This window comes from Streptomyces flaveus (assembly GCF_014647675.1).
GTDB lineage: Bacteria > Actinomycetota > Actinomycetes > Streptomycetales > Streptomycetaceae > Streptomyces > Streptomyces flaveus.
Genome location: NZ_BMPQ01000001.1, coordinates 701897 through 758390, shown reverse-complemented (window position 1 = coordinate 758390; position 56494 = coordinate 701897). Strand labels below are relative to the sequence as shown.

Sequence of the window (56494 nt, the reverse complement as noted above, 5' to 3'; positions counted from 1 at the left end):
GTCGGGCAACTCCAGCGCGCCCTGGCTCCCGGTGCCGGGCAAGGAGGACAAGCCGGCCAGCAGGGTCGAATCCCCGACGCTGCCGCCCGCGTCCCCGGAACCGTCCGACACGGCGAACCCCGGCTCCGGGCTGAACCCGACGGTCGACCCCGGTACGCCCTCGGTACCGGGCGTCGACCCCTTGCCGAGTACATCGGCCAGCCCCTCGGAGTCGGACGAGCCCACCGAGCCCAAGCCCTCGGACCCTGCCACGGAGCCGGACCCGACCGACGACCCGCCGGCCGAGCCCGACCCCACCGACGACCCCACCGTTGAGCCCACGACACCGACTCCGGACCCGGACCCGGTGCCGAGCGAGGACCCCCCGGCCGATCCCCCGGCAGAGGGTGACCCCGTCGCCGGCGCGCCGCCGGCGGGCGGCGTGAACCCCGTGGACCCGATCGGCGTCATCGACGTCGAGCCGATCGGCGTGATCGACGTCGATCCGGTCGATGTCATCGAGCAGCCCCCCGCCCCGTCTTCCCCGGAGATCATCCTCTGATGGCATCTCGCTCCAGCCGTCGCACCAAGGCCTCCGGCGCAGTACGTCGTCGTCGCCTGCCCATGCGCTACCTGCTGCCCTCGCTCATCCTCGTCGCCCTGATGGCGATGCTGATGCTGCGCGGCTTCGTCCACAGCGAGATCCTCGCGGACTACCGCATCAATTCCCCCGCGGCGTCCGACCGGGTCCCGGAGGAGGTCCTGAAGGGCGGCCCGGTCATCGACACCCGTCGTGACGGCACCGAGAGCCGGGACGTACTGGAGCGTCGTATGGTCCTCACCTTCGACGACGGTCCGCACCCCGAGTGGACACCCCAGATCCTCGACGTGCTGAAGAAGCACGACGCGCACGCGGTGTTCTTCATCACCGGCACCATGGCCTCGCGCTATCCGGACCTCGTCCAGCGCATGGTCGACGAGGGCCACGAGATCGGCCTGCACACCTTCAACCACCCCGACCTCTCCCTCCAGTCCAAGCGCCGCATCGACTGGGAGCTCTCCCAGAACCAGCTGGCGCTCGCGGGCGCGGCGGGCATCCGTTCCTCGCTCTTCAGGCCGCCGTACTCCTCCTCCGCCGGCGCCATGGACAACAAGACCTGGCCGGTCACCGAGTACATCGGAAGCCAGGGCTACATCACCATCGTCAACAACGCCGACAGCGAGGACTGGCGCAGGCCCGGCGTCGACGAGATCATCCGCAACGCCACGCCCAAGGGCGGCAAGGGCGCGATCGTCCTGATGCACGACTCCGGTGGCGACCGCTCGCAGACCGTCACCGCGCTCGACAAGTTCCTGCCCCAGATGAAGGACAAGGGCTACCGGTTCGAGAACCTCACCAAGGCTCTCGGCGCACAGAGCGCCCACACCAAGGTCACCGGCCTCGAGCTGTGGAAGGGCAAGGCGTGGGTGTACGCGGTCCAGGCCTCGGAGAAGATCACCAGCGTCCTCGTCGTCGGCCTCGCGATCATCGGTGTCCTGGTCTTCGTCCGCTTCGGCCTGATGCTCCTGCTCTCCGTCGTCCACGCCCGCCGGGTACGCCGCAAGGACTTCCGCTGGGGCCCCCGCGGACCGATCACCGAACCGGTGTCGGTGCTGGTCCCCGCGTACAACGAAGCCAAGTGCATCGAGAACACGGTGCGTTCGCTGATGGCCAGCGAGCATCCCATCGAGGTCATCGTCATCGACGACGGTTCGAGCGACGGCACGGCCCGCATCGTGGAGGGCCTGCGCCTGCCGAACGTACGCGTCGTGCGCCAGCTCAACGCGGGCAAGCCCGCCGCGCTCAACCGCGGTATCGCCAACGCCCGTTACGACCTCATCGTGATGATGGACGGCGACACGGTCTTCGAACCGGCGACGGTGGGCGAACTCGTCCAGCCCTTCGCCGACCCGAGCGTGGGCGCGGTGGCCGGCAACGCGAAGGTCGGCAACAAGGACTCCCTCATCGGAGCCTGGCAGCACATCGAGTACGTGATGGGCTTCAACCTCGACCGCCGTATGTACGACATCCTGAACTGCATGCCGACCATCCCGGGCGCGGTCGGAGCCTTCCGGCGCTCCGCCCTGGAACGCGTCGGCGGCATGAGCGACGACACGCTCGCCGAGGACACGGACATCACGATGGCGATGCACCGCGACGGCTGGCGCGTCGTGTACGCGGAGAACGCCCGCGCCTGGACCGAAGCACCGGAATCCGTCCAGCAGCTGTGGTCCCAGCGCTACCGCTGGTCGTACGGCACGATGCAGGCGATCTGGAAGCACCGCCGCTCGATCATCGAGAAGGGCCCCTCAGGCCGCTTCGGCCGCGTGGGCATGCCGCTGGTCTCCCTGTTCATGGTGGTGGCACCGCTGCTGGCCCCCCTGATCGACGTGTTCCTCCTGTACGGCCTCGTCTTCGGCCCCACCGGAAAGACGATCGGCGCCTGGCTGGGCGTCCTGGCCATCCAGGCGGTCTGCGCGGCGTACGCCTTTCGCCTCGACCGCGAACGCATGACCCATCTCATCTCGCTGCCGTTGCAGCAGCTCCTCTACCGCCAGCTCATGTACGTCGTCCTCCTCCAGTCCTGGATCACCGCCCTCACCGGCGGCCGGCTGCGCTGGCAGAAGCTGCGGCGCACGGGGGTGGTGGGGTCGGCGCCGGGCGGCTCGGCTCCTGGTGCGGTGCCCGGGCAGCGGGCGGCGCGTGGGGATGAGCGGAGGCCGGTGGGATGACGCAGGGGTACAGAGAAGGGGCGGACACGGGGGAGGGCACGGGGGCGGGTGCGTCGCCGTACGAGAACTCGTACTGGACGTCGTATGAGGAGACGTACGGGCAGCCGAACGGGGAGATGCCCGGGCGGTCGTACGGGGAGACACCCGGACAGTCGTACGGGGAGATGCCCGGGCAGTCGTACGGGAATGGGTACGTTCCGCACGCTCCCCAGGCCCAGGCCACGCAGGCGGTTCCGCAGCAGAGGTGGGAGGAGACGCAGCCTCTGCGGGAGGTGCCGGAGGCGGCAGCGGTACTGGCCGCCGAGGCCCCGTCCGATACCAGGACCAAGGCATCGACCAAACCGTCGCCGACCCGTCCGGGCCGTGACCGCTATCTCGATCTTCTCCGCTCCATCGCCCTGGTCCGCGTGGTCGTCTACCACATCTTCGGCTGGGCCTGGCTGACGGTTGTCTTCCCGTCGATGGGCGTGATGTTCGCGCTGGCGGGCGCCCTGATGGCGCGCTCGCTGAGCCGCCCGGCGTGGGGTGTGATCCGCGGCCGTGTCCGCCGACTGCTGCCGCCGCTCTGGGCGTTCAGCGCGGTCGTGCTCGCGATGATGTTCGTGGGCGGCTGGAACCCGTCCAAGGACGACGGCGGCCTGGGCTGGCTGGGCCTGGTCAACTACGTCATCCCGATCGGCGCCCCGCCCTACCCGTGGCAGATCGGCTCCGAGTCGGGCGTGCTGGAACAGACTTGGGCGGAGCAGGCAGCGGGCCCGCTCTGGTACCTGCGCGCGTACCTCTGGTTCGTGATCGCCTCCCCGCTGCTGCTGTGGGCGTTCCGCCGGGTCCCGTGGGCAACACTGTTGGCCCCGCTGGCGCTGACGGCGGTGGTAGGCACGGGACTTGTGGAGATCCCCGGCGAAACGGGCAACGCGGTAACGGACTTCGCGGTCTACGGCAGCTGCTGGATCCTGGGCATGGCCCACCAGGAGGGCGTACTGAAGAAGATCCCGCGCTACGCGGTGGTCTCCGTCGCCTCCCTCCTGATGGCCTTCGGCCTGTGGTGGGCCTCGGGCCACCTGGGCCCCGACGGCTGGAACCTGAACGACATCCCCCTGGCCCAGGCCACCTGGTCCCTGGGCTTCGTCGCGATCCTGCTCCAGTACTCCCCGTCCTGGCAGACCCTTCCGGGCCGCCTGGCCCGCTGGGACAGGCTGATCACGCTCTCCAACAACCGCGCAGTGACGATCTACCTCTGGCACAACCTGCTGATCATGGCGACGGTCCCTCTCCTGGACCGCTTCTACGAACTTCCCTTCATGGACGATTCCTTGAGCGACGCCCTGACCACGACGTACACCCTCTGGATGTTCGTCCTGGTATGGCCGTTGATCGGCCTGATGATCGTGGGCGTGGGGTGGGTCGAGGACTTGGCGGCGAAGCGGGCGCCTCGGCTTTGGCCGGATGGGGCGAAGAAGGGCGGGAGTCGGGGGCGGTCGGGGTCTGGATCTGGGTCGCGAGGGCGGGCCCGGGCGCGGTAGCTGCGGCTATGCGAGGACCGCGGTGGCTTCGACCTCGACCAGGAGGTCCGGTTCTCCTAGTGCGGCAACGCCCAAACGATGCCGGCGGTCGGTTGAGCGGGGGTGGGGACGGATCGTCCCGGCCGGGTCTGTCTCTCCTCTCGTGATCAGAGAGACAGACCCTGACTAACTACTGTGGTTGAACTCGTGGTGTCGTAGGGGCTGACGGCTGGCCGTCGGCCGCGGTATCCGCAAGGGGGCGGGCTGACCGCCGAACGGCAGCAGCTCGGCGGCCCGAGAGTGGCTGACCATCTACCACCTGCCGCCCTACGCACCCGACCTCAACCCCGTCGAAGGCATCTGGTCTCTCCTGCGACGCGGATGGCTCTCCAACGTCGCCTTCAGTACCCCCGAACACCTCGACCAGCGCATCCGACGCGGCTTACGTCTCATTCAGTACCGCAGTCACCTCATAGGCGGCTGCCTCGCCGAGACCGGCCTGACCATCGGACCCGCCTGATCAGCGACACGACACCACGAGTTCAACCTCAAGCAGAGGAGTTCGAGAGACCGACTTCGAGAGACCGATGGAGAAGCAGCCGACCGAAGTCCGTGCAGCCCGAGGGGCCCCTCAGGCCGCCATCAGCGCCGCCAGGGCGCGGTCCATTGCGGCGTTGAACTCTTCCGGCGCCAGCGGCAGACGGGACTTGACGTCCCGACTCCACTGGTCGGCGAGGACCTCGGCGGAGCCCGCCTCGACACCGTCGAGCGCCGCGTCGGCCAGGTCCGACGGAGCGATCTTGTCCACGGGCCAGCCCGCCGCCATGTCGGTGTCGGCCAGGCCGAGGTGTACCGCTGTGACGAGCGTGCCCTGCTCGGCGAGCTCCAGGCGGACGCCGTTGGTCATGGCCCAGGCGGCGGCCTTGCTCAGGTGGTAGGCATTGGCGCCCTTGATCCCGAACCACGACACGGCGGAGAGGACGTTGACGATCGCGCCCCCGCCGTTCCTGGCGAGCGCCGGCGCGAACTCCCGGCTCATTCCCAGGTGGCCGAACATGTTGGTCTCCAGCTCGAGCCGCACCGCGTCCAGCGAACCGGTCACCAGGTCGGTCCCCGTACTGATTCCCGCGTTGTTGATGAGGAGCGAGACGTCCGGGGCGGCCTCGGCGGCGGCCCTCACGGATGCGGGATCGGTGATGTCGAGGGGCAGCACCTCGACCCCGGGCAGGTCCACGGTCTCGGGTCGGCGGGCCGTCGCGTAGACCTTGCGGGCGCCCCGTTCGAGCAGGCGCTGGGCGAAGGCGCGGCCCAGGCCGCGGTTGGCTCCGGTGACAAGGGCGACGGAGTTGTTGATGTCCATGGCCGGTACGCTAAAACCTGACGCTAGCGTCAGAGGCAAGTGCTGGTCGTCAGGCCTAGGGGTGAGAGGAATCACCATGACTGTCACAGTGGCCGCGGCCGAGCGGTTGATCCGCATCGGCGAGGTGGCACGGGGTGCCGGCGTCTCGGTGCGCGCCGTGCGCTACTACGAGCAGCAAGGGCTGCTCATCGCGGAGCGCAGCCCGTCCGGCCAGCGCCTGTACCGGCAGGACGCCATCCCCCTGGTCCGCTTCTTCCAGCAGATGTTCGCCGCCGGCCTCACCAGCCGAAGGATCACCGAACTCCTGCCGTGCTGGGACGCCGGGCACACCGACGCCGAGCAACGAGCCATGCTGCGAGCCGAGCGCGAGCGCATCCAGGCCAAGATCGACGACCTGCAGGCCGCCCTGGACCACCTCGACAAGGTCATCGCGATCACGGACACGCACCCGTAGGCGCGGTCGGCCAGACGTCTCATCAGCGATCTGACCTCGCTGTCTTGGTTGGGGCGATCACGCACTACCGGTACCTCTCGCTACTACAACGCGACCGTCGACGTGAGTGACGCCGGCAGTGCCTCGCTTGTGTACTGCGAGGACCAAGCCAAGGCGTACGACATGTACTTGAAGCCGAAGAAGGTCAACAAGACGGCTGTCACCAAGAACAGTTATGTGTTCTACGCCCTCCAGTTGCGCAAGAACGACCACGGCGTCTGGGCGGTCGAGAAGCTCGATTCGCAGAGGGGGAGTGCGAAGTGCCAGCCCTGACGCTGTCTGTTACTGAGCTGTGTCCGCTTCGTTGAAGACCGAGCCAGGTGGGGATGACGCCGTCCGACGGTTTGCACTGGCCAAGGCGGCGATGGCGCCGCTTTCCGGAGGTCACTCAATAGAAGCCTCCTGACTGTCACTTGGTGAGCTTATGGGCGCTTTGGAGCCCGTACGGCGCCGCCGTCGAAGTAATTCGCTCTGGTGTCACCACCGCCGCATCGATAGCGTTACTCCGCTCATGTCAACCCTCGCCCCACCGGGAGTCGTCAGTGAACCGCCGCCCCACTCTGCTCGCAGCGATCACGCTGACCGCCGCTGCGGCTTTGACGCTGTCCGCCTGTGGCGGCGGCGACAGCGACAGTTCCAAGGGCAACGACAAGATCGCGGGTGCCGATACCGGCAGCGAGGAGTCGGCGTCACCGAGCGCGAGCGCGACGGAATCCGCAGGCCGGCCGAAGATCGAGCTGCCGTCGGATCTTAAGTACACGTTCGAGTGGCCGAAGACCGGCGACAAGGAAAAGGACGCGATCCTGTCCGACACCGAGCAGTCCATCAAGGCGGTGGACATGGCCATCGCCAACCAGGACGCGCTCGACAAGGCGTATCTCTTCTACTACGAGGGGGAGGCGGCTTTCGGGACACAGGAGTTCATTCAGAACTACGTGGACCAGAAGGCTCGGACCACCGGCGTCTACCGCTTCTACGAACCAGTCCTGAACGTCGACGACGACGGGACTGCTTCCTTCAGCTACTGCGAGGACCAGGGCAAGGCGTACGCCAAGTACCTCAAGACAAACAAGGTCGAGAAGACCAAGGTCACTGCAAAGAGCTACGTCATCTACCACACGTCGCTCAAGAGGAACGACAAGGGCGTATGGGTGATTCAGAAGATCGTGTCTCAGAGGGGGAGTGACAAATGCCAACCGTGACACACAAGTTGGCAATGGGTTCGGCAGCGGCTTCCATCGGCACGCTCCTACCGCTTCTTTTGTTTCCAGGAGCGGCGCATGCTGATGAGCTGCCGGGCACCCAGAACCCGCCTGGGACTACGGGTCCGAAAGGCAACGCCAGTGACGACGGCACGCTCTCGGCGACGGCCGGCGGCGTCGTGTTCGACCGCTCGAAGAACGGCAGCGGCGGTTCGGTCGGACCAGTCACCTCCACCACGTCCTGGACCCCGCCCCCCTGCTGGTACGCCCCGAAGTACACGCCGGAGCAGCTCCAGAAGCAGATGGAGCCGATCTGGGAAGCCGGGTCGACCGGCAGCGGCTGGGACAGTGAGCAGCGCAACCGGTACGTCAACGGCGAGCCGTACAAGGACTTCAACAAGGACAAGACCGGCGAGGGCTATTTCTGGGACGCGTACGTCGACGAGGACTACCCGCCCGGCTGGAACGAATGCGAGGAACCCCCGTTCTGGGTGGACGAGGGCGACCCTCCGCCGGCCGACATCGAGAACGCCGTCACTCCCGAGATCCTCGCCCAGCTCGCGTACGCCGAGATCCAGGTGCCCGGCACCGAGGTGACGCTGGCGCCCGAGGGCACGACCAAGGTCAATCTGCCGACCTGGGCGTGGCTGGATGGTGCCGACTTCAAGCCGGTCTCGGTCACCGCGTCCGTTCCTGTGCTGGACATTGAGGCGACCACGACCGCCGTGCCGGTCTCTCTGAAGATCGACCCGGGTACCGAGGATGCGGAGACCTACCCCGCCTCCGGCGAGTGCGAGATCAACAACGGCAGGATTGGCGAGCCGTATGCCAAGGGCAAGGCCGACGAGACGCCTCCCTGCGGCGTGAAGTACCTGCGCTCCTCGGGCGACGGCTCGTACCCGCTCACGGCCACGGTCACGTGGGAGATCTCCTGGGTCGGCACGGGTGTCGATGCGGAACAGCCACTGCCGGACGGCGAGTTCGGTGCCGAGCAGGACGTGATCGTGCAGGAGATCCAGGCCGTCAATCGCTGACCGCGGTGACGGACCCATGCCGCAGCCAACTGTCCCCCTCCGAGGGGACGGTTGGCCGGGCGGGGCCGAGAGTGGATAGCGTCATTCCGGTTCAGGAATGGCAGGCGAGCGGGGAGCCGGCGCGCCAGCGGACCTGAGGGCTTCCCCGTGAGGATGTGACACTCTCCCGCCCGACTGTCACATTCTCGCGCCACACCCACCGGTGCCGGACGCTGGCGCCCCGCTCGACATCGAGGACACGCCTTGCCTGTCGGTGATTGATGCGATGAAGGAGCGGGAGGCCCCACCCCTTCAATCGTTCACGCAACACGTGGGGATAGTTGGGTTTTTAGGGTTCGTATCAGTTCGCCTAGGCGAGGACCAGTCGTTATGAGGGTGACTTCGGGTTCGTCGCTTTCGCGGAGGTGGATCGTTCCGGAGGAAGTAGCGGCGACGTAGAGGCAGTTGGCTGCTTCGGCGCTGTACGACGACTTTTGCCAGGTTAGTTCGGGCATGGGGGGCTCCTCAGAGGTCTTTTGCGATGCGCTGGATGAGGTCTCGGGACTTCGGCTCGGGGAGGGCCCGGGATTCCATGCGGTCCAGCACCGAGCGGTAGCGCTCCAACTGTGCGTCCGCGTCGAGGAATTCGCAGCCGTGGTCTGTGTCCAGGACGATCGTGTCGAGTCCTGGCACCGGGCCGACGGCGCAGGTGATGGGCTGGCCCGATGCCGGGAATCCCGCTTCCCCGAAGGGGATCACCAGGATGGTGATTGTGGGTTGCTCGCTCATCTCCAGCAGATAGCCGAGTTGCCCTCGGCTGATCGCGGGGCCGCCGAAGCCCATACACAGCGCCGCCTCGTGAACGATGGCCGTGTACGGGGTCGGGGTTGCCTCGAAGAGGACGGCTTGGCGCTTCACTCGGTGCGAGACGCGGTGCTCGATCTCGTACGACCGTAGCGGCGGAACCGCTTCGCGCATCACCGCTCGGGCGTGCTCGGTGGTCTGTAGCAGGCCGGGCATGTGGATGGTGACGGCCACGCGGAGTGCGGTCGCGTGGTGCTCCAGTTCGGCCAGGTCCAGCAGGTCGGAGGGGAGCGTGTCGCGGTACTCCTCCCACCAGCCGCGGGTACGTCGGCCGGTCATCGAGGCGATGGCGTCGACGAGTTGGTCGTCGGCGCAGTCGTACGAACGTGCCAGGGCGCGGACACGGTCGGCGCTGAGGGAGCTGCGGCCGGTCTCGATCATGCTGACGCGTCCCTGGTTGACGCTGAGCAGTGCGGCGGCGCCGGTGACGGTCAGGCCAGCTCGCTCGCGGAGTTTGCGCAGCTCGGCGCCCATTCGCCTCTGGCGCAGAGTCGGGGTGCTGGTGGGTGGCAAGGCGCCTCCTTCCGGGCCGCGTTGCGGCGCTGGGGTCCCCCACACGAGGTAATCGGTGATGGATATCGCGGTTGCGGGAGATGTATCTCCAATCTCGCGCTAGCTTAAGACCGTACCGCCAACTGCCCCCGCCTATAAGCCGGAAGCGCACCACATCCCTGGCAATGACACCGCCTGGCGCCGCAGTTGTGCGAGCTCAAGTCCCCTTTCTCTTCTTCCCGGAGGCATTCATGGTCACCGTAGCCCCGCCCGACACCTGGTCGTACGCCCTTCGCCTGCCCCATGACCCCCGCGCTGCACGCGTCGCACGTATGACCGTGCGGGCCGTCCTCAACGGGCACGGAATGTCCGAACTCCTCGACGTCACCGAGCTGTTGACCTCCGAATTGGTCACCAACGCCTACCGGCACACCAAAGGCCCCGCTTCCCTGCGGCTGACCGCGCTGGATGACGAGCGGTTGCGGGTCGGCGTATGGGGCAGCAGCTCGCACATCCCCGCGCCCTTCGACAGGCCTCCCGGCGACCGAGTCCCGTCCGTCCTGCCCGCCCCGGCGGACGCGGAAGGTGGGCGCGGGCTGCTCCTCGTGCAGGAGTACGCGAGTTCGTGGGGCGGTTGGCCTCTCGGTGACGGGCTGCTCGGGCGCGGGGCCGGGAAGTTGCTGTGGTTCGAGGTGGGAGGGGGCGGGATGTAGCAGTCGGTGGCCGAGTGATCACAGCTGCTCCGCTAGCCGTAATGAATTTAGGCTAGCTGGATTCCGGCTAGCGGAACCGACGTGCGTGAGCCTTCCTGCGCAGGCTCGGAGGCCTCCCCGTGCAGGCTCGGAAGCCTCCCCGTGCAGGCCCCCAGCCGCCCTGTGCCCCAACTCCCGTGGCCGATAGGGTGCGTGTGCAAACAGGTGGTCATTGATGGGTACGGGGAAGGGTTGGCGTGAGTCAGCGGCAGTTGCAGAAGATGTTTCGGCTCATGGCCAGTGGGGAGCCCGTTGAGCTCACCAGTGCCATGGCGTCCGTGAAGAAGCTTGCTCGGCTTGCCTTCGTTGCGGAGCAGTTCGGGTATCAGTACGCCGACGTGCGGCAGGCTGGGAACAACGGTCTGAAGATGCTGATCGTGCCCGATCCCAGTCCGCAGGCTCAGACTCGGGCCGCGCAGAACTGGGCCCAGTATCCGCAAGCCGGCGACGGGAAGTCGCTGCCTCCCGTCGTGCCCGATGCGCTGGAGCTGCTCAAGGCTCGGATCAACTTCGACCTCACCGGCAAGAGTGCCGAGAAGCGGATGGGGTTCGGGGCCATCGGGATCACCGTCGGTATGGCCATCGGGGTCGCGCGGTCCAGTGGGGACGGGGTGTTCTTCGTCATAGGGACGTGGGTGCTCCTCCTGGCGATCCTGGGTGTCGGGTTCGTCGTCACGCGGAAGCGGAACGCCAAGTTCGCGGCGCGGTTGCAGGCCGCCGGGTTCGCGCAGGTTGCGGATGAGACGGGGAGGGTGCGGTATCTGCCTCCGGGCTCGCAGCTTCCGGGGCACGCGAATCCGTTCGGCGGTCAGCAGCACATGCAGGCGGGGCAGGGCAATCCGTTCGCCGGCCAGCAGCAGGGGCAGCAGTACGTTCAGCCAGGGCAGCCGTACGGTCAGCAGCAGGGCCAGCCTCAGCAGCCCTACGCACCTCAGCAGCCGTACGCGGCTCCGCAGGCCCACGCTCCCGCGCCCGGACCGTACGGCGGTCAGCCAGCCTCCGCCCCCGGACCATACGGCGCCCAGCCGGGCCAGCCGGCCCCCAGCCCCTACGCCCAGCCCCAACCCAACAACCCCTATGGCCAGCCCCAACCCCCTCAGCGCTGAACCGACACCACCGAACCGACGCCCCGCCCACAAGGCGGGGCGTTTCACGTGCTGAACCCGCCCGCACCCACCCACGTACTCTCACCCAGCACCGTAAGAACCCCACCCGGCGCACCCCGAACCCACCCCGTCCCCCCTCCCAACCTCACCGCCACTCCCGCCCCCACGTGAGAGCAACGTTCCCGGGCGGTCACTCACAGGCACAGGCCGGAAACGCGCCATCCCTACCTTCGGGACTCATCACCCCACGTACGGACCCCACGTACGACACCTGAGCACCGGAACCGTGGAGGCGTCATGACAGCCCCTAGTACAGCCCCCGCATCGAGCAGGGGAGGCCGCTGGATCGAGCACTGGGATCCGGAGGACGAGACCTTCTGGAACGAGACCGGCGAGAAGGTCGCCCGGCGGAACCTGTTCTTCTCCGTGCTGTCGGAGCACATCGGGTTCTCGATCTGGACCCTGTGGTCGGTGATGGTGCTCTTCATGGGGCCGGAGTACGGGCTCACCCCCGCCGACAAGTTCTTCATCGTGTCGATGGCGACCCTGGTCGGCGCCATCGTGCGCGTCCCCTACACCTTCGCCGTCGCCCTCTTCGGTGGCCGGAACTGGACGATCGTCTCGGCGAGCATGCTGCTCATCCCGACGATCGCGGCGTTCATCGTGATGGAGCCGGGGACGTCCTTCGGTACGTTCCTGGCGTGCGCCATGCTCGCCGGCGTCGGTGGCGGTAACTTCGCCAGCTCCATGACCAACATCAACTCCTTCTTCCCGCTGCGTAAGAAGGGGTGGGCGCTCGGCCTGAACGCCGGCGGCGGCAACATCGGCGTACCCGTGGTGCAGTTGGTCGGTCTCGCCGTCATCGGCGCCAGTGGCGGTCCCCGCGTCCTGCTCGGGATCTACATCCCGCTGATCATCATCGCCACCGTCCTCGGCGCCCTCTACATGGACAACATCTCGTCCGTGAAGAACGACACCGGCGCGGCCAAGGAGGCCGTCAAGGACGCGCACACCTGGATCATGTCCTTCCTCTACATCGGGACCTTCGGATCCTTCATCGGCTACAGCTTCGCGTTCGGGCTCGTCCTGCAGACGCAGTTCGGGCGTACGCCGCTGGAGTCCGCGTACGTCACCTTCATCGGCCCGCTGCTCGGCTCGCTGATCCGGCCCTTCGGCGGCTGGCTCGCGGACAAGTACGGCGGGGCGAAGATCACGCTGTGGAACTTCGTCGGCATGGGCGCCGCGACCGGCGTCATCATCTCCGCCTCGATGTCGAAGTCGCTGGCCCTGTTCACCACCGCGTTCATCGCGCTGTTCATCCTGACGGGGCTCGGCAACGGCTCGACGTACAAGATGATCCCCGGCATCTTCCAGGCCAAGGCCGCCGCCATGGGCCTCGAGGGAGAGGAAGCCGCCTCCTACGGGCGCCGGCTCTCTGGTGCCTCCATGGGGCTCATCGGGGCCGTGGGTGCGCTCGGCGGGCTCGGCATCAACCTCGCCTTCCGGCAGTCGTTCCTGAGCGTGGGATCGGGTACTGGTGCCTTCGTGGGCTTCCTCGCCTTCTACGCGGTCTGCTTCGTGGTCACCTGGGCCGTATACCTTCGTAGCCAGGCACCCGCACAGAGCCAGTCCACCGCCGCCGCCGAGACGAAGTCGCAGCTCAGCTACGCGAAGGTGTGACGTAACACCACCGACATCAAGCGGAACCGAGCCTGTCACGAGCCGTTGACAGGCTCGGTCGACCGCTGATGTACGGCGGGTGCACGACCGGGACAGACCGGTGCGGGATGAATCGACATCGGGACGAGAGCTGATGCACGAGGAACTGCAGCGACCAGACCGACACGAACACGGACCCCTCGCGGGATTCACCGTCGGCGTGACGGCGGCCCGCCGTGCCGACGAACTCGGTGCCCTGCTCCAGCGGCGCGGTGCCGCCGTCCTGCATGCCCCGGCCCTGCGCATCGTGCCCCTCTCCGACGACAGCGAACTGCTCGCGGCGACCAAGCAGCTCATCGACCAGGCGCCGGACGTCGTGGTCGCCACCACCGCGATCGGGTTCCGGGGGTGGGTCGAGGCCGCCGACGGATGGGGGCTCGGCGAGGCCCTGCTCGACCGGCTGCGCGGTGTCGAACTGCTCGCCCGTGGCCCAAAGGTCAAGGGCGCGGTTCGGGCCCAGGGGCTCACCGAGGAGTGGTCACCGTCCTCCGAGTCCATGGCCGAGGTGCTCGACCGGCTGCTGGAGGAAGGGGTCGAAGGGCGCCGGATCGCGATCCAGCTGCACGGCGAGCCGCTGCCCGGCTTCGTCGAGGCACTGCGGGACTCGGGCGCGGAGGTCGTCGGCGTACCCGTCTACCGGTGGATGCCGCCGGAGGACATCGCGCCCGTCGACCGGCTGCTCGACGCCACGGTCTGCCGCGGACTGGACGCGCTGACCTTTACCAGCGCGCCGGCCGCCGCCTCGCTGCTGGGCCGCGCCGAGGACCGCGGGCTGCTGCCCGAACTCCTCGCCGCCCTCAACCACGACGTACTGTCGGCCTGCGTCGGCCCGGTCACTGCGCTGCCGTTGCAGGCCCGGGGCATCGACACCATCCAGCCGGAGCGCTTCCGGCTCGGTCCCCTCGTACAGCTGCTGTGCCAGGAACTGCCTTCGCGGGCGCGGACGTTGCCCATCGCGGGCTATCGGGTGGAGATCCGCGGGCATGCGGTGCTGGTGGACGGCGCGCTGCGGCCCGTACCGCCGGCCGGAATGTCCCTGCTGCGCGCGCTGTCCCGGCGGCCGGGCTGGGTCGTGTCCCGCGCCGAACTGCTGCGGGCGCTGCCCGGCGCAGGGCGGGACGAGCACGCCGTCGAGACGGCGATGGCCCGGCTGCGTACGGCACTGGGGGTGCCGAAGCTGATCCAGACGGTGGTCAAGCGGGGTTACCGGCTCGCCCTCGACCCGGCGGCGGACTCGAAGTACGCGGACGTCTGACGCTGCCGCCAGGGCGGACACCGCCGCGTCGGGGTGCTCCCAGGGGTTCCGGCGGCGCGTGCGGGGAGGCACTGTAGGGGTACGGACCCTCACCGACCCCCTATGGCGGTAACCTCAAGGCGGTGACAGGAGCATGGCACTGGGCACAGTCGCGGCCACGGTCTCGTACGAGCTGCGGTTCGACTCCGGGCGGATCTGTCTGGACCTGCTGGCGACCACGCATCCCGAGGAACGGTTCGACTCACTCGAGCCGTTGAGGGCCTGGATCGGCGGATCGGGGCTCGTTCCGGCGGGTACGTCGCTGGCGGCGGCCGACGCCTCCTGGCTGGTGGGCTTTCGCGAACTGCGCGGCCATATCGGACAGTTGGTGCGCGGGGAGCCCACGCGGGAGTCCCGGCCCTTCGACATCGCACTGGCCCGCGTCAATGAGCTGGCGCGGGCCGCGGCGCCGCCGGCGCCGCGTGCGGTCTGGGGCGACGCGGGTTCTCTCGTACGGGCCCTCGACGGCGCCCCCTCGTGTGCCGCGCTCCTCGCGGCCGTGGCCCGCGATGCCGTGGAGCTGCTGACCGATCCCGTCGCCCGGGCGGGCATCCGGCAGTGCGAGGGGGACAACTGTCCCATCGTGTACCTCGATACGTCCCGGGGGCGCAGGCGCCGGTGGTGTTCCAGTGAGACGTGCGGGAACCGGGAGAGGGTTGCCCGGCATCGGCGGCGGGCGGCACTTGCGCGGGCGTGAGGTTTTCTTTCCCCAGCCCCGCCCCTTCCCGGCTGTATCAATTTGCGGCTCCGCCGCGTGAGGGGGCTGCGCCCCCAGGCCCCTGTCAGGGGGTGACATGTCGTGCCGCGGCCGCGGGTGCGTTGTGGCTGGTCGCGCCCACGCGGCGGAGCCGCAAATCGATACAGCCCCGCGCCCCTTACGGGGCGCTGTCCTGTACGTCGCTTTTGTGCTTGCCGATTTCTAGTGACATTGGCAACAACGTGTTTCCTCCTGTCGCCGCCCGGGCAACAGTGCGATCTTGCCAGTGTGGCGGAAATGTAAAGCCCAAGTGGCGGGAATGTGCTGCCTTGTCCGACTGGTCCCCGGTGGCCGAAGAAACACACGTCACACTTTGAACAGCCCACCGCCCGTATGCGTACCCGGTGTTGAGCGACCGACTCGGGGGAACCCCCGGACACCGGAGGTAGGCGTGCGCAAGGATTCCGCCGTGGCCGATGAACGACTGCCGAGGGCCCGACATCGCATGTCCCAGCCCTCGGAGCCCGACGAGGAGCTGATGCGTGCGCTCTACAGGGAACACGCGGGGCCCCTGCTCGCCTATGTGCTGCGGCTGGTCGCGGGGGACCGGCAGCGCGCGGAGGATGTTGTCCAGGAGACACTCATCCGTGCCTGGAAGAACGCCGGTCAGCTCAACCGAGCTACCGGTTCGGTACGACCCTGGCTGGTGACGGTTGCCCGGCGCATCGTCATCGACGGCCACCGCAGCCGGCAGGCCCGGCCGCAGGAGGTGGACCCGTCGCCGCTGGAGGTCATCCCCGCGGAGGACGAGATCGACAAGGCGTTGTGGCTGATGACACTGTCGGACGCTCTGGACGACCTGACCCCTGCTCACCGGGAGGTCCTGGTCGAGACCTACTTCAAGGGTCGTACCGTCAATGAGGCGGCTGAGACGCTGGGCATACCCAGTGGCACCGTGCGCTCACGGGTGTTCTATGCCCTGCGTTCGATGAAGCTGGCGCTGGAAGAGCGTGGGGTGACGGCATGAGTACATACGGGGGATACGGAACGGGTACTCCTGGACCTATGCAAACTTCGCAGGGTCAGGGTGATGTGCACGAGACCGTGGGCGCGTACGCCCTCGGCATCCTCGACGACGCCGAGGCCACCGCCTTCGAGGCGCACCTCGCGACCTGCGACTGGTGCGCGCAGCAACTGGACGAACTCGCGGGCATGGAACCGATGCTGGCCGCCCTCGCGGACCTGCCGGGTTCCCAGGGAACGCCTGCCATCGGCGAATCGCTGTCCGCCAAGCCGAGCCCACGCCTGGTCAACCGGCTGGTCGACGAGGTCGCGGAGCGCCGTGCCCAGAAGCGGCGCCGCGGCATGTACATGGTCGCAGCGGCTGCCGCGCTGATCATCGGCGGCCCGGTCACCGCGATCGGTGTCACCGGCGACGGCGAGAGCAACAACAACAACAACGTGGCGGCGGCACCGCACTCCACGAGCCCCGCCGAGGACGCCTTCTTCAACGACATGAAGGACAAGGTCTCCGCCACCGACCCGACCACCAAGGTCAGCGCCACGGTCGGCGTGGAGCCCAAGGCCTGGGGCACCCACGCGGTGCTGGAGCTCAAGAACCTCAAGGGCCCGGAGAAGTGCTCCCTCGTCGCCGTCGGCAAGAACGGCGACCGCGAGACGGTGAGTTCCTGGTCCGTACCCAAGTGGGGTTACGGCATCCCGGACAGCACCAACGAGAAGGCGAAGAACCCGCTGTACGTCCACGGCGGCGCGGCCATGACACCGAACGAGATCGACCACTTCGAGGTCGTGACGTTCGAGGGCACGCGTCTCGTGCAGGTGGACGCCTGACGGAACTGAGCGAACCACGAGCGGACACATAGCTTCCAGGGCCCCCTTCGCGTACGGTTGACGGCTGCCATGCACGTCAGAAGGGGGCCCGGTGGCCGCTCAGGTTCAACAGGAAGCCGCGCTGCGCTCGGTCGACCCGTCAGCTCACGATTCCGTACGGGATCGTGAGATCGGTGTCGAGCAGGAACACCTGGACCGGGTCTACCGGCGCCTCGAGGAGAAGATCCACGAGGCGGAGTTCCTGATGAACGACGCGGCCAAACGAGGTCAGGTCGGCACGCCGGGCGCGCTGGCCGAGCGTGACGCGCAGGTGTTCCGGGCGGGGGTCCATCTCAACCGCCTGAACAACGAGTTCGAGGACTTCCTCTTCGGACGGATCGACCTGCTGGCCGGCAAGGACGGCAAGAAGGGCCCGGACGGCGCGTACACGGCGGTCGAGCCCGCCGAGGGCGCCATACGGTCCGACAACACCGCCGACATCGCGGAAACGCTGCACATCGGCCGGATCGGTGTCCTCGACGCGGACTACTCCCCGCTGGTCATCGACTGGCGGGCGCCGGCCGCCGCCCCCTTCTACCGCTCGACCCCGGTCGATCCGGGCCGGGTCGTACGCCGCCGGGTCATCCGCTCCAAGGGCCGTCGCGTACTCGGCGTCGAGGACGACCTGATGCGGCCCGAGCTGACCGCCTTCCTCGACGGGCACGAGCTGCCCGTCGTCGGCGACGGCGCGCTGATGGCCGCGCTCGGCCAGGCTCGCAGCCACACCATGCGGGACATCGTCGCCTCCATCCAGGCCGAGCAGGACCTGGTCATCCGGGCGCCCGCCGCGTCGGTGACGTACGTGGAGGGCGGCCCCGGCACCGGCAAGACCGCCGTCGCCCTGCACCGGGCCGCGTACCTCCTCTACCAGGACCGCCGCCGATACGCGGGCGGCATCCTGATCGTCTCGCCCACGCCGCTGCTCGTCGCGTACACCGAGGGCGTCCTGCCGTCCCTCGGCGAGGAGGGGCAGGTCGCCATCCGCGCGGTCGGCTCCCTCGTCGACGGCGCGGAGGCCACGCTGTACGACTCACCGGCGGTGGCCCGCGCCAAGGGCTCGTACCGGATGCTGAAGGTGCTGCGGAAGGCGGCACGGGGGGCGTTGGAGATGCCGGGAGCGCCGGCTTCCGCTCCGGCCGCCACGGGGCAGCTCGCCTTCGGTGACGACTTCGGCGACGAGGACGATACGCAGCCCCCCGTCGCCCCCGCCTCCACCCCCACCCGTCTCCGCGTCGTCGCCTTCGGCCGCCGCCTCGAGCTGGAGGCCCCGGAACTCGACCGCATCCGGCACACCGCCCTGTCCGGCACCGCGCCCGTGAACCTGCTGCGCCCCCGCGCCCGCAGGCTGCTGCTCGACGCCCTGTGGGCGAAGTCCGGCGCCGGATCCCGGCACACCGACCCGGAACTGGCCGCCGAGCTGCGGTCGTCGTTCGACGAGGACATCAGCTCCGAGGACGACTTCATCGCGTTCCTGGACGCCTGGTGGCCCGAGCTCACGCCGCGCGCCGTACTGGCCGCGATGGCCGACGAGAGGCGGCTCGGACGCTGGGCCCGGCGGATCCTCAACCCCGGCGAGGTGCGCCGCGTCGCCCGCTCCCTGGGGCGTGACGGCCTCTCCGTGCACGACGTGGCGATGCTCGACGAACTCCAGGCGATCCTCGGCACACCGGCCCGCCCCCGCAAGAGGCGCGAGGCGGACCCGCTCGACCAGCTCACGGGCCTGGAGGAGCTGATGCCGGTCCGCGAGGAGTCACAGCGCGAGCGCGCCGAACGGCTGGCCCAGGAACGTACGGAATACGCGCACGTCATCGTCGACGAGGCACAGGACCTCACCCCCATGCAGTGGCGCATGGTCGGCCGCCGTGGCCGGCACGCCACCTGGACGGTCGTGGGCGACCCCGCCCAGTCCTCGTGGTCGGACCCGGACGAGGCCGCCGAGGCCCGCGACGAGGCCCTCGGCACCCGCCCACGCCGCCGCTTCACCCTCACCGTGAACTACCGCAACCCGGCCGAGATCGCCGAACTGGCCGCACGCGTACTGGCGCTGGCCATGCCCGGCTCGACGTCCCCGTCCGCGGTCCGCTCGACGGGGGTGGAGCCGCGCTTCTCGGTCGTACGGGGCGGACTCGCGAAGACCGTCCGTGAGGAGGCCGCACGGCTGCTCGACCGGGTCGACGGCACGGTGGGCGTCGTGGTCGCCATGAACCGGCGGGCGGAAGCCGCACGGTGGCTGGCCGGTCTGGGGGAACGTGTGGTCGCCCTCGGGAGCCTGGAGGCCAAGGGACTGGAGTACGACGCCACGGTCGTCGTCTCGCCCGCGGAGATCGCCGACGAGTCGCCGGCCGGACTGCGCGTGCTGTACGTCGCCCTGACCCGGGCCACCCAGCAGCTCACCGTCGTCTCCCAGGACCGCGACGAGCCCGACGCGAACGGGGTGCCCGACCTCCTGCGCGACTGACGGGACTGACGGGACTGACCGCGTGGTCATCCCTGTGACCCGGCGTGTCCCGGCAATGAACTCCCGAGACGGGAATTGCCTTGAGGGGATCCTTTGTTACCTTGGATGAGGCACCGACCCGATCCAAGCCCCCGGGCCCAACCTTCGTCGCTTCGAGCGACCACTTGCCGCGAGGCGAGCATGGCGGGTCGGTGCCGTTGAATGTGAAGGGGCCCGTGTCACCTGGTGACACGGGCCCCTTTTCTCTGTCCCAAGTGCGCCGGATTCTCCCTGGCACCCCGTGCCACCTGCGCGAACAAAACGTTCGCAATCAAGGGTGGCTACCGTGTACTCCGCGGTAGGTGCGACGATCGGACGGCATACGCGACCCACAGCGGCACACGGTGAAAGCAGAGGAAGTCGGCCATGGCAACGGCGCCCAGCGTCTCCTACTCGATGACGGTCCGGCTGGAGGTGCCCGCGAGCGGAACCGCGGTCTCCCAGCTCACCGGGGCCGTCGAGTCCCACGGAGGCTCGGTGACCGGCCTCGACGTCACGGCGTCCGGCCACGAGAAGCTCCGTATCGACGTCACCATCGCGGCCACGTCGACGTCGCACGCCGACGAGATCGTCGAGCAGCTGCGCACCATCGAGGGCGTCACGCTCGGCAAGGTCTCCGACCGTACGTTCCTGATGCACCTCGGCGGCAAGATCGAGATGCAGTCCAAGCACCCGATCCGCAACCGTGACGACCTCTCGATGATCTACACGCCGGGTGTGGCCCGCGTCTGCATGGCGATCGCCGAGAACCCCGAGGACGCCCGCCGCCTGACCATCAAGCGCAACTCGGTCGCGGTCGTGACGGACGGGTCCGCGGTGCTCGGCCTCGGGAACATCGGACCCAAGGCGGCCCTGCCCGTCATGGAGGGCAAGGCGGCCCTCTTCAAACGCTTCGCCGGCATCGACGCCTGGCCGCTGTGCCTGGACACCCAGGACACGGACGCGATCGTCGAGATCGTCAAGGCCATCGCACCGGGCTTCGCGGGCATCAACCTCGAGGACATCTCCGCTCCCCGCTGCTTCGAGATCGAGGCGCGCCTGCGCGAGGCCCTCGACATCCCCGTCTTCCACGACGACCAGCACGGCACCGCCATCGTCGTACTCGCCGCCCTGACGAACGCGCTGCGCGTCGCGGGCAAGGCGATCGGTGACATCCGCGTCGTCATGTCCGGTGCGGGCGCGGCCGGTACGGCCATCCTCAAGCTGCTGATCGCGGCGGGCGTCAAGCACGCCGTCGTCGCCGACATCCACGGTGTCGTGCACGCCGGTCGCGAGGACCTGGTGTCGGCCGCCGCGGATTCGCCACTGCGATGGATCGCCGACAACACCAACCCCGAGGGCGCCACGGGCACGCTGAAGGACGCCGTGCGCGGCTCCGACGTGTTCATCGGCGTCTCGGCGCCCAACGTGCTGGACGGCGACGACGTGGCGGCGATGGCCGAGGATGCGATCGTCTTCGCGCTCGCGAACCCCGACCCCGAGGTCGACCCGGCGATCGCCCGCCAGACGGCGGCGGTCGTGGCCACGGGCCGCTCCGACTTCCCGAACCAGATCAACAACGTACTGGTCTTCCCGGGCGTCTTCCGCGGCCTCCTGGACGCCCAGTCCCGCACGGTCAACACGGAGATGATGCTGGCCGCCGCGACCGCCCTCGCGGACGTGGTGACCGAGGACGAGCTGAACCCGAACTACATCATCCCGAGCGTCTTCAACGACAAGGTCGCGGGCGCGGTCGCGGGAGCGGTGCGCAACGCGGCGAAGGCGGCGGGTGTGGTGGCCGCGGGCAGTACGGCGCCCTGAACGCCGGGCCCAGGCTGACTGCCGGACCGCCGCGTCGTAGCCTGTGATGGTCGCCACGACGGCCCGGATACGGCGCGTCGTGGGACACGGTGTCCCTGGCCGCCCCTAGGGTGGCGGCCAGGCTCAGGCCTTGCAGGCCCTGCGATCCGCTGCCGGGAGCGGACGGAGCGTCACCTTTTCCAGGCTGTGGCGCTTTTCGTGTGACTCCCAGGGGTGCCGGATTGGCTTTCCCGCCGCGGGTGGGGGCAGGATGCGTCTCTGGGCGCGAGGGTCTGGCTTTGGACCCGGGTCCGGGGACCGACCGAGGACCCTGGCAGCATCGGCTCCGCTGGTGCTCATCATGCGGCTCCGCCGCGTGGCACGCCTCAACGGCAAGAAGAACACGGGAGTAACAACATGAACCGCAGTGAGCTGGTGGCCGCGCTGGCCGACCGCGCCGAGGTGACTCGCAAGGACGCCGACGCCGTTCTGGCCGCGTTCGCCGAGACCGTCGGCGAAGTCGTCGCGAAGGGCGACGAGAAGGTCACCATCCCCGGCTTCCTGACCTTCGAGCGCACCCACCGTGCCGCTCGCACCGCGCGCAACCCGCAGACCGGCGACCCGATCGACATCCCGGCCGGCTACAGCGTGAAGGTCTCCGCGGGCAGCAAGCTCAAGGAAGCCGCCAAGGGCAAGTGACCTTGCCGTCCACACCTCCCCGGATGGTGTACGGCAGGTAGGTAACGCGATGGGGCGGCACCCGGACTCGGGTGCCGCCCCATCGCTGTCGCGCTTACCAATGGCCTAGCGTCGGCCGGGCTGTTTTTGCTAGCCGAGCGCTTTGCCCGGCAGTTCGACTTTCGCGCCCAGATCCCCGAGCTTCTCCATGCTGTGTCTATCCGGGGGGTAACCCCCGGACCCCCAGCCGGGACCGGCGGTGTCCCGGGCCGGAGGCGGTGAGACTGCCGTTAGCCGAGCGCCTTGCCCGGCAGTTCCACCTTCGCGCCCAGGTCTCCGAGCTTCTCCATGAAGTTCTCGTAGCCGCGGTTGATCAGGTCGATGCCGTGCACCCGTGAGGTGCCCTGGGCCGCGAGCGCCGCGATCAGGTACGAGAAGCCGCCGCGGAGGTCGGGGATGACCAGGTCGGCGCCCTGGAGCTTGGTCGGGCCCGAGACGACCGCGGAGTGCAGGAAGTTGCGCTGGCCGAAGCGGCAGTGGGAGCCGCCGAGGCACTCGCGGTAGAGCTGGATGTGCGCGCCCATCTGGTTCAGGGCGGAGGTGAAGCCGAGACGGGACTCGTACACCGTCTCGTGGATGATCGACAGGCCCGTCGCCTGCGTCAGGGCGACGACGAGCGGCTGCTGCCAGTCGGTCTGGAAGCCGGGGGCCACGTCCGTCTCCAGCGCGATGGACTTCAGCTGTCCGCCGGGGTGCCAGAAGCGGATGCCCTCGTCGTCGATCTCGAAGGCGCCGCCCACCTTCCGGTAGGTGTTCAGGAACGACATCATCGAGCGCTGCTGGGCGCCGCGGACGTAGATGTTGCCTTCGGTCGCCAGTGCCGCGGAAGCCCACGAGGCGGCCTCCAGGCGGTCCGGGAGGGCCGCGTGGGTGTAGCCGCCGAGCTTGTCCACGCCCGTGACGCGGATGGTGCGGTCGGTGTCCATCGCGATGATCGCGCCCATTTTCTGCAGTACGCAGATCAGGTCCTCGATCTCCGGCTCCACGGCCGCGTTCGAGAGCTCCGTCACGCCCTCCGCCAGGACCGCCGTCAGCAGCACCTGCTCGGTCGCGCCCACGGACGGGTACGGCAGCGTGATCTTCGTGCCGCGCAGCCGCTGCGGGGCCTCCAGGTACTGGCCGTCCACCCGCTTCTCGATCGTCGCGCCGAACTGCCGCAGCACCTCGAAGTGGAAGTCGATCGGCCGGCCGCCGATGTCACAGCCGCCCAGGCCCGGGATGAACGCGTGGCCGAGCCGGTGCAGCAGCGGTCCGCAGAACAGGATCGGGATGCGCGACGAACCCGCGTGCGCGTCGATGTCCGCGACGTTCGCGCTCTCCACGTGCGAGGGGTCCAGGACCAGCTCGCCCGGTTCCTCTCCCGGCCGGACCGTCACTCCGTGCAGCTGCAGCAGCCCCCGTACGACGCGTACGTCGCGGATGTCGGGCACATTGCGCAGCCGACTCGGAGCGCTGCCGAGCAGGGCGGCGACCATGGCCTTCGGTACGAGGTTCTTCGCACCACGGACACGGATCTCACCCTCCAGCGGGGTTCCGCCGTGGACAAGCAGGACATCGTCTGAACCGTTGACGGTCATGTATCTCGCGTTCCGATGAAGTTGGACAGGGGCAGGTAGCGCTGGGTCGGCGCAGAACCGGAGAAGCAAGCGTAATGGCCGCCTACCCCGGTACCGGTAGCCCAAGTACGGCTCGGCCCGTCATAGCTTCGCCACAACACGAACGGTTCTTCGGCGGGTACGCGGGGTCACTGGCCGGGGCGTGCGCTCCACCTGCATCTGTACGCCCTGAGCTGCATTCACTCCTGCATTGGCAATGCCTCCCCACCCAAGAGGAAGATGCGAGATCATGTCAGGCATGACCGAGGTGTCCTCGCTCACAGGGCGGCTGCTCGTGGCCACTCCCGCCCTGGCGGACCCGAACTTCGACCGCGCTGTGGTGCTGCTCCTCGACCACGACGAGGAGGGCTCCCTGGGCGTCGTCCTCAACCGCCCCACACCGGTGGACGTCGGCGACATCCTTTCGGGCTGGGCCGACCTCGCAGGAGAGCCCGGCGTCGTCTTCCAGGGCGGCCCCGTCTCGCTCGACTCGGCGCTCGGCGTCGCGGTCATCCCCGGCGGCTCCTTGGGGGAGCGCGCACCGCTCGGCTGGCGCCGGGTGCACGGCGCGATCGGGCTCGTGGACCTGGAGGCCCCGCCGGAACTGCTCGCCTCGGCCGTCGGCAGCCTGCGGATCTTCGCCGGGTACGCCGGCTGGGGCCCGGGTCAGCTGGAGGACGAACTGGTCGAGGGCGCCTGGTACGTCGTCGAGTCCGAACCCGGCGACGTCTCCTCCCCGTCCCCGGAACGCCTGTGGCGCGAGGTGCTCCGCCGGCAGCGCAACGAGCTGGCGATGGTGGCGACGTACCCGGATGACCCTTCGCTCAACTGATGCCTGTGAGCTTCAGTACCCTTGCAGTCATGAGCACTCTTGAGCCTGAGACCCAGCCTCAGCGCGGGACTGGTACAGGGACCCTGGTCGAGCCGGCGCCGCAGACCTCGCACGGTGACGGTGACCACGAGCGCTTCGCCCATTACGTCCAGAAGGACAAGATCATGGCGAGCGCGCTGGACGGCACGCCTGTTGTCGCGCTCTGCGGCAAGGTGTGGGTCCCGGGCCGGGACCCGAAGAAGTATCCCGTGTGTCCCATGTGCAAGGAGATCTACGAGTCCATGGGCTCCGGCGGAGACCAGGGCAAGGACGGCGACAAGTAACGTCTGCTTTCCTTCGGCGGCGGTTCGTCGCGTAGTCCGGCATGCCTGATGAGGCCGCGGCACCTGAGTGCGGGTGCCGCGGCCTTGTTGTGTGTACGGGGCCGGGCTCGGGGCCTGCGCCGTTGCACAGGGCGCTTTCGGCGGTCACAGAGTGGTAGAGACCTTTGGGTTGGTCTTGTTTGCATGTCCATGAACTTCTAGCCTCCGTTGTGTTGTGCAGAGTGAAACAAGCATTGCGCATGTTGCAACACTTGCCCTTTCGGAGGACGCTCGATGAAGTTTCCCGTCAGACTCCCGGCCGGATTCCCCGCCCGCCGTTCCGCCCGAACAGCCGCCCCCATAGCCGCACTTGTGGTCGCCGTCCTCACCGCGACCGCCTGCGCCCCCCAGACCTCCGACAACTCCGGCGGTACGGACGAGAAGAGCGGGACGCTGCGCGTGTGGCTCTTCCAGGAGGTCGCCAACGAGCCGAAGGAGAAGGTGGTCGAGGCCACCGTGGACGCCTTCGAGAAGGCCCACGAGGGCACGAAGGTCGAGGTCGAGTACATCCCCGTCGAGACCCGCGCCCAGAAGATCAAGGCCGCCTTCAACGACCCCAAGAGCGCGCCGGATCTCATGGAGTACGGCAACACCGACACCGCCGGGTACGTCAAGGACGGTGGACTCGCCGATGTGACCCAGGAATTCACGGACTGGAACGAGGCCAAGGACACCGACCCGACGGCCAGGCAGTCCGTGACGGTCGACGGGAAGATCTACGGCGCCCCGTTCTTCGTGGGTGTCCGCGCGCTGTACTACCGCACCGACGTCTTCAAGGAGCTGGACCTCGAAGTCCCGAAGACGCAGAGCGAGTTGATCTCCACCGCCAAGGAGATCCGGCAGGCGAAGCCCGAGCTGTACGGGCTCGCGGTCGGCGGTGCGTTCACGTACGGCGCGATGCCGTTCGTCTGGTCCAACGGCGGCGAGATCGCCGAGGGCAAGGGCGGTTCGTACGCGGCGACGATCGACAGCGCGGCGGCCCAGAAGGGCATCAAGGCGTACACCTCGCTGTTCGGCGACGACAACTGCCCGGCCGCCAAGTGCGCGAGCATGGGCGGCAACGACACGATCACGGCCTTCGCGTCCGGCAAGGCGGGCATGGCGATCGGCGGTGACTTCAACCACCAGGCGGTCGAGGCCGGGAGCGTCAAGGGCAAGTACGCGGTCGTGCCGTTGCCGGGTCTGAAGTCGGGCGAGATCGCGCCTGCCTTCGCGGGCGGCAACAACATCGGCGTACTGAAGAGCACTTCGCACCGTACGCTCGCCGTCGACCTGATGAAGCAGCTCGCGTCGAAGAAGACGCAGGGCGAGCTCTTCGACGCGATGGGCTTCCTGCCGACGTACTCGGACGTGCGCGCGGACGTCGCGAAGAAGGAGCCGTTCGTCGAGCCCTTCGTGCAGACGCTCGGCGCGGGCACCAAGTTCGTGCCCGCCTCGCCGGCCTGGGCCGAGATCGACGCCTCGCTCGTGCTGCCGACGATGTTCCAGGAGATCGTCAGCGGCAAGAAGGACGTGGCCGCGGCTTCGAAGGACGCGGCGACGAAGATGAACGCCGTGTTCAGCTCCGCGGGGTGAAGCGGATGACCGACGGTGCGTCCCCGCAGCGGCGCGGTGGCACGGTGGTGACCCGTAAGGCTCCGGCCGGCGGTGGTCCTGCCGCCGGTTCGCCGGGCGGGGCGACGGCCTCGCCCGGCCCGGCGCGTGGGGGCGACCGGGTGCGCGGGGCCGGAGTTCCGGGCCGGAAGTCGCGGCCTGGGGGCGGGGGCTGGGCGCCCTGGCTCTATCTCGCCCCCGCCCTTGTCGTCATCGGTGGGCTGCTCGTCTATCCCGTCTACCAGCTCGGGCTGATCTCCTTTCTGGAGTACACGCAGGCCCAGGTCAGCGGTGGCGAACCGACGACCTTCCAGGGCTTCGGGAACTACGCGACGCTCTTCGGGGACGAGCAGTTCTGGCAGGTGCTGCTCGCCACCGTGGTGTTCGCGGCGGCGTGCGTGGTGTCGACGCTCGCGGTCGGCTGCGCGCTCGCCGTGCTGCTGACGCGCGTACGGGCGCTGCCGCGGCTCGCCCTGATGCTGGCCGCGCTGGGCGCGTGGGCCACGCCCGCGATCACCGGGTCCACGGTGTGGTTGTTGCTGTTCGACCCCGACTTCGGACCGGTCAACCGGATGCTGGGGCTCGGCGACCACTCGTGGACGTACGGCCGTTACAGCGCCTTCGCCCTCGTACTCCTCGAAGTCGTCTGGTGCTCCTTCCCGTTCGTGATGGTCACGGTGTACGCGGGCATCCGCGCCGTCCCCGGTGAGGTGCTGGAGGCGGCGGCCCTGGACGGCGCCTCGCAGTGGCGCATCTGGCGCTCCGTGCTCGCGCCGATGCTCCGGCCGATCCTCGTGGTCGTCACCATCCAGTCGGTCATCTGGGACTTCAAGGTCTTCACCCAGATCTACGTCATGACGAACGGCGGAGGTATCGCCGGTCAGAACCTCGTGCTGAACGTGTACGCGTACCAGAAGGCGTTCGCGTCCTCGCAGTACAGCCTCGGCTCGGCGATCGGAGTGGTGATGCTGCTGATTCTGCTGGCGGTCACGCTGGTGTACCTGCGGCTACTGCGCAGACAGGGGGAGGAGCTGTGAGTGCGTTGAGTTCGGTGAGGTCGTTGAGTTTCCCCGCACGTTTGCGGGTGCGGCGGCCCTGGCGGCTGGCCGCGGAGGCCTCGGCTCTGCTGATCGCCGCCGTGGTCGCGTTCCCCCTCTACTGGATGGTGCTGAGCGCCTTCAAACCGGCCGGCGAGATCGAGTCGTCCGAGCCCCGCCCCTGGACGCTCGCGCCGTCCCTGGACTCCTTCCGGCGCGTCTTCGGACAGCAGGAATTCGGCCGTTACTTCCTCAACAGCCTTCTCGTCGCGGTCACCGTGGTCGTCGTCTCCGCACTGATCGCGTTTCTCGCGGCGACGGCGGTGACACGGTTCCGCTTCCGTTTCCGTACGACCTTGCTGATCATGTTCCTCATCGCGCAGATGGTGCCGATCGAGGCGCTGACGATCCCCCTCTTCTTCCTGATGCGGGACTTCGGTCAGCTGAACACGCTGGGCTCGCTGATCCTGCCGCACATCGCGTTCTCCCTGCCGTTCGCGATCTGGATGCTGCGCGGCTTTGTGAAGGCGGTCCCGGAGGCGCTGGAGGAGGCCGCGTACATCGACGGGGCGAGCCGGGCGCGTTTCCTGTGGCAGATCCTTTTCCCGCTGGTCTTTCCGGGACTCGTCGCCACGAGCGTGTTCTCCTTCATCTCCACCTGGAACGACTTCCTGTTCGCCAGGTCCTTCATCATCAGCGACACTTCGCAGTCGACTCTGCCGATGGCCCTCCTTGTCTTCTACAACCCGGACAGGCCGGACTGGGGCGGTGTGATGGCGGCGTCCACGGTGATGACGATTCCGGTGCTGGTCTTCTTCGTACTCGTACAGCGACGGCTGGTCTCCGGACTGGGCGGCGCGGTAAAGGACTGACGTGACTTCACTGACGGATGTGATTCCGGCGCCTCGCACCATCGAGGGCCCCATGCGCTGCGGCGTCCTGCTCGACGCCGCTACCACGCTGTGGGCCGGCCCCGGAACGGGCCCCACGGAACGCTGGCTGCGCTCCACCCTCGGCGCGGCGCTGGGAATTGCGCTGCCGCCCGGCGAGGAGGACGCCAAGAACTCCGTACGCCTGCGGATCGACGACACCCTGGAACCGGAGGCGTACCGGCTCGGTGTCGTCGTCAACTGGGGCATCGAGATCCGGGGCGGCGGGCCTGCCGGTGTCTTCTGGGGTGCCCAGACACTGCGCCAGCTCATCGGCCCGGACGCCTTCCGGCGCGCTCCGGTCAGGCCCGGCATCAGGTACGGCATTCCGCACCAGATCATCGAGGACGCCCCCCGCTTCCGCTGGCGCGGCCTCATGCTCGACGTCTCACGTCACTTCATGCCCAAGGACGGTGTGCTGCGCTATCTCGACCTGATGGCCGCGCACAAGCTGAACGTCTTCCACTTCCACCTCACCGACGACCAGGGCTGGCGCATCGAGATCAAGCGTCATCCGAAGCTCACGGAGACCGGATCCTGGCGGGCGCGTACGAAATTCGGCCATCGCGCCTCGCCCCTCTGGGAGGAGAAGCCGCACGGCGGCTACTACACCCAGGACGACATCCGCGAGATCGTCGCGTACGCCGCCGAGCGGCATATCTCCGTCGTCCCCGAAATCGACATCCCCGGCCACTCGCAGGCCGCCATCGCCGCATATCCGGAACTCGGCAACACCGATGTCATCGACACGACCTCCCTCTCCGTCTGGGACAACTGGGGCGTCTCCCACAACGTACTGGCCCCCACTGACAACACCCTCCGGTTCTACGAGGGGGTCTTCGAGGAGGTCCTGGAGCTGTTCCCCTCGGAGTTCATCCATGTCGGCGGCGACGAGTGCGCCAAGGAACAGTGGAGGCAGTCGCCCACAGTGCAGGCGCGAATCAGGGACCTGGGGCTCGCGGACGAGGACGAGTTGCAGTCGTGGTTCATCCGGCACTTCGACAACTGGCTGACCGCGCGCGGGCGTCGGCTGATCGGCTGGGACGAGATCCTGGAGGGCGGCTTGGCTCCCGGCGCCGCTGTTTCGTCGTGGCGCGGCTATCAGGGCGGCATCATGGCAGCCCAGGCGGGCCACGACGTCGTCATGTGCCCGGAGCAGCAGGTGTACCTGGACCACCGCCAGGACGGCGGCGCCGACGAACCGGTGCCCATCGGCTACGTACGCACCCTGGAGGACGTCTACCGCTTCGAGCCCGTACCGCCGCAGTTGACCCCCGATCAGGCGCGGCATGTCCTCGGCACGCAGGCCAACGTGTGGACCGAGGTGATGGAGGACCACGGGCGCGTGGACTATCAGGCGTTCCCGCGGCTCGCGGCCTTCGCCGAGGTCGCGTGGAGTGCGTTGCCCGCTCCCGCAGAACGCGACTTCACGGGCTTCGAGCAGCGGATGACCGCCCACTACAGGAGGCTCGACGCCCTGGGAGTGGCCTATCGCCCGCCTGCGGGCCCGCTGCCCTGGCAGCGGCGACCGGGGGTGCTCGGACGCCCGATCGAGGGGGCGCCTCCAAACGTGTGAGCCGACTCCCGAGAAGGTGCCGCGAACCGGTCGCCCTGGAACGGTGGCACCCGGGCGAAAGACATCCAAGGGTCTATGAAGGGTGTCAATTCGCTCTGACCGGTGATGTCGTGCGAAATCGGGCTATCTCGCTGGCGGCGTGACGAATGCCTCCTAGCGGACCCCCGCGTCGTGCTGGGAGGAAGATGTGCCAGAGTTGCCACGTCCGCCCTGTCAGCACGTACCGTACGGCAGCACAGGTGGGACCAGGTGGGGCAGCGGGAAGGGGAAACCGGTTTGACCACGCACGCACCGCAGGCGGCGCAGACCGTGACGCTGCCCGTCTCTCTCGACGAGGCCGTGGCGGCGCTCGCCGCCATGCCGGCGGCCGTTCCCGTGGCCGGCGGCACCGATCTCATGACCTCCGTCAACTCCGGGCAGCTGAGGCCCGCCGCGCTCGTCGGCCTCGGCCGGATCAGCGAGATCCGCGGCTGGCAGTACCAGGACGGCCACGCGCTGCTCGGCGCGGGCCTCACCCACGCCCGCATGGGCCGCCCCGACTTCGCGGCTCTCATCCCCGCCCTCGCGGCCGCCGCGAGAGCCGCCGGCCCACCGCAGATCCGTAACGCGGGCACCCTGGGCGGCAACATCGCCTCGGCCGCCCCTACGGGGGACGCGCTTCCGGTACTGGCCGCCCTGGAGGCGACGTTGATCATCGCGGGCCAGGGTGGCGCCCGCCGTGAGATCCCCGTCTCGCATCTGCTGGCCGGTGTGGAGATGCTGCGCGCCGGTGAACTCATCGGGTACGTGCGCGTGCCGCTGCTGCACGCCCCGCAGGTCTTCCTGAAGGCGACCGGACGGACCGGCCCCGGACGCGCCCTGGCGTCCGTGTCGCTCGTCCTGGACCCCGCCCGACGCGGAGTGCGGTGCGCCGTCGGCGCCATAGCGCCGATGCCGCTGCGGCCTCTGGAGGCCGAGCAGTGGGTCGCCTCGCTGATCGACTGGGACAACAACCGCGCGATCGTGCCGGAGGCGCGGGACGCCTTCGGCGAGTACGTCGCGGCGGCCTGCATCCCCGACCCGGTCCCCGCGGAGGACGGCTCCGTGGAGCCGCTGCCGCCCGCTGTACTGCACCTGCGGCGCACCGTCGCCGCGCTGGCCCGACGAGCACTGGGGAGGGCACTTTCGTGACCGACGACCAGCACGAAGAGGGCACGCCCCAGACGGGCAGCCGCTGGGATCCGCTGCCCCAGGGCGACTACGACGACGGCGCCACCGCCTTCGTCCAACTCCCCGAAGGGGGCATCGACGCGCTCCTCTCCGACTCCCCGCTCGCCGCACCCGGCCACGGCTACGTACCGCCGCACATCGAGGCCGAGGCCGAGGCCGGGCAGCCGCAGGAGGTGCGGTGGCCGGACCCGAACGCACAGCCCGAGGAGCGACCGTGGCAGCCCGCTCACGACGGTTTCTCGTACCGCCCGGAAGCCACCGGCCAGTGGACCTTCGAGGAGCCCGCAGCGCCTGTACAGGAGGGCTCGGACGCTCCCGGACACGACGTGACCGGACAGTGGTCCATCCCCGTCGCCGACGGTGATCTGCCCGACGAGTCCGGCGAGTTCACCACCTCGGCCCTGGTCGAGCAGTGGGGCGGGAGCCCTCCGGCAACGTTGCCGGGCGGGGCGGCGGCACCTTGGGCGCAGGAGACCTGGGCGCAGCACACACCCGACCAGCACACACCCGACCAGAACGCACCTGAGCAGCAGGCCGCCGAGCATCTCGCCGCATCGGACGAGGCAGCTCGCCACGCCGAGAGTTCCGCGGCTGCCCGGGCCGACGAGGCCGCCGAGATCATCGACGTCTCCGGAGAGCACGCCGACGAAATCGCCGTCTCCGTAGAGAGCGGTTCGGCGGAGCGAGCCTCTACGGAGAGCGTCTTCGCAGAGCGCGAAGAGCCGGTGGAGCAGCCGCCCGAGTACGGCACTCCGGAGCACGGCACTCCGGAATCCGCCGACGAACCGGGCACCGAGTCCGAAGCGGTGTCCCAGGAGGCGCGCGAGGAGCCCGATGACCCCGCGGCGTCCGCCGACACCCCTGAAGACGGCGCCGAGGAGGACGAGGCCGACGACTCCCCGAGTGCGCTTCCGCACGACGAGATGCACCCCCTGGCCTCGTACGTCCTGCGGGTGAACGGCGTCGACCGGCCCGTGACGGCCGCCTGGATCGGCGAATCGCTCCTCTACGTGCTGCGCGAACGGCTCGGACTCGCCGGCGCCAAGGACGGCTGCTCGCAGGGCGAGTGCGGGGCCTGCAACGTGCAGGTCGACGGACGGCTCGTGGCGTCCTGCCTGGTACCGGCCGTGACCAGCGCGGGCAGCGAGGTGCGCACGGTCGAGGGGCTCGCCGCCGACGGGCAGTCCTCGGACGTACAGCGGGCCCTCGCCAAGTGCGGCGCCGTGCAGTGCGGCTTCTGCATCCCCGGCATGGCGATGACCGTGCACGACCTCCTCGAGGGCAACCCGGCGCCCTCCGAGCTGGAGACCCGCAAGGCGCTGTCCGGCAACCTGTGCCGCTGCTCCGGCTACCGCGGCGTCCTCGACGCCGTGCGCGATGTCGTCGCCGAGCGCGAGGCGCACGCGTCCGCCGAAGCCGCCCAGGACGCCGAGGAGACCCGTATCCCGCACCAGGCGGGCCCCGGCGGGGGTAGCGTCAACCCATCCGCGTACGAGGCCTCAGTGCCGCGTGAGCAGCCCTACGATCCGCGTGAGCGGTCCTACGGTCAGGACGGAGGCCAGGCGTGAGCAACGAAACCGCCACCACGACCACCGTGGAGGCTGCTTCCGCTGACCCGTCGCCGCAGTACGGCCTGGGCGCGTCCCTGCCGCCCGCCGAGGCCCGCGCCAAGACGGAGGGCACTTTCCCGTACGCGGCGGACCTGTGGGCCGAGGGCCTGCTGTGGGCCGCCGTGCTGCGCTCACCGCACCCGCACGCGCGCATCGTGTCCATCGACACCTCCCACGCGCTCCAGATGGTCGGCGTACGGGCCGTCGTCACGCACGAGGACGTACCGGGCAGTGCGATGTACGGCCGCGGCACGGCCGACCGCCCGGTGTTCGCCTCGGAGGTCGTACGCCACCACGGAGAGCCCATCGCGGCCGTCGCCGCCGACCACCCGGACACCGCGCGGATGGCCGCCGCCGCCGTCATCGTCGAGTACGAAGTACTCGACCCGGTGACCGACCCCGAGCAGGCCTTCGAAGCCGAACCCCTGCACCCCGACGGCAACCTGATCCGCCATATCCCGCTGCGGCACGGCGACTCCGAGGCCGCCGGTGAGATCGTCGTCGAGGGCCTGTACCGCATCGGCCGCCAGGACCCGGCCCCGATCGGCGCGGAGGCCGGCCTCGCCGTGCCCCGCCCCGACGGCGGCGTCGAGCTCTACCTGGCGTCCACCGACCCGCACGCCGACCGCGACACCGCCGCCGCCTGCTTCGGCCTGGAACCGGAGCGCGTGAAGGTCGTCGTCACCGGCGTGCCCGGCGCCACCGCCGACCGTGAGGACCAGGGCTTCCAGCTCCCCCTGGGACTGCTCGCCCTGAAGACCGGATGCCCGGTCAAACTCGCCGCGACGCGCGAAGAATCCTTCCTCGGACACGTCCACCGCCACCCCACCCTCCTGCGCTACCGCCACCACGCGGACGCCGAGGGCAGGCTGGTGAAGGTCGAGGCGCAGATCCTGCTCGACGCGGGCCCGTACGCGGACACGTCGTCCCAGGCGCTGGCCGCCGCGGTCTCCTTCGCCTGCGGCCCGTACGTCGTCCCGAACGCCTTCATCGAGGGCTGGGCCGTTCGCACCAACAACCCGCCCTCCGGCCATGTGCGCGGCGAAGGCGCCATGCAGGTCTGCGCCGCCTACGAGGCGCAGATGGACAAGCTGGCCAAGAAGCTGGGCATCGACCCGGCGGAGCTGCGCCTGCGCAATGTGATGACTACAGGGGACGTACTTCCCACCGGCCAGTCGGTGACCTGCCCGGCCCCCGTGGCCGAACTCCTCCAGGCCGTACGGGACTTCCCGCTCCCCGCCCTCCCCAAGGACACCCCCGAGGAGGACTGGCTGCTGCCGGGCGGCCCCGAGGGTGCGGGCGAACCGGGCGCGGTGCGGCGCGGTGTCGGCTACGGCCTCGGCATGGTCCACATGCTCGGCGCCGAGGGCACGGACGAGGTCTCGACGGCCACCGTGAAGGTCCACGACGGCGTCGCCACGGTGCTCTGCGCGGCCGTGGAGACCGGCCAGGGCTTCACCACGCTGGCCAGGCAGATCGTCCAGGAGACGCTCGGCATCGAAGAGGTGCACGTCGCCTCCGTGGACACCGATCAGCCCCCGGCGGGGCCGGGCTGCCGCGGCCGTCACACCTGGGTCTCCGGTGGCGCGGTCGAACGGGCCGCCAAGATGGTCCGTACGCAGCTGCTGCAGCCTCTTGCGCACAAGTTCGGGATGTCCACGGAGCTGCTCCAGATCACCGACGGCAAGATCACCTCGTACGACGGCGTGCTGTCGACCACTGTCACGGAGGCGCTGGAGGGCAAGGAACTGTGGGCCACCGCCCAGTGCCGCCCGCACCCCACCGAGCCACTGGACGAAGCCGGCCAGGGGGACGCCTTCGTGGGCATGGCCTTCTGCGCGATCCGCGCGGTCGTCGACGTCGACATCGAGCTGGGCTCCGTACGTGTCGTCGAACTGGCGCTCGCCCAGGACGTCGGGCGGATCCTGAACCCCGCACAGCTCACGGCCCGTATCGAGGCCGGCGTCACCCAGGGCGTGGGTGCCGCCCTCACCGAGAACCTCCGCACGGCACGTGGCCTGGTCCGCCACCCCGACCTCACCGGCTACGCCCTGCCCACCGCCCTCGACACCCCCGACATCCGCATCGTCGAACTCCTCGAGGAACGCGACGTGGTCGCCCCCTTCGGAGCGAAGTCGGTCAGCGCGGTGCCGGTGGTGACCACCCCGGCGGCCATCGCCTCCGCCGTCCGGGCGGCGACGGGGCGCCCGGTGAACCGGCTGCCGATCCGGCCGCAGGCGGCCGTGGTGACGACGGGGCAGTGACGGCCTGCGGCTGTTGATGGTCTGAGGCTGTTGACGGTCTGTGGCCGGTGTCGCGACTGGATGCCGGAAGCCTTGTGGCGCTTGGGTTTTGGGGCGTTGTCAGTGGTGCGGCGTATGGTTTTCGATCAGTGGGGAGCGGCCGCTGGGGCAGCGGCTGTGCCCTGCTGGGGATGCACTATGCGATCACATGCACGGGGGAGCCATGAGGACGATTGACGCCGGTACGGGGGCGATCACACTGACCGACGCCGAGTACGGAGGCCCGGGGTGCGGGCTGGAGGTGGCGGCCGACGCAACAGCTCGGGGCGAGATGGCGGCGTACTGGCGCATGGCCGCGCTGGTCCATGCCCTCACCCGGATCGCCGACCCGTGCGCGGGTCTCCTGCTCGACCTGCCCGCCCGGCTGCTCGACGAGGAGTTCGGCGCGGGCGCGATCATGCGCTTCGAGGACGTCGACTTCCCGGCCACGCTCACGCACGAGCCGACCCGCCATTTCCTCCGGGAGACGGGTCTTCCGGAGGACGTCGGCATGTTCCAGCTGGAGATGGATGTGCCGCTGCAGACACTCGCCGAGCGCTACGCGGCCGAGCGGACGGAGGAGGCCCAGGTCTCCGAGAGCCAACTCCCGGACGGGGCCGACCGGTTGATCCGCCTCGGTCGCCTTGGTTGTCTCGGTCGCCCGGGCCGTCTCGTCGTCGAGGACACCGACCTCCTCGTCGACGGCACCACCGGGGAGCTCCATGAGTGGTCCGCCTCGGTCGCCGGGCTGCGACCGCTCAACGCCGACATATCCACGCTCGCGTTCACGCTCTGGTTGCTGCACCGCGCAAGTTGCCCGAGGCCGTAACCACACTCGAGGCCGTGACCGGATTCGAACCGGTGTAACTCGCTTTGCAGGCGAGCCCCTCAACCACTCGGGCACACGGCCGGGTTGGGAACGATGCGCTTCTTCCGAATCGCTCGTTCCGAACTCGATGTCGTCGACCGTAGGCCGCGGGGGACGGGACGCTCAAGGGATGGACTGGGGCTGCAATGGGACTGCCATACCGCGTTCATGAAAGGAGAGAAGGCGTACGACCAAGGTCCCAGTCGGCCACCATCTCGCGACAGGGGTCAACGCGTGCCGTGCCCCTTACGCTGACGACCATGACCACCCGGGAACCGAGCGACGCCGACGTCGCAGACACCGCAGACACCGCGCCCGCACCGGCCGAACCCGGCTCCGAGGACAGCGTGCTCAGCCGCCCCTACCGGGCGCTCAGCATCGGGATCGTGTCCGTCGTGCTGCTGATCGCCTTCGAGGCGACGGCAGTGGGGACCGCGATGCCGGTGGCGGCGCGGGAGCTCGACGGGGTCTCGTTGTACGCGTTCGCGTTCTCGGCGTACTTCACGACGAGTCTGTTCGGGATGGTGCTGGCCGGGCAGTGGTCGGACCGGGGTGGGCCGCTGGCGTCGCTGACCGCGGGGATCGGGGCGTTCGCGGCAGGGCTGGCGCTGTCCGGGACGGCGGGGGTGATGTGGCTGTTCATCCTCGGCCGGGCGGTGCAGGGGCTGGGCGGCGGGCTGGTGATCGTGGCGTTGTACGTGGTCGTGGGGCGGGCGTATCCGGAGAGACTGCGGCCGTCGATCATGGCGGCGTTCGCGGCGAGCTGGGTGATCCCGTCCATAGTCGGGCCGCTCGCCGCCGGTTCGGTGACCGAACAGCTCGGCTGGCGCTGGGTGTTCATCGGGATACCGGTCCTGGTGGTGTTCCCGCTGGCGCTCGCCCTGCCGCAGATACGGCGGCGGGCGTCCGGCCCGACGAAGGGTGCCGTCGCCGCACCCTTCGACCAGCGCCGGATCCGGCTGGCACTGGGGATCTCGCTGGGCGCAGGCCTGCTGCAGTACGCAGCGCAAGATCTGCGGTGGCTTTCGGCCGCCCCGGCCGTGGCGGGGGCCGCGTTGCTGGTGCCGGCGGTGCTGGGGCTGCTGCCGCGCGGGACGTACCGGGCGGCGCGCGGCTTGCCGTCCGTGGTGCTGTTGCGCGGGGTCGCGGCCGGGTCGTTCATCGCGGCGGAGTCCTTCGTACCGCTGATGCTGGTCACGCAGCGGGGGCTGTCGCCGACACTCGCCGGGTTCTCGCTCGCGGCGGGCGGGGGGACTTGGGCGCTGGGGTCCTTCGTGCAGTCGAGGGCACGGGTGGAGCCGTACCGGGAGCGGCTGATGGGCCTGGGGATGGTGCTGGTCGCGGCCGCGATCGCCGCCGCACCGAGTGTGCTGATCGATGCGGTGCCGGTGTGGACGCTGGCCGTGACATGGGCGTTCGGCTGCTTCGGGATGGGGCTGGTGATCTCCTCCACCAGCGTTCTGCTGCTGCACCTGTCCGCACCCGAGGAGGCGGGCGCCAACTCCGCCGCGCTCCAGATATCCGACGGCCTGTCGAACGTGCTTCTGCTGTCGGCGGGCGGCGCGGCGTTCGCGGCGCTGGGCGGCGGCACGGTGACGCACGCGGCCACGACGGCCTCCGGCGCCGGCGCACCACCGGCCGCCTTCGCCGCCGTGTTCTTGCCGATGGCGGGGGTGGCGTTGGCGGGGGCTTGGGTGACTACGCGGGTGCGGGAACGGTGACCAAGTGAGCCATGGTCCGGGAGCGTTGATCGTAAACCGGTCGAAACCAGGTGATCGCGAGCCTTACGCTCGCCTCATGAAAGAGCTGACCATCCGCCTCGACGCCAGCCTGAGGCAGGCCCTCGACGACCTCGCGGACGCTCAGGGCCGCCCGCCCGAAGAGCTCGCGGAGAAGGCCGTACGCGGGTACCTGCACGCGGAGGGCAGGCTCGTCCGAGCCCTCGCCGAGCGGATCGCGAAGGAGCACGCCGAGTTGCTGAGGAGGTTGGGGGAGTGACCCGCCACCTCACCGTCGCCGAGGTCACCGACATCGCCGAAGTCGCCTTCGGCGGGCGCGCGCCAGAAGCCCGGGAGCCAGGGCTGCTGGCCTCGGCCGTCCACCGGCCGCGCGCCCGCATGTTCGGCACGGCCGCCTATCCGGACCTGTACGAGCAGGCCGCCGCGCTCCTGCACGGCCTTGCCACCAACCACCCTCTCGTCGACGGCAACAAGCGCACTGCCTGGCTGGCCGCCGCAACGTTTCTCGCCGCCAACGGCGTGGACCTCGCGAAGTGCGATCAGGACACGGCGTACGACCTGGTCATCGACGTGGCCTCCGGTGCCGAGGGCGATATCGGGGTGATCGCGGGTCGACTGCGCGCCCTACGAGCGGAACTGTGAGCTGGATCCCATCCACGGGTCGGGCGGCGTAGTCCGCGCGTTGGCACAACCGGGCCGCCGATAGGGTGGCCCGGTTGTCATACGCAGCAGGACCCTCAACCACCCACCGGAGACCGTGACTACCACCGCCGCCAACAGCCACTCCTCACATCACCTCTCACCCGCCTTCCCCGGCCGTGCCCCCTGGGGCACCGCCGGCAAGCTGCGTGCCTGGCAGCAGAGGGCGATGGAGAAGTACCTCCAGGAGCAGCCGCGTGACTTTCTTGCCGTCGCCACGCCCGGCGCCGGGAAGACGACCTTCGCGCTGACGCTCGCGTCGTGGCTGCTGCACCACCATGTCGTGCAGCAGGTGACGGTGGTCGCGCCGACCGAGCATCTGAAGAAGCAGTGGGCCGAGGCGGCGGCGCGGATAGGGATCAAGCTGGACCCGGAGTACAGCGCGGGGCCGCTCAGCAAGGAGTACCAGGGGGTCGCGGTCACGTACGCCGGTGTGGGCGTACGGCCCATGCTGCACCGCAACCGCGTCGAGCAGCGCAAGACGCTCGTCATCCTCGACGAGATCCACCACGCCGGCGACTCGAAGTCCTGGGGCGAGGCCTGCCTCGAGGCGTTCGAGCCCGCGACCCGCCGCCTCGCGCTCACGGGTACGCCGTTCCGCTCCGACACCAACCCCATCCCCTTCGTGGCGTACGAGGAAGGCAACGACGGGATCCGGCGGTCCGCCGCCGACTACACGTACGGGTACGGCAGCGCGCTCGGCGACGGCGTGGTCCGGCCCGTCATCTTCCTCTCCTACAGCGGCAACATGCGGTGGCGTACGAAGGCGGGCGACGAGATCGCCGCCCGCCTCGGCGAACCCATGACCAAGGACGCCGTCAGCCAGGCCTGGCGCACCGCCCTCGATCCGCGCGGCGAGTGGATGCCGAGCGTGCTGCGCGCCGCCGACCAGCGGCTCACGGAGGTACGGAAGGGCATCCCGGACGCCGGCGCCCTCGTCATCGCCTCCGACCAGGACTCGGCACGGGCGTACGCCAAGCTGATCCGCGAGATCACGGGCGACAAGGCGACCCTCGTCCTGTCCGACGACACCGGCGCGTCCGAGCGGATCGACGAGTTCAGCCACAGCAACGACCGCTGGATGGTCGCCGTCCGCATGGTCTCCGAGGGCGTGGACGTGCCCCGCCTTGCTGTGGGCGTGTACGCGACCACCATCTCCACGCCGCTCTTCTTCGCCCAGGCCGTCGGCCGCTTCGTACGGTCCCGGCGGCGCGGCGAGACCGCCTCCGTCTTCCTGCCGACCGTCCCCGACCTCCTCACCTTCGCCAACGAGATGGAGGTCGAGCGCGACCACGCCCTCGACAAGCCGAAGAAGGAGGGCGAGGAGGACCCGTACGCCGAATCCGAGAAGGAGATGGAGGAGGCGAACAAGGAGCAGGACGAGGACACCGGCGAGCAGGAGGAGTTCGCCTTCGAGGCGCTGGAGTCCGAGGCCACCTTCGACCGCGTGCTGTACGACGGCGCCGAGTTCGGCATGCAGGCGCACCCGGGGAGTGAAGAGGAGCAGGACTACCTCGGGATTCCGGGGCTTCTCGAACCCGATCAGGTGCAGCTGCTGCTCCAGAAGCGCCAGGCGCGCCAGATCGCGCACAGCCGCAAGAAGCCCGCCGACGAGGCCGACCTCCTCGAACTCCCCGCCGAGCGGCGGCCGGTGGTCACGCACAAGGAGCTGCTGGAGCTGAGGAAGCAGCTCAACACGATGGTCGGGGCGTACGTCCACCAGAGCGGCAAGCCGCACGGCGTGATCCACACCGAGTTGCGGCGCGTGTGCGGCGGGCCGCCGAGCGCGGAGGCGACGGCGGGGCAGTTGAGGCAGCGGATCGCCAAGGTGCAGGAGTGGGCGACCCGTATGCGGTGACACACGCATGCAGGAGTACGAGGATCAGGGCGCCGGTCTCGTTGCGTACGGGACCGGCGCATTGGTGTGTGCAGGGTGTGCGAGGGTGGTGCACAGGGAGTGATGTGCGCCGGGTGTACCAGGACAAACGCGGCAACGCTCTTGCCGGACACTGACCGGATTCTGGACGGAGTCTTCCGCTGAGCGAACCAGCTCGCTACTGTCCCGCTACGCACACGCCCCGTGGCAGCGCCGCCGCGGAGCGCAGCCGGTGCCGCCCGGGTAGTACCCGGGACGCTTGCCGACCGGCGGCCTCTGAAGCGCGTCGCCGTCGGGACCGGTGACGCAACCGCCGCGGAGGGGGCCGTCGACTCTCACCACTAAGGAGTGGGCGTCGTGACCGCGGAGACCTCTCAGACGCTCGACCGAGGACTGCGTGTCCTCAAGTTGCTCGCCGACACCGATCACGGGCTGACCGTCACCGAGCTGTCCAGCAAGCTCGGAGTGAACCGGACCGTTGTGTACCGGCTGCTCGCCACGCTTGAGCAGCATGCTCTCGTACGCCGTGATCTGGGTGGCCGTGCCCGGGTGGGGCTCGGAGTGCTGCGGCTCGGGCGGCAGGTGCATCCGTTGGTACGTGAGGCCGCGTTGCCCGCGTTGCGGTCGCTGGCCGAGGACATCGGGGCGACGGCGCATCTCACTCTGGTCGACGGGACGGAAGCGTTGGCCGTCGCTGTGGTGGAGCCGACGTGGACGGACTACCACGTGGCGTATCGGGCGGGGTTCCGGCATCCGTTGGACCGGGGGGCCGCGGGCAAGGCGATCCTTGCGGCGCGGGCCGCGGCGGGGACTGTGGCGGATCCCGGGTACACGCTGACGCACGGGGAGTTGGAAGCCGGTGCGAGTGGGGCGGCTGCGCCGCTGCTCGGGGTGACTGGGGTGGAGGGGAGCGTGGGGGTTGTGATGCTTGCGGATTCCGTCCCGGAGAGGGTGGGGGCGCGGGTTGTGGATGCCGCGAAGGAAGTGGCCGAGGCTTTGCGCTAGCCAGGGGTGGGTGGGGGCGGGTTTTCTTCCTCAGCCCCGCCCCTTCCCGAAACTGGGGGCTGCGCCCCCAGACCCCCCCACGGTTCGAATGTCGGCTGCGGGTGCGTCGTGGCTGGTCGCGCAGTTCCCCGCGCCCCTAAAGGGCGCGGCCTCGCCTCCAGCAAAGGCCACGGACCAGCCCGCGGCCGGAATTCCCCCTCACGTTAGATTGATCCCGTGCTCTCTCAGCTCTCGCGCCCCCGGGCCGTCGCCCTGCTCGCTCTGCCTGTCGTGGCTCTGCTCGCCACAACGGTCTTTGTACCGTTGCCGTTTGCGGTGGCTCAGCCGGGGATGACGGCCGATGTGCTGGGGGAGAACCAGGGGGAGCCGGTCATCACCATCACCGGTGCGGAGACCCACGAGACGCGTGGGCAGTTGCGGATGACGACCATCGAGGCGACCGGGCCCGATGCGGATGTGCGGCTGGGAGCTGTGATCGACGGGTGGTTCGATACGGACCGGGCCGTGATGCCGCGGGACTCCGTGTACCCGAGCGGTGACACCGTCAAGGAGATCGAGGAGCACAACGCCGAGGCGATGCGGGAGTCCCAGAACACCGCCACCGAGGCCGCGCTGGACTATCTCGGCGAGGACCCGGACGACATCAGGGTCACCCTGAAGCTCGCCGACGTCGGCGGACCCAGTGCCGGGCTCCTCTTCTCGCTCGGCATAGTCGACAAGCTGGACGGTGACGGCAGCGGCGGCGACCTGACCGGCGGCCGCACGATCGCGGGCACCGGCACCATCGACGCCGACGGCACGGTGGGCGCCGTCGGCGGTGTCGCCCTCAAGACGCAGGCCGCAAAGCGTGACGGTGCGACCGTCTTCCTCGTACCGAAGGCCGAGTGCTCGGACGCGGAGTCGGAGCTGCCCAAGGGGCTGCGGCTGATCCCGGTGACGACGCTGAAGAGCACGGTCGAATCCCTCCGCGCCCTGGAGACGGGCACCGGCTCCGTCCCCAGCTGCTGAACCCCCGGACCAGCTACGCCTGATCCTCCGACGCCTGCTTCACCAGCGGGATGATCCGCAGCGGCACCGGGTTCTCCATGACGATCGCCGTGGCGGCCCGGACGATGCCGTCGAAGCCGACGACCCGGTCGATCACACGTTGAAGATCGGCGTTGGAGCGGGCGACGAGACGGCACAACATGTCGCCGCTGCCGGTGGTGGTGTGCAGTTCGAGCACCTCTGGGACGGTCGCCAAGTGCGCCCGTACGTCCGTGCCCTGCCCCTGCCGGATCTGGAGGGTCGCGAAGGCCGTGACGGGGTACCCGAGCGCCGCGGGGTCCACCTGAGGACCGAATCCGCGGATGACGCCGTTCGACTGGAGGCGGTCGAGACGGGCCTGGACCGTCCCGCGCGCGACACCGAGCCGCCGGGACGCCTCCAGCACCCCGATCCGCGGCTCCTCGGCCAGCAGCACGAGCAGCCGGCCGTCCAGCTGATCGATCCCCATGGAGGCCTCCCGGGTGGTCATCCTGTACAGAAGGCCCGGTCGTACGGGCCGGTCGCTGCACACATTGTCCAGTGAATACGCAAACTATTGCGCACCTTGCCAAACGGAGGGAGCGTATCGCCATGACTGAGACCATCCATCACACCCCTGGTACCGCGCGCGATGCAGACCCGTTCCCGGTCAAGGGAATGGACGCGGTCGTCTTCGCCGTCGGCAACGCCAAGCAGGCGGCGCACTACTACTCCACCGCCTTCGGCATGAAGCTCGTCGCGTACTCCGGACCGGAGAACGGCAGCCGCGAGACCGCCTCGTACGTCCTGACCAACGGCTCAGCGCGCTTCGTCCTCACCTCCGTCGTCAAGCCCGCCACCACCTGGGGCCACTTCCTCGCCGAGCATGTGGCCGAGCACGGCGACGGCGTGATCGACCTCGCCATCGAGGTCCCGGACGCGCGCAGGGCGTACGCGTACGCGATCGAGCACGGCGCCCGCTCGGTCGAGGAGCCGTACGAGATGAAGGACGAGCACGGCACCGTCGTACTCGCGGCGATCGCCACGTACGGGCAGACCCGGCACACCCTCGTCGAGCGGACGGGATACGACGGCCCGTACCTGCCCGGCTTCGTGACCGCAGCCCCGATCGTCGAGCCGCCCGCCCACCGCACCTTCCAGGCCATCGACCACTGCGTCGGCAATGTCGAGCTCGGCCGGATGAACGAATGGGTCGGCTTCTACAACAAGGTCATGGGCTTCACGAACATGAAGGAGTTCGTGGGCGACGACATCGCGACCGAGTACAGCGCGCTGATGTCGAAGGTCGTCGCGGACGGCACGCTCAAGGTCAAGTTCCCGATCAACGAGCCCGCCATCGCCAAGAAGAAGTCCCAGATCGACGAGTACCTGGAGTTCTACGGCGGCGCCGGCGTCCAGCACATCGCGCTGAACACGAACGACATCGTCGAGACGGTACGCACCATGCGGGCGGCCGGAGTCCAGTTCCTGGCCACGCCCGACTCGTACTACGACACGCTGGGGGAGTGGGTCGGTGACACCCGCGTTCCCGTCGACACCCTCCGCGAACTGAAGATCCTCGCCGACCGCGACGAGGACGGCTATCTGCTGCAGATCTTCACCAAGCCGGTCCAGGACCGTCCGACCGTCTTCTTCGAGATCATCGAACGCCACGGCTCGATGGGCTTCGGCAAGGGCAACTTCAAGGCCCTGTTCGAGGCGATCGAGAGGGAGCAGGAGAAGCGGGGCAACCTCTAGTTCCGGCTCTTGGCCGGCCGGCCCCGCGTGCAGACGGCTTCACACCGTCGCCCCCGGATGCGACGCTGTGATCATGAGCCGTATCGAAGCCCCTCGCGACGAAGCGACGGGGAACCTTCTCGACCGTCTGCTCGCGGGACTGCCGGCCGACGTGGTCCTGACCGACCCGGACGTCACGGTCTCGTACGCCAACGACATGGCCAGCTTCTGCGAGGCCGGCACCCCCGCCGTCGTCGTGCTGCCGCGGACCGTCGAAGAGGTCCAGCACGTCATGCGCATCGCCACGGAGCTGCGCGTGCCGGTCGTCCCGCAGGGCGCCCGCACCGGACTGTCGGGCGGCGCCAACGCCTCCGACGGCTGCATCGTGCTGTCCCTGATCAAGATGGACCGTATCCTCGAGATCAGCCCCGTCGACCGGATCGCCGTCGTCGAACCCGGCGTCATCAACGCCACACTCTCCCGCGCCGTGAACGAACACGGCCTGTACTACCCTCCCGACCCCTCCAGCTGGGAGATGTGCACGATCGGCGGCAACATCGGCACGGCCTCCGGCGGCCTGTGCTGTGTGAAGTACGGAGTCACCGCCGAGTACGTCCTCGGCCTGGACGTCGTCCTCGCCGACGGCCGTCTCATGTCCACCGGCCGCCGCACGGCGAAGGGTGTCGCCGGGTACGACCTCACCCGCCTCATCGTCGGTTCGGAGGGTTCGCTCGGCATCGTCGTACGGGCGACACTCGCCCTCAAGCCGCAGCCTCCCCAGCAGCTGGTGCTGGCCGCCGAGTTCGCGTCCGCGTCCGCCGCCTGTGACGCCGTATGCCGGATCATGGCGGGAGGGCACGTGCCGTCCCTCCTCGAACTGATGGACCGTACGACGGTGAAGGCCGTCAACGACCTGTCGAACATGGGCCTCCCCGAGACCACCGAAGCCCTGCTCCTCGCCGCCTTCGACACCCCGGACCCGTCCGCCGACCTCGCCGCGGTCGGCGCCCTGTGCGAGGCCGCGGGAGCCACCCAGGTCGTACCGGCGGACGACGCGGCCGAGTCGGAACTCCTGCTCCAGGCACGCCGCCTGTCCCTCACCGCGCTCGAAGCGGTCAAGGGCACGACGATGATCGACGACGTGTGCGTACCGCGCTCGCGGCTCGGCGACCTGATCGAAGGCGTCGAGCGGATCGCCGAGAAGCACCAGCTGACCATCGGGGTCGTCGCGCACGCCGGCGACGGCAACACCCACCCCACCGTCTGCTTCGACGCCGGCGACCCCGACGAGTCCCGCCGCGCCCGCGAGTCCTTCGACGAGATCATGGCCCTCGGCCTGGAACTCGGCGGCACGATCACCGGTGAACACGGCGTGGGCGTCCTGAAGAAGGAATGGCTGGCCCGCGAGATCGGCCCGGTGGGCGTGGAGATGCAGCGCGCGATCAAGGCGGCCTTCGACCCGCTGGGCATCCTCAACCCTGGCAAGGTCTTCTGAACAGCTCGACCAGTCCGTCCTCGATACCGAGCCGCTCGCCCTCGGAGCCCTCCGGGACCGCCCGCAGGGTGAGTTCCAGCCAGTCGGAGACCTCGGCCGCCGACGCCTCCAGCAGGGCGTCTCCGCCGGGTGAACTCAGCGCGATCAGGATGACGCCGCGTCTGCCCGCCTTCACCGGCCGCACCCGCACATCGCCGTGCCCGCACGGCCGGAGGATGCCCTCGACGAGGAGTTCCCGGGCGAACGTCCAGTTCACGGAGAGTTCGGAGCCGACGTGGAAGGTGAAGTGGACGGCGTACGGGTCGTCGCTGCGGTAGCTGAGCCGCGCCGGTACGGGGATGCTGCGCTCCGGCGACAGGACGAGTTCCATGTCGAGCTCGCGTTCCACCACGGTGTGCATGTCGTCCGTTTCCTTTCGTTCGGGGCCTGGGGGCGGGCCCGTACGAGTGGAGACGGGGCGGGGCGCGGAGCATTACGTGTATTCGGGGAAGTCCCTTCGCCGGTATCTGCTCGGTACCCGCTCGGTACCGGCCCGTTATCCGCCCCCGTCCTCAGTCCGTTTTCAGTGGTCCGTCACCAACCCGTCCTCAGTCCGGTATTCGGGAAGACGTAGCGGAACCTTGCCCGAACGGGGTAGGTACTGGCGGACCGGACGTGACTCTTGCTCCGGTCTGATAGATGTGGATGCCCCACACGACCCCCGAGCAGATACGGGACGACGGACATGAGCGCCCCAACCCCGGCCGCTGGCGACGACAGGCCCCGCGAAGGGTATTACCCGGACCCGTCCATTCCTGGATATGTCCGGTACTGGAACGGTGCCTCATGGGTACCGGGCACCAGCCGACCGGCGCCCTCCGACGGCGAATCGCTACCGGTACCACCCGCCGGCCGCTCCGCCCCGGCCGCCGCGGGTCCCACCTCCACCGGCCCCGCCCCCATGGAGGAGACGGGCCCGCACTTCTTCGACGAGGACCCGCCCGCCGCGGCCCCCTCGCCCGCCGAGGCCCAGCACGGCAGCCGCCCCGAGCCCGCGACCGCGTGGGGCGCCGACCGCTCCCGGCAGACCGGTTTCGGGGGTGAACAGGACCGCCGGGTCTCCTGGGGTTCTCCCGCCGATCCGCGCGTACCGTCCGAGCCGGCCCAGCCCGAGGGCAGGTCCGAGCACGCCGACGGTACGGTCACGTTCCGCGCGCCCAGGGCCGAGGACCGGATCGAGGACAAGCCCCGGGACGCCCGGCCTCCGGCTTCCGGCGGCACGGTGGGCTTCCGCAGGCCGACGGGGCGGGTGAAGCCGACCCCGGGGTCGGAGGAGGAGCCGTCCGGCTCGTCCCAGGCCGACTCGCCTCAGCCCAGGGCCGGAGCCTCCGGTGTCCCCAGCGCCCGTAACCCTCTTGCTACCGAGGGCACGATGGCGTTCCGGGCCGTCACTCCGCGGCAGAGGCAGCTGCGCGATCCCCAGGCCCCCGGCCCCACCGCGGGAGGCGCAGCGGCAAGGGGCTCGACCGCGGGAGGCACAGCCGCCGCCCGCGCGGGCCTCTCCCAGGGCGCCACCGCAGCGTCCGCCGGTACCCAGACCCCCGCCGTGCCCGCCCAGTCCATGAGTTCCCCAGCCCCTCCCTCCACGCCTTCCTCCCCCTCCGCGCCCTCCGCACCCGAGCAGTCCACGCCCATGGCCGCGGGCGTCGGCGGTGGACAGCCCTCCTGGGCTCAGCAGGTGCACCGTCTCGCCGGGCCCGAGAGCGAGCCGCCCGTCGTCCCCTGGAAGCCGGTGTCCGAGGACCCCTTCCAGGCCGCCGCCCGGGCGCAGGCCTCCGCGCGTCCCGCCGGGCTCGGCAAGCGGCTGGCCGCCCGGCTCGTGGACTCGCTCGTGCTGGGTGCCGTCACGGGCGCGGCTGCCGTGCCGCTGGGCATCAGGGCCCTCGACCACGTCAACGACAAGATCGATGCGGCCAAGCTGTCCGGCGAGACCGTCACGGTCTGGCTGCTGGACGGCACCACGGGCGCCTACCTCGGCATCGTCCTCGCCGTCCTGCTGATCTTCGGCGTCCTCTACGAGGCGCTGCCCACCGCCAAGTGGGGCCGTACGCTCGGCAAGAAGCTGTGCGGTATCCAGGTGCGGGACATCGAGGGCGGCGAGCCCCCGTCGTTCGGCATGGCCCTGCGCCGCTGGCTCGTCTACAGCGTGCCCGGACTGCTCGGCATCGGTGTGCTGGGTGTCCTGTGGGGCCTGTTCGACCGCCCGTGGCGCCAGTGCTGGCACGACAAGGCGGCGCACACGTTCGTGGCGGGCTGACCAGCAGGCTGAGCAGCGGACCGGCGTACGAGCCGTGCCCCGGACGGCTCCCCGCCCATTGCGCCGCCGGAGGGTTCGCGGTCGACTCGAAGTATGACGACCGAGCCGCCGCCTCCCCCGGAAGACGATCCGTTCAAGAAGCGTGAGCCGCCACCCGGCGAGGGCGGCGGCTCTCCGTACGGCACTCCGTCAGAGGGCTCGGAGGGCGGGGACACCACACCCCCGCCGTACGCGGGCGACCCCTACGGCGGCGGCCCGTACGGCAACGAGCCCCTCGCCGGGATGCCGCCCCTCGGCGACAGCCCCAAGCGCGTACTGGCGCGGATCATCGACATGATCCTGGTGGGTGCCGTGGTGTGGCTGGTGGCGTGGGCGTTCGGTGCCACCGACTACGACGTGGACAGCGGGAACATCGAGTACAGCGATTCCGTCGGCCAGTCCGTGATCGCCGCGGTGCTCTACGTCGCGTACGACACCGTCCTGACCGCCAAGTCCGGGCAGACCCTCGGCAAGAAGCTGTTCCACATGCGGGTGGCGAACCTGAACGACGGCTCGACGCCCTCCTGGCAGACCTCGTTGATCCGCGCGCTGGTCCTGTGGTTGCCGTTCGCGTTCTGCTGCGCGTGCATCTGGACCGCGATCACGGGTGGCTGGAGCTTCTTCGACAAGCCCTACAAGCAGGGCCTGCACGACAAGCCGGCGAAGACCGTGGTGGTCAGCACCGGGTGAGGAGGTTGGTCAGCGCTCGCTGCCGCTGGCCACCGGTACGGATTCGGCGACACGCTCCCGGGCGACGGACGTGGCAATGGGTGCCGGCTTCTTCGGGACGGGAACCGTCAGGGCCACGAGGAGGCCGAGTGCGAGTGCGGAGAGCGCGATCACCGCGATTCCCGGGCCCGAACTCGTCTGTGACAGCAGCAGCATGGCGAGCGTGGAGAAGATCACGGTGCATGAGCCGTAGGTGAGCTGTGCGGCGGTCGGACGAGGCATGAGCATTCCTCGGGTCGGGGGTCTCCCCCCGTGCCTCTCGCCAAGGGGGAGGTTGCAGATACGAGTCAGGGGTGCCGACAAGGGGTGTCGGCTTGGCAATCCGCTGAATTCCCAGCGCGCCGCCAGCCGACTCTATTCGGCTGTCTGCCCGAGTGGAACGAGCGGTAAGCGTGACCTAACCCACGGTGCCGGTGCACAGGGGGCGCACGGAGTCATGGAGTCCACCAACTGGACGGTCCGGCGCGCCGGTTGAGCGGTACACCAACTCGGGGTGTCGCGTACCGCAGTAACTGACACCGACATCAAGATCGCGATCGTGAAGGAGTCCCGTGACGGCTCGACGATCACGGCGAAGGTCTCGGCCGCGACGAAGTGAACGGTGTCTTTGCAGGTCAGAGCATGATCGACCGCGGCCCTCTGGCGGGTCGCGGCCGATCGTGTTTAGGTGCGTCCTGTGGTTCTCTTATTGACACTTTTTCTCACGGGGGTGTGACGTGGCCGCAGGAGGTTTCTGCAAACTGCCGAACGGCAGCGTGGTGGTGGCGTTGAACCTGCCCACCCCTTCCGCCATGGGCGGCACCGGTTGCGTACGCGTTCTCGTGCACGCCCAGAACCGGGCCCGCGCGCTGACGCGGGTGCGCAACCTCGGCATGCGGGCGGTGTATCTGCGGAGCAACTCCGAGCCGCCGACGCCGGACGAGATCACCGCGGTCCTGCACCATCCCGACGGCCTCATATGGCGCACGCCCCCCGTCGGAGACGCCACCGCCACTGCCACCACCCCGGAGCTGTGGCGCCCGATCCGCGCCCTGAAGCGGCGCACGGCCCCCACACAGGCTCCCGCTCCCACGCAGGCTTCCGTACCCACGCAGGCTCCCGTCCCCGCTCAACCCCCCGCCCAGGCCCCCGAGGCCGCTACACCACGGGCTTCCCTGCGAGCTCCACACCCGCCTCGCGCAGCTCCTCCAGAGCCCGCTCAGTGGTCTCCTCGGCCACCCCGGCCGTGAGGTCGAGCAGCACGGTCGTACGGAAGCCCTCGCGGGCCGCGTCCAGTGCGGTGGCGCGGACGCAGTGGTCGGTGGCTATGCCGACCACGTCGATGTCGGTGATCTCGCGGGTGCGCAGCCAGTCCGCCAGCGTGACGCCGTTCTCGTCGGCGCCCTCGAAGCCGCTGTACGCCGCCGCGTACGCGCCCTTGTCGAAGACCGCGTCGATCGCGCCGGAGGCGACCGCCGGGGCGAAGTTCGGGTGGAAGCCCACGCCCTCCGTGCCCGCCACGCAGTGCCCGGGCCAGGAGTGGGCGTAGTCGGGGTTCTCGGAGAAGTGGTCGCCCGGGTTGATGTGATGGTCGCGGGTGGCCACGACATGGCGGTAGCCGGCGGGCGCCTGCCCGATCAGCTCCGTGACCGCGGCGGCCACGTCCGCCCCTCCGGGCACCGCGAGGCTGCCTCCCTCACAGAAGTCGTTCTGCACGTCGACGACGATCAAGGCGCGGCGCATGGTCGGTGTCCTTCCCCCTTGAGGGGCGCGGGTGTTGCGGTTGCATTGCCCGCTCCCCGCTCATTCATGCCCCTTCGGGGCAAGCCTGTCCGGAGCTGTTTCCCGGGTGCCCGCGGTCCCCGGCTTCGCTTTCGGCGGACGTGAACGGGCGTACCCGGGCGTATTCGTCGGGCGTACGCGGGCGTACTCAGACGTATTCGGTCGGGATCACCGCTTCTCCCCGGGACAGCTGGGTCGCGGACAGCGGCAGGTTGGCGCGGGCCGCCGCATGCCGGTCGCGTACGACGTCCAGGGGCTCGCGGGCGACGACCTGGCCGCCCTTTATCAGCTCGACCAGCAACTGACGGTCCGCCAGCTCCGCCGGGACGGCGCCCGTGCCGATCACCTCGGCCTCGGCGACCCCTTCCTCGTCGAGCCGCCGCGCGGCCCACTTCCGGCCACCGATGGACGTCTTGCCGCCCGTCGACTTCTTCGCCACCGGCACGAGCGGAGCCTTCGGATCCGCCGACTGGGCACGGGCGACCAGCTTGTAGACCATCGAACACGTCGGATGGCCGGATCCCGTCACCAGCTGGGTGCCCACCCCGTACGCGTCCACGGGCGCCGCGGCCAGCGAGGCGATCGCGTACTCGTCCAGGTCCGAGGTCACGGTGATCTTCGTGTCGACGGCGCCCAGCTCGTCGAGCTGCTGCCGCACCCGGTGCGCCACCAGCAGCAGATCACCGGAGTCGATGCGCACGGCGCCCAGCTCGGGCCCGGCGATCTCGACGGCCGTCCGTACGGCTTCGGCCACGTCGTACGTGTCCACGAGCAGTGTCGTACCCCGGCCCAGCGAGTGCACCTGGGCCTGGAAGGCGTCCCGCTCGCTGTCGTGCAGGAGCGTGAAGGCGTGGGCGCTGGTGCCGACGGTGGGGATGCCGTAGCGGAAGCCGGCGGCCAGGTCCGAGGTGGTCGTGAAGCCGCCGACGTACGCCGCGCGCGAGGCGGCCACGGCGGCCAGCTCATGGGTGCGCCGGGCGCCCATCTCGATCAGTGGCCGTTCGCCCGCGGCCGAGGCCATCCGGGAGGCGGCGGCAGCGATCGCCGAGTCGTGGTTGAGGATCGAGAGGATCACCGTCTCCAGGAGCACGCACTGGGCGAACGTGCCCTCCACACGCAGGATCGGCGAGCCGGGGAAGTAGACCTCGCCCTCGGGGTAGCCCCACACGTCGCCGCTGAAACGGTACGAGGACAGCCACTCCAGGGTCGGTTCGTCCACGACGCGGCGCTCGCGCAGGAAGCCGAGGACGTCCGCGTCGAACCGGAAGTTCTCGACCGCGTCAAGGACTCGCCCGGTACCCGCGACGACTCCGTAGCGCCGTCCCTCAGGCAGCCGGCGCGTGAAGACCTCGAAGACCGAATGCCGCTCGGCAGTGCCGCCTTCGAGGGCGCCCTGCAGCATGGTCAGCTCGTAGTGATCGGTGAAGAGTGCTGTGGACGGGACGTCCACCGGCAGCCCTAGGTCCGCAGTGTTCATGGCAGGAGATATTACCCCAGATCTCGTCACTCTGACGATTTCTCGTATCCGGTGGATCGTGTGGATCCGGAGAGGCCCGTTTGGCCCGGTGCCCCCTTCTGGTGGCAGCATGGGCCACGTGACGGCTCCCGCACCTCTAGAGACCGAAAAGACCGAGTCAGCCGAGGAGGTCTTCGTCGTACCCGAGCCGGATGTCCCCTGGGTCACGATCGTCCACAACGACCCGGTCAACCTCATGAGCTATGTGACGTACGTTTTCCAGACGTACTTCGGCTACTCGAAGGACAAGGCCACCAAGCTCATGCTCGACGTCCACCACAAGGGCCGTGCCGTCGTCTCCAGCGGGACCCGCGAGGAGATGGAGCGCGATGTGCAGGCCATGCACGGTTACGGTCTGTGGGCCACCCTCCAGCAGGACCGGAAGTAGCGAACTCACTCCATGCCAGGACAATTCGAACCGCTCCCCGGCGGCGGCGCGGCCGTCGCCCTCGACGAGGTCGAGATCTCCATCATCCGCTCCCTGGCGGTTCAGCTCCTGGAGCTCATCGGTCCCGGACCCGCGGAGGACGCCAGCGACGACCCGCTCGCCGAGCTGTTCTCGGAGGGCCCCAGCGAGCCGCCCGCCGACCCCGTGCTGCAACGCCTCTTCCCCGACGCCTACAGCGGCCCCGACGTCGAGGCCACCTCGCCCGAGCAGGCCGAGGAACAGCGCCAGTACTCCTCGGAGTTCCGCCGCTTCACCGAGAACGACCTGCGCGCGGGCAAGCGCGACAACGCGCTCACGGTGATCCACTCCCTGGACGCGCTCGCCTCGGCCGGCAAGGGCGGAGCGGTGCTCAAGCTGTCGACGGAGGAGTCCCAGCAGTGGCTGGGCGCCCTCAACGACCTGCGGCTCGCGATCGGCTCCCGGCTCGACGTCATCGAGGAGGAGGACACCGACCTCCTCTACCGGCTGCCGGACGACGATCCGCGCAAGCCGATGGTGATGGCGTATCTGTGGCTGGGCGGACTCCAGGAGACGCTCGTCGAAACGCTCATGCCGTGAGATGCGGGGCGCATATGCCCCGAGATGTGATGATTCCGTGTTCGCTCAGTAGACGCTCAAATCCGGATAACGATCACGTCACCGTGCTCGACCCCTATGCCTTTCCAGGCGCGCTTTGCCCGCTTCTCCGTGTGCGCTGCGTCACATGATGTACAGGTGATCAAAGTGGCGGCCGTGATAAATCTTCACGACCGCGCGGCAGACCCCCACCTGTACGTCTGGAGAAAGGCGCACCACTCATGACCTCAGCGCAGGTCGACACTGAGCATGTACCCGAGGAGGGGTACGAACGCGGGCTCGGCAGCCGTCAGGTCCAGATGATCGCGATCGGCGGCGCCATCGGCGTCGGGCTCTTCCTCAACGCCGGGGCGAACATCGCCAAGGCGGGACCAAGCCTCATCCTGATGTACGCCGTCGCCGGCGTCATCATCTTCTTCATCATGCGGGCGCTCGGCGAGCTCCTGCTCTACCGCCCGGTCTCGGGCTCCTTCGCGGAGTACTCCCGCGAGTTCCTCGGCCCGTTCTTCGGCTATTTCACCGGCTGGACGTACTGGCTGCTGTGGGTCGTCACCGGCATGGCGGAGCTGACCGCCGCCGCGATCTACATCAACTACTGGTTCCCGGAGATCCCGCAGTGGGTCTCCGCGCTCGTCTTCCTGGTCGTCCTGTTCGTGGCGAACCTGATCTCGGTGAAGCTGTTCGGCGAGATCGAGTTCTGGTTCTCCATGATCAAGGTCACCGCGATCATCGGCATGATCGTGATCGGCCTCGGCGTCCTCACCTTCGGCTTCAGCGCCGCCGGCGACACCGCGGCCGTCTCCAACCTCTGGGCCTTCGACGGCTTCTTCCCCAAGGGCATCGGCTCGTCCCTGATGACCCTCCAGGGCGTGATGTTCGCCTACCTCGCCGTCGAACTGGTCGGCGTCACCGCCGGTGAGTCCGAGAACCCCGAGAAGACCCTCCCCAAGGCGATCAACACCCTGCCCTGGCGCATCGCGCTCTTCTACGTCGGTGCCCTCACCGTCATCCTCTGCGTGGTGAAGTGGACGGAATTCTCGGAGGGCGTCAGCCCCTTCGTGAAGGCCTTCGCGGTCATCGGCATCCCGGCCGGCGCCGGCATCGTCAACTTCGTCGTGCTGACCGCGGCCCTGTCCTCCTGCAACTCCGGCATGTACTCCACGGGCCGCATGCTGCGCACCCTGGCCGACAGCGGCGAGGCCCCCAAGGCCTTCAACAAGCTGTCCGCCAGCAAGACGCCCGCGCTCGCGATCGGCCTCTCGGTGATCTTCATGGGCATCGGTGTCGTCCTGAACTACATCGTCCCCGAGAAGGCCTTCGAGTACGTCGTCTCCGTCGCCACCGGGGCCGGCATCTGGACCTGGCTGATGATCCTGATCAGCCACGTCCGCTACCGCCGCGCGGTCGACGCGGGCCGCCTGCCCGCCTCCTCCTTCCCGGCGCCGGGCGGTGCGACGGGCAGCTGGATCGCCATCGTCTTCCTCCTCTTCGTCACCGGCCTCATCGCCTACGACCACGAGGCCCGCGTCAGCCTCTACGTCATGGCCGGCTGGGCGGCCGCCCTCGGCATCGGCTGGCTCGTGCTGAAGTCCCGCAACCCGGAGGTCACCGAGCGCCGCGACCCGGAGCCCGAAAAGACCAAGGTCAGCTGAACTATCGTCCAGCATGTGGGCAGCCTCGTACCACTCCTCGGTACGGGGCTGCTCTGCTGCTTATCCTGACCAGCATGCTCACCATCACCCAGGCCCTCGCCGACCAGATCGTCGCGCACGCGCGCCAGGACCACCCCGACGAGGCGTGCGGCGTCATCGCGGGCCCGGCGGGTTCGGACCGCCCCGAGCGGTTCATCCCCATGCTGAACGCGGCCATGTCGCCCACGTTCTACGAGTTCGACTCCGGCGATCTGCTCAAGCTGTACCGCGAGATGGACGACCGCGACGAGGAACCGGTCGTCATCTACCACTCCCACACGGCCACCGAGGCGTACCCGTCCCGCACCGACATCTCGTACGCCAACGAGCCCGGCGCCCACTACGTGCTGGTGTCCACCGCCGACACCGACGGGCTCGGCGACTTCCAGTTCCGCTCGTACCGGATCGTCGAGGGCGAGGTCACGGAGGAGGAGGTCAAGGTCGTACAGGCCTACTGATCCCGCGATGCGGGCAGAAATCATCCACGATGCGAGATCACATTCCAGAACCCGGACCGGGAATCGATACGATGTGCCCATGGTTTTCCACGACGTGAGCGACAAGACGCCGGGCATGCTGCTCGTGGCGCGGCTGCACGTCGACCTGTGCAGGCTCGCCAGCGCCATCTGTTGATGCCGCCTGCCGCCGTACGGCTGTGAGAGCCGCGGCGCGGTCTATCGCGTACCACCCTGCTTTTCCGCGCTGCCGCGCGCCCACCGACCTGACTTCTTCCGACAGGAGCCCGCAACCATGGCCATCGAGGTCCGCATCCCCACCATCCTCCGCCAGTACACCGACGGCCAGAAGGCGGTGGAGGGCAACGGGGACACCCTCACCGATCTGTTCGCCGACCTCGAGACCCGCCACTCGGGCATCCAGGCTCGCATCGTGGACGCAGGCGAACTGCGCCGCTTCGTGAACGTCTACCTCAACGACGAGGACGTCCGCTTCCTCGACGGCATCAACACCAAGCTGACCGACGGCGACAACGTGACGATTCTGCCGGCCGTAGCCGGCGGCATGGTCTGACCGGGCTCTGATCCCTGATGCGCTACGACTCCCCGCTGGCCGCGGTGGGCAACACCCCCCTGGTGCGCCTGCCGCGGCTCTCGCCGTCCGCCGACGTCCGCATCTGGGCGAAGCTCGAGGACCGCAACCCGACCGGCTCGGTCAAGGACCGCCCCGCCCTGCACATGATCGAGCAGGCGGAGAAGGACGGCCGCCTCACGCCCGGCTGCACGATCCTCGAACCGACGAGCGGCAACACCGGCATCTCCCTCGCCATGGCCGCCAAGCTCAAGGGCTACCGCATCGTCTGCGTCATGCCCGAGAACACCTCGCAGGAGCGCCGGGACCTGCTGGCCATGTGGGGCGCCGAGATCATCCCGTCCCCGGCGGCCGGGGGCTCCAACACGGCCGTACGCGTGGCCAAGGAGCTGTCGGCCGAGCACCCGGACTGGGTGATGCTCTACCAGTACGGCAACCCCGACAACGCGGGCGCCCACTACGCCACCACGGGCCCCGAGATCCTCGCCGACCTCCCCTCCGTCACCCACTTCGTGGCGGGCCTGGGGACGACGGGCACGCTGATGGGCGTCGGCCGTTTCCTGCGCGAACACAAGCCGGACATCAAGATCGTCGCGGCCGAGCCACGCTACGACGACCTCGTGTACGGCCTGCGCAACCTCGACGAGGGCTTCGTCCCCGAGCTGTACGACGCCTCCGTCCTCACCACCCGCTTCTCGGTCGGCTCCGCCGACGCGGTGACGCGCACGCGGGAGCTGTTGCAGCAGGAGGGGATCTTCGCGGGCGTCTCCACGGGGGCCGCACTGCACGCCGC

53 protein-coding genes, 1 tRNA gene and 2 pseudogenes (2 of these 56 cut by a window edge) are annotated in these 56494 nt (G+C 69.2%); 46 read left to right on the top strand and 10 right to left on the bottom strand.

Going from position 1 to position 56494, the window contains the following annotated elements; genetic code table 11:
* The 4 genes and pseudogenes from IEZ21_RS47315 to IEZ21_RS03215 all read left to right on the top strand — a co-directional run.
* Nucleotides 1-541, top strand: partial view of a hypothetical protein gene (locus IEZ21_RS47315; protein ID WP_246567233.1) — the 3' portion only. 392 nt of this gene lie to the left of the window's left edge; only the last 541 of its 933 coding nucleotides appear in the window; its start codon lies off the left edge, out of view; the stop codon is at nucleotides 539-541.
* The gene (locus IEZ21_RS03225) at nucleotides 541-2751 is read left to right on the top strand and encodes a bifunctional polysaccharide deacetylase/glycosyltransferase family 2 protein (protein ID WP_189320326.1); all 2211 of its coding nucleotides are present in this window, start codon (nucleotides 541-543) and stop codon (nucleotides 2749-2751) included. Before IEZ21_RS47315 ends, IEZ21_RS03225 begins: the two co-directional genes overlap by 1 nt.
* A 164-nt stretch (nucleotides 2752-2915) precedes the next feature.
* Nucleotides 2916-4274, top strand: a complete 1359-nt coding sequence (locus IEZ21_RS03220) for an acyltransferase family protein (RefSeq protein ID WP_189320393.1) — start codon at nucleotides 2916-2918, stop codon at nucleotides 4272-4274.
* A 274-nt stretch (nucleotides 4275-4548) separates the two neighbouring features.
* Nucleotides 4549-4773: pseudogene (locus IEZ21_RS03215) on the top strand (transposase); the annotation flags it as partial.
* A 111-nt stretch (nucleotides 4774-4884) separates the two neighbouring features.
* Here IEZ21_RS03215 and IEZ21_RS03210 read toward each other — a convergent pair.
* Nucleotides 4885-5613, bottom strand: a complete 729-nt coding sequence (locus IEZ21_RS03210; protein WP_189320325.1) for an SDR family oxidoreductase — start codon at nucleotides 5611-5613, stop codon at nucleotides 4885-4887.
* 76 nt (nucleotides 5614-5689) lie between these two features.
* Here IEZ21_RS03210 and IEZ21_RS03205 point away from each other — a divergent pair, with 76 nt between their 5' ends.
* From IEZ21_RS03205 to IEZ21_RS03190, 4 genes are all read left to right on the top strand, one after another.
* The gene (locus IEZ21_RS03205) at nucleotides 5690-6067 is read left to right on the top strand and encodes a MerR family DNA-binding transcriptional regulator (protein ID WP_189320324.1); all 378 of its coding nucleotides are present in this window, start codon (nucleotides 5690-5692) and stop codon (nucleotides 6065-6067) included.
* Between the two features lie 102 nt (nucleotides 6068-6169).
* Nucleotides 6170-6379: a hypothetical protein gene (locus IEZ21_RS03200; protein ID WP_189320323.1), complete on the top strand. Its 210-nt coding sequence runs from the start codon at nucleotides 6170-6172 to the stop codon at nucleotides 6377-6379.
* Nucleotides 6380-6648: 269 nt separating this feature from the next.
* A complete protein-coding gene (locus IEZ21_RS03195; protein ID WP_189320322.1) occupies nucleotides 6649-7308 on the top strand; it encodes a hypothetical protein in 660 nt (219 codons plus the stop codon).
* Nucleotides 7296-8342, top strand: coding sequence for a hypothetical protein (locus IEZ21_RS03190; RefSeq protein ID WP_373302159.1), 1047 nt, complete (start codon nucleotides 7296-7298; stop codon nucleotides 8340-8342). Before IEZ21_RS03195 ends, IEZ21_RS03190 begins: the two co-directional genes overlap by 13 nt.
* A 299-nt stretch (nucleotides 8343-8641) precedes the next feature.
* Here the strand turns inward: IEZ21_RS03190 and IEZ21_RS03185 are convergent, their stop codons facing one another.
* Nucleotides 8642-8836, bottom strand: coding sequence for a DUF397 domain-containing protein (locus IEZ21_RS03185; RefSeq protein WP_189320321.1), 195 nt, complete (start codon nucleotides 8834-8836; stop codon nucleotides 8642-8644).
* A 10-nt stretch (nucleotides 8837-8846) separates the two neighbouring features.
* Nucleotides 8847-9698 (bottom strand): helix-turn-helix domain-containing protein, encoded by an 852-nt coding sequence (locus IEZ21_RS03180; RefSeq protein ID WP_189320320.1) that lies wholly within the window; start codon nucleotides 9696-9698, stop codon nucleotides 8847-8849.
* A gap of 230 nt (nucleotides 9699-9928) precedes the next feature.
* Between IEZ21_RS03180 and IEZ21_RS03175 the strand changes: the two genes are divergently transcribed.
* The 10 genes from IEZ21_RS03175 (at nucleotide 9929) to IEZ21_RS03130 (ending at nucleotide 22110) form a co-directional block, all read left to right on the top strand.
* Nucleotides 9929-10390 (top strand): ATP-binding protein, encoded by a 462-nt coding sequence (locus IEZ21_RS03175; protein WP_189320319.1) that lies wholly within the window; start codon nucleotides 9929-9931, stop codon nucleotides 10388-10390.
* A 236-nt stretch (nucleotides 10391-10626) separates the two neighbouring features.
* Nucleotides 10627-11535, top strand: coding sequence for a hypothetical protein (locus tag IEZ21_RS03170; RefSeq protein WP_189320318.1), 909 nt, complete (start codon nucleotides 10627-10629; stop codon nucleotides 11533-11535).
* Nucleotides 11536-11832: 297 nt separating this feature from the next.
* Nucleotides 11833-13215 carry a nitrate/nitrite transporter gene (locus tag IEZ21_RS03165; protein ID WP_189320317.1) on the top strand — a complete coding sequence of 461 codons (1383 nt, stop codon included), beginning with the start codon at nucleotides 11833-11835 and terminating at the stop codon, nucleotides 13213-13215.
* Between the two features lie 133 nt (nucleotides 13216-13348).
* On the top strand, nucleotides 13349-14509 hold the full coding sequence (locus tag IEZ21_RS03160) for a uroporphyrinogen-III synthase (protein WP_189320316.1): 1161 nt from the start codon (nucleotides 13349-13351) through the stop codon (nucleotides 14507-14509).
* 133 nt (nucleotides 14510-14642) lie between these two features.
* A complete protein-coding gene (locus IEZ21_RS03155; RefSeq protein ID WP_189320315.1) occupies nucleotides 14643-15245 on the top strand; it encodes a CGNR zinc finger domain-containing protein in 603 nt (200 codons plus the stop codon).
* A gap of 505 nt (nucleotides 15246-15750) precedes the next feature.
* Nucleotides 15751-16272, top strand: a complete 522-nt coding sequence (locus tag IEZ21_RS03150; RefSeq protein WP_010039908.1) for a sigma-70 family RNA polymerase sigma factor — start codon at nucleotides 15751-15753, stop codon at nucleotides 16270-16272.
* Nucleotides 16273-16310: 38 nt separating this feature from the next.
* Nucleotides 16311-17096 carry an anti-sigma factor family protein gene (locus tag IEZ21_RS03145; RefSeq protein ID WP_246567231.1) on the top strand — a complete coding sequence of 262 codons (786 nt, stop codon included), beginning with the start codon at nucleotides 16311-16313 and terminating at the stop codon, nucleotides 17094-17096.
* Between the two features lie 91 nt (nucleotides 17097-17187).
* Nucleotides 17188-19593 carry a HelD family protein gene (locus IEZ21_RS03140; RefSeq protein WP_189320313.1) on the top strand — a complete coding sequence of 802 codons (2406 nt, stop codon included), beginning with the start codon at nucleotides 17188-17190 and terminating at the stop codon, nucleotides 19591-19593.
* Between the two features lie 405 nt (nucleotides 19594-19998).
* On the top strand, nucleotides 19999-21432 hold the full coding sequence (locus tag IEZ21_RS03135) for an NAD-dependent malic enzyme (protein WP_189320312.1): 1434 nt from the start codon (nucleotides 19999-20001) through the stop codon (nucleotides 21430-21432).
* Nucleotides 21433-21828: 396 nt separating this feature from the next.
* Nucleotides 21829-22110, top strand: coding sequence for an HU family DNA-binding protein (locus IEZ21_RS03130; RefSeq protein ID WP_033325929.1), 282 nt, complete (start codon nucleotides 21829-21831; stop codon nucleotides 22108-22110).
* Nucleotides 22111-22379: 269 nt separating this feature from the next.
* On the opposite strand, the gene murA is transcribed toward IEZ21_RS03130, so the two are convergent.
* Complete coding sequence (gene murA / locus IEZ21_RS03125; protein WP_189320311.1) at nucleotides 22380-23726, bottom strand: UDP-N-acetylglucosamine 1-carboxyvinyltransferase; 1347 nt, start codon at nucleotides 23724-23726, stop codon at nucleotides 22380-22382.
* Nucleotides 23727-24003: 277 nt separating this feature from the next.
* Here murA and IEZ21_RS03120 point away from each other — a divergent pair, with 277 nt between their 5' ends.
* From IEZ21_RS03120 to IEZ21_RS03075, 10 genes are all read left to right on the top strand, one after another.
* Nucleotides 24004-24576 (top strand): YqgE/AlgH family protein, encoded by a 573-nt coding sequence (locus tag IEZ21_RS03120; RefSeq protein ID WP_189320310.1) that lies wholly within the window; start codon nucleotides 24004-24006, stop codon nucleotides 24574-24576.
* A gap of 29 nt (nucleotides 24577-24605) precedes the next feature.
* On the top strand, nucleotides 24606-24899 hold the full coding sequence (locus IEZ21_RS03115; protein ID WP_033325927.1) for a DUF3039 domain-containing protein: 294 nt from the start codon (nucleotides 24606-24608) through the stop codon (nucleotides 24897-24899).
* A 273-nt stretch (nucleotides 24900-25172) separates the two neighbouring features.
* The gene (locus IEZ21_RS03110; RefSeq protein WP_189320309.1) at nucleotides 25173-26513 is read left to right on the top strand and encodes an extracellular solute-binding protein; all 1341 of its coding nucleotides are present in this window, start codon (nucleotides 25173-25175) and stop codon (nucleotides 26511-26513) included.
* 5 nt (nucleotides 26514-26518) lie between these two features.
* Complete coding sequence (locus IEZ21_RS03105; RefSeq protein WP_189320308.1) at nucleotides 26519-27568, top strand: carbohydrate ABC transporter permease; 1050 nt, start codon at nucleotides 26519-26521, stop codon at nucleotides 27566-27568.
* A gap of 14 nt (nucleotides 27569-27582) precedes the next feature.
* Nucleotides 27583-28440 carry a carbohydrate ABC transporter permease gene (locus IEZ21_RS03100; protein ID WP_246567247.1) on the top strand — a complete coding sequence of 286 codons (858 nt, stop codon included), beginning with the start codon at nucleotides 27583-27585 and terminating at the stop codon, nucleotides 28438-28440.
* A 1-nt stretch (nucleotide 28441) separates the two neighbouring features.
* Nucleotides 28442-30073, top strand: coding sequence for a beta-N-acetylhexosaminidase (locus IEZ21_RS03095; protein WP_189320306.1), 1632 nt, complete (start codon nucleotides 28442-28444; stop codon nucleotides 30071-30073).
* A 276-nt stretch (nucleotides 30074-30349) separates the two neighbouring features.
* Nucleotides 30350-31243, top strand: a complete 894-nt coding sequence (locus IEZ21_RS03090; RefSeq protein ID WP_033325924.1) for an FAD binding domain-containing protein — start codon at nucleotides 30350-30352, stop codon at nucleotides 31241-31243.
* Complete coding sequence (locus IEZ21_RS03085) at nucleotides 31240-32850, top strand: 2Fe-2S iron-sulfur cluster-binding protein (protein ID WP_189320305.1); 1611 nt, start codon at nucleotides 31240-31242, stop codon at nucleotides 32848-32850. Before IEZ21_RS03090 ends, IEZ21_RS03085 begins: the two co-directional genes overlap by 4 nt.
* The gene (locus IEZ21_RS03080) at nucleotides 32847-35156 is read left to right on the top strand and encodes a xanthine dehydrogenase family protein molybdopterin-binding subunit (protein WP_189320304.1); all 2310 of its coding nucleotides are present in this window, start codon (nucleotides 32847-32849) and stop codon (nucleotides 35154-35156) included. The genes IEZ21_RS03085 and IEZ21_RS03080 overlap by 4 nt, the downstream gene beginning before the upstream one ends.
* Nucleotides 35157-35358: 202 nt before the next feature.
* Nucleotides 35359-36003 carry an SUKH-4 family immunity protein gene (locus tag IEZ21_RS03075; protein ID WP_308429603.1) on the top strand — a complete coding sequence of 215 codons (645 nt, stop codon included), beginning with the start codon at nucleotides 35359-35361 and terminating at the stop codon, nucleotides 36001-36003.
* A 9-nt stretch (nucleotides 36004-36012) separates the two neighbouring features.
* Here IEZ21_RS03075 and IEZ21_RS03070 read toward each other — a convergent pair.
* A tRNA-Cys gene (locus IEZ21_RS03070) sits at nucleotides 36013-36084 on the bottom strand.
* Between the two features lie 218 nt (nucleotides 36085-36302).
* Here IEZ21_RS03070 and IEZ21_RS03065 point away from each other — a divergent pair.
* The 6 genes from IEZ21_RS03065 to IEZ21_RS03040 all read left to right on the top strand — a co-directional run bounded on the left by IEZ21_RS03065 (nucleotide 36303) and on the right by IEZ21_RS03040 (nucleotide 42369).
* The gene (locus IEZ21_RS03065; protein WP_189320302.1) at nucleotides 36303-37763 is read left to right on the top strand and encodes an MFS transporter; all 1461 of its coding nucleotides are present in this window, start codon (nucleotides 36303-36305) and stop codon (nucleotides 37761-37763) included.
* A 76-nt stretch (nucleotides 37764-37839) separates the two neighbouring features.
* Nucleotides 37840-38040, top strand: coding sequence for a ribbon-helix-helix domain-containing protein (locus IEZ21_RS03060; RefSeq protein WP_189320301.1), 201 nt, complete (start codon nucleotides 37840-37842; stop codon nucleotides 38038-38040).
* A complete protein-coding gene (locus IEZ21_RS03055) occupies nucleotides 38037-38423 on the top strand; it encodes a type II toxin-antitoxin system death-on-curing family toxin (protein ID WP_189320300.1) in 387 nt (128 codons plus the stop codon). Before IEZ21_RS03060 ends, IEZ21_RS03055 begins: the two co-directional genes overlap by 4 nt.
* A gap of 115 nt (nucleotides 38424-38538) precedes the next feature.
* Entirely contained in the window at nucleotides 38539-40338 is a 1800-nt protein-coding gene (locus IEZ21_RS03050; protein WP_189320299.1) for a DEAD/DEAH box helicase, read from the top strand.
* Between the two features lie 375 nt (nucleotides 40339-40713).
* Nucleotides 40714-41361 carry an IclR family transcriptional regulator gene (locus IEZ21_RS03045; protein ID WP_165263650.1) on the top strand — a complete coding sequence of 216 codons (648 nt, stop codon included), beginning with the start codon at nucleotides 40714-40716 and terminating at the stop codon, nucleotides 41359-41361.
* A 216-nt stretch (nucleotides 41362-41577) separates the two neighbouring features.
* Nucleotides 41578-42369 carry a S16 family serine protease gene (locus IEZ21_RS03040; protein ID WP_189320298.1) on the top strand — a complete coding sequence of 264 codons (792 nt, stop codon included), beginning with the start codon at nucleotides 41578-41580 and terminating at the stop codon, nucleotides 42367-42369.
* 13 nt (nucleotides 42370-42382) lie between these two features.
* Here IEZ21_RS03040 and IEZ21_RS03035 read toward each other — a convergent pair whose 3' ends face one another.
* A complete protein-coding gene (locus IEZ21_RS03035) occupies nucleotides 42383-42856 on the bottom strand; it encodes an Lrp/AsnC family transcriptional regulator (RefSeq protein WP_189320297.1) in 474 nt (157 codons plus the stop codon).
* A 122-nt stretch (nucleotides 42857-42978) separates the two neighbouring features.
* Between IEZ21_RS03035 and hppD the strand changes: the two genes are divergently transcribed.
* Complete coding sequence (hppD, locus tag IEZ21_RS03030; RefSeq protein WP_189320296.1) at nucleotides 42979-44124, top strand: 4-hydroxyphenylpyruvate dioxygenase; 1146 nt, start codon at nucleotides 42979-42981, stop codon at nucleotides 44122-44124.
* A 67-nt stretch (nucleotides 44125-44191) separates the two neighbouring features.
* On the top strand, nucleotides 44192-45598 hold the full coding sequence (locus IEZ21_RS03025; RefSeq protein ID WP_189320295.1) for an FAD-binding oxidoreductase: 1407 nt from the start codon (nucleotides 44192-44194) through the stop codon (nucleotides 45596-45598).
* On the opposite strand, the gene IEZ21_RS03020 is transcribed toward IEZ21_RS03025, so the two are convergent.
* The gene (locus tag IEZ21_RS03020; RefSeq protein WP_189320294.1) at nucleotides 45576-45998 is read right to left on the bottom strand and encodes an SsgA family sporulation/cell division regulator; all 423 of its coding nucleotides are present in this window, start codon (nucleotides 45996-45998) and stop codon (nucleotides 45576-45578) included. The genes IEZ21_RS03025 and IEZ21_RS03020 overlap by 23 nt on opposite strands.
* A 324-nt stretch (nucleotides 45999-46322) precedes the next feature.
* Between IEZ21_RS03020 and IEZ21_RS03015 the strand changes: the two genes are divergently transcribed.
* Nucleotides 46323-47894, top strand: a complete 1572-nt coding sequence (locus tag IEZ21_RS03015; protein WP_189320293.1) for an RDD family protein — start codon at nucleotides 46323-46325, stop codon at nucleotides 47892-47894.
* A 93-nt stretch (nucleotides 47895-47987) separates the two neighbouring features.
* Complete coding sequence (locus tag IEZ21_RS03010) at nucleotides 47988-48623, top strand: RDD family protein (RefSeq protein WP_189320292.1); 636 nt, start codon at nucleotides 47988-47990, stop codon at nucleotides 48621-48623.
* Nucleotides 48624-48632: 9 nt separating this feature from the next.
* Here the strand turns inward: IEZ21_RS03010 and IEZ21_RS03005 are convergent, their stop codons facing one another.
* Nucleotides 48633-48884 carry a hypothetical protein gene (locus IEZ21_RS03005; RefSeq protein WP_033325908.1) on the bottom strand — a complete coding sequence of 84 codons (252 nt, stop codon included), beginning with the start codon at nucleotides 48882-48884 and terminating at the stop codon, nucleotides 48633-48635.
* A 494-nt stretch (nucleotides 48885-49378) separates the two neighbouring features.
* On the opposite strand from IEZ21_RS03005, the pseudogene IEZ21_RS47310 reads away from it, so the two are divergent.
* Nucleotides 49379-49717: pseudogene (locus IEZ21_RS47310) on the top strand (hypothetical protein); the annotation flags it as partial.
* A gap of 82 nt (nucleotides 49718-49799) precedes the next feature.
* On the opposite strand, the gene IEZ21_RS03000 reads toward IEZ21_RS47310, so the two are convergent.
* Both IEZ21_RS03000 and IEZ21_RS02995 read right to left on the bottom strand, forming a co-directional pair.
* Nucleotides 49800-50384, bottom strand: a complete 585-nt coding sequence (locus tag IEZ21_RS03000; protein WP_189320291.1) for a nicotinamidase — start codon at nucleotides 50382-50384, stop codon at nucleotides 49800-49802.
* 187 nt (nucleotides 50385-50571) lie between these two features.
* Nucleotides 50572-51900, bottom strand: a complete 1329-nt coding sequence (locus IEZ21_RS02995) for a nicotinate phosphoribosyltransferase (protein WP_189320290.1) — start codon at nucleotides 51898-51900, stop codon at nucleotides 50572-50574.
* 109 nt (nucleotides 51901-52009) lie between these two features.
* Here IEZ21_RS02995 and clpS point away from each other — a divergent pair, with 109 nt between their 5' ends.
* The 7 genes from clpS to IEZ21_RS02965 all read left to right on the top strand — a co-directional run.
* Complete coding sequence (gene clpS, locus IEZ21_RS02990) at nucleotides 52010-52327, top strand: ATP-dependent Clp protease adapter ClpS (protein ID WP_033325905.1); 318 nt, start codon at nucleotides 52010-52012, stop codon at nucleotides 52325-52327.
* 12 nt (nucleotides 52328-52339) lie between these two features.
* A complete protein-coding gene (locus IEZ21_RS02985) occupies nucleotides 52340-52945 on the top strand; it encodes a DUF2017 domain-containing protein (RefSeq protein WP_189320289.1) in 606 nt (201 codons plus the stop codon).
* 239 nt (nucleotides 52946-53184) lie between these two features.
* On the top strand, nucleotides 53185-54615 hold the full coding sequence (locus IEZ21_RS02980) for an amino acid permease (protein ID WP_189320288.1): 1431 nt from the start codon (nucleotides 53185-53187) through the stop codon (nucleotides 54613-54615).
* Between the two features lie 74 nt (nucleotides 54616-54689).
* Nucleotides 54690-55112, top strand: coding sequence for a M67 family metallopeptidase (locus IEZ21_RS02975; protein WP_189320287.1), 423 nt, complete (start codon nucleotides 54690-54692; stop codon nucleotides 55110-55112).
* Nucleotides 55113-55191: 79 nt separating this feature from the next.
* Nucleotides 55192-55287: a putative leader peptide gene (locus tag IEZ21_RS48735; RefSeq protein WP_020270288.1), complete on the top strand. Its 96-nt coding sequence runs from the start codon at nucleotides 55192-55194 to the stop codon at nucleotides 55285-55287.
* A gap of 117 nt (nucleotides 55288-55404) precedes the next feature.
* Nucleotides 55405-55683 (top strand): MoaD/ThiS family protein, encoded by a 279-nt coding sequence (locus tag IEZ21_RS02970; protein ID WP_033325899.1) that lies wholly within the window; start codon nucleotides 55405-55407, stop codon nucleotides 55681-55683.
* 17 nt (nucleotides 55684-55700) lie between these two features.
* Nucleotides 55701-56494, top strand: partial view of a PLP-dependent cysteine synthase family protein gene (locus IEZ21_RS02965; protein ID WP_189320286.1) — the 5' portion only. Its footprint extends 157 nt past the window's final position; 794 of the gene's 951 nt are visible here — the first part of the coding sequence; its start codon is at nucleotides 55701-55703; its stop codon lies beyond the right edge, outside the window.

Excerpts from the sequence above, each read along its gene's own strand:
- IEZ21_RS03225 (WP_189320326.1), top strand. The coding sequence starts at position 541 with ATGGCATCTCGCTCCAGCCGTCGCACCAAGGCCTCCGGCGCAGTACGT.
- IEZ21_RS03220 (WP_189320393.1), top strand. The coding sequence starts at position 2,916 with ATGCCCGGGCAGTCGTACGGGAATGGGTACGTTCCGCACGCTCCCCAG.
- IEZ21_RS03210 (WP_189320325.1), bottom strand. The coding sequence starts at position 5,613 with ATGGACATCAACAACTCCGTCGCCCTTGTCACCGGAGCCAACCGCGGC.
- IEZ21_RS03205 (WP_189320324.1), top strand. The coding sequence starts at position 5,690 with ATGACTGTCACAGTGGCCGCGGCCGAGCGGTTGATCCGCATCGGCGAG.
- IEZ21_RS03190 (WP_373302159.1), top strand. The coding sequence starts at position 7,296 with ATGCCAACCGTGACACACAAGTTGGCAATGGGTTCGGCAGCGGCTTCC.
- IEZ21_RS03185 (WP_189320321.1), bottom strand. The coding sequence starts at position 8,836 with ATGCCCGAACTAACCTGGCAAAAGTCGTCGTACAGCGCCGAAGCAGCC.
- IEZ21_RS03175 (WP_189320319.1), top strand. The coding sequence starts at position 9,929 with ATGGTCACCGTAGCCCCGCCCGACACCTGGTCGTACGCCCTTCGCCTG.
- IEZ21_RS03165 (WP_189320317.1), top strand. The coding sequence starts at position 11,833 with ATGACAGCCCCTAGTACAGCCCCCGCATCGAGCAGGGGAGGCCGCTGG.
- IEZ21_RS03160 (WP_189320316.1), top strand. The coding sequence starts at position 13,349 with ATGCACGAGGAACTGCAGCGACCAGACCGACACGAACACGGACCCCTC.
- IEZ21_RS03155 (WP_189320315.1), top strand. The coding sequence starts at position 14,643 with ATGGCACTGGGCACAGTCGCGGCCACGGTCTCGTACGAGCTGCGGTTC.
- IEZ21_RS03150 (WP_010039908.1), top strand. The coding sequence starts at position 15,751 with ATGTCCCAGCCCTCGGAGCCCGACGAGGAGCTGATGCGTGCGCTCTAC.
- IEZ21_RS03145 (WP_246567231.1), top strand. The coding sequence starts at position 16,311 with ATGCAAACTTCGCAGGGTCAGGGTGATGTGCACGAGACCGTGGGCGCG.
- IEZ21_RS03135 (WP_189320312.1), top strand. The coding sequence starts at position 19,999 with ATGGCAACGGCGCCCAGCGTCTCCTACTCGATGACGGTCCGGCTGGAG.
- IEZ21_RS03130 (WP_033325929.1), top strand. The coding sequence starts at position 21,829 with ATGAACCGCAGTGAGCTGGTGGCCGCGCTGGCCGACCGCGCCGAGGTG.
- murA (WP_189320311.1), bottom strand. The coding sequence starts at position 23,726 with ATGACCGTCAACGGTTCAGACGATGTCCTGCTTGTCCACGGCGGAACC.
- IEZ21_RS03120 (WP_189320310.1), top strand. The coding sequence starts at position 24,004 with ATGACCGAGGTGTCCTCGCTCACAGGGCGGCTGCTCGTGGCCACTCCC.
- IEZ21_RS03115 (WP_033325927.1), top strand. The coding sequence starts at position 24,606 with ATGAGCACTCTTGAGCCTGAGACCCAGCCTCAGCGCGGGACTGGTACA.
- IEZ21_RS03110 (WP_189320309.1), top strand. The coding sequence starts at position 25,173 with ATGAAGTTTCCCGTCAGACTCCCGGCCGGATTCCCCGCCCGCCGTTCC.
- IEZ21_RS03105 (WP_189320308.1), top strand. The coding sequence starts at position 26,519 with ATGACCGACGGTGCGTCCCCGCAGCGGCGCGGTGGCACGGTGGTGACC.
- IEZ21_RS03075 (WP_308429603.1), top strand. The coding sequence starts at position 35,359 with ATGAGGACGATTGACGCCGGTACGGGGGCGATCACACTGACCGACGCC.
- IEZ21_RS03065 (WP_189320302.1), top strand. The coding sequence starts at position 36,303 with ATGACCACCCGGGAACCGAGCGACGCCGACGTCGCAGACACCGCAGAC.
- IEZ21_RS03060 (WP_189320301.1), top strand. The coding sequence starts at position 37,840 with ATGAAAGAGCTGACCATCCGCCTCGACGCCAGCCTGAGGCAGGCCCTC.
- IEZ21_RS03035 (WP_189320297.1), bottom strand. The coding sequence starts at position 42,856 with ATGGGGATCGATCAGCTGGACGGCCGGCTGCTCGTGCTGCTGGCCGAG.
- hppD (WP_189320296.1), top strand. The coding sequence starts at position 42,979 with ATGACTGAGACCATCCATCACACCCCTGGTACCGCGCGCGATGCAGAC.
- IEZ21_RS03020 (WP_189320294.1), bottom strand. The coding sequence starts at position 45,998 with ATGCACACCGTGGTGGAACGCGAGCTCGACATGGAACTCGTCCTGTCG.
- IEZ21_RS03015 (WP_189320293.1), top strand. The coding sequence starts at position 46,323 with ATGAGCGCCCCAACCCCGGCCGCTGGCGACGACAGGCCCCGCGAAGGG.
- IEZ21_RS03010 (WP_189320292.1), top strand. The coding sequence starts at position 47,988 with ATGACGACCGAGCCGCCGCCTCCCCCGGAAGACGATCCGTTCAAGAAG.
- IEZ21_RS03005 (WP_033325908.1), bottom strand. The coding sequence starts at position 48,884 with ATGCCTCGTCCGACCGCCGCACAGCTCACCTACGGCTCATGCACCGTG.
- IEZ21_RS03000 (WP_189320291.1), bottom strand. The coding sequence starts at position 50,384 with ATGCGCCGCGCCTTGATCGTCGTCGACGTGCAGAACGACTTCTGTGAG.
- IEZ21_RS02995 (WP_189320290.1), bottom strand. The coding sequence starts at position 51,900 with ATGAACACTGCGGACCTAGGGCTGCCGGTGGACGTCCCGTCCACAGCA.
- clpS (WP_033325905.1), top strand. The coding sequence starts at position 52,010 with ATGGGCCACGTGACGGCTCCCGCACCTCTAGAGACCGAAAAGACCGAG.
- IEZ21_RS02985 (WP_189320289.1), top strand. The coding sequence starts at position 52,340 with ATGCCAGGACAATTCGAACCGCTCCCCGGCGGCGGCGCGGCCGTCGCC.
- IEZ21_RS02980 (WP_189320288.1), top strand. The coding sequence starts at position 53,185 with ATGACCTCAGCGCAGGTCGACACTGAGCATGTACCCGAGGAGGGGTAC.
- IEZ21_RS02975 (WP_189320287.1), top strand. The coding sequence starts at position 54,690 with ATGCTCACCATCACCCAGGCCCTCGCCGACCAGATCGTCGCGCACGCG.
- IEZ21_RS48735 (WP_020270288.1), top strand. The coding sequence starts at position 55,192 with ATGGTTTTCCACGACGTGAGCGACAAGACGCCGGGCATGCTGCTCGTG.
- IEZ21_RS02970 (WP_033325899.1), top strand. The coding sequence starts at position 55,405 with ATGGCCATCGAGGTCCGCATCCCCACCATCCTCCGCCAGTACACCGAC.